This is a genomic window from Pseudomonas sp. 7P_10.2_Bac1, assembly GCF_025465935.1.
GTDB lineage: Bacteria > Pseudomonadota > Gammaproteobacteria > Pseudomonadales > Pseudomonadaceae > Aquipseudomonas.
The window spans coordinates 57,672-112,594 of the sequence record NZ_JANLNV010000085.1; the positions used below are offsets into that span (position 1 = coordinate 57,672).

The following is a 54,923-nucleotide window of genomic DNA, read 5'->3' on the forward strand; positions in this document are numbered from 1 at the left end:
GTCCTGGCTTTCGGCTAAATTGAATGACCAGCAAACCAGCGCCGCGGCCAATGCGATCGCCAGCGAGCGTAAATTGCTGGTGGGTTCGGGTGACCGTTCCGAGCGCATTCGCACGTACAACTACGCACAAGGCCGGGTGACAGACCATCGCGTCAACTTGACCTTGTATTCACTGGATGACGTATTGGCGGGCGGTGTTGATGCCGTCATCGAGCCTTTGTTAGCGGAATATCAGGCTGATCAACTGACAGCCCTGGGTGAGTAAATGACCATTATTGCCAGTTTGTTACGTGCAGCTGAATTGCCTGACTCACCAACGGCCCGCCTGGATGCGGAATTGTTGCTGGCCAGCGCCCTGGGCAAACCGCGCAGTTACCTGCATACGTGGCCTGAAAAGATTGTCAGCAGCGAGGCGGCCTCGACCTTTGCCGGGCTGCTGCAGCGTCGTCGTCTGGGCGAACCGGTCGCTTACATCCTGGGCCAGCAAGGCTTCTGGAAACTGGACCTGGAAGTCGCGCCGCACACACTGATCCCGCGTCCCGACACCGAGCTGCTGGTCGAAACAGCTTTGGCGTTGCTGCCTGACAGCCCGGCCAAGGTGCTTGACCTGGGTACCGGCAGCGGGGCGATTGCCCTGGCGTTGGCCAGTGAGCGTGCCGCCTGGCAGGTCACGGCGCTCGATCGTGTAGCCGAAGCGGTAGCACTGGCCGAGCGTAATCGTCAGCGTTTGCAGCTCGACAACGTCCAGGTTTTACAAAGCCACTGGTTCGGCGCCTTGGCCGACCAGCGCTTTGATCTGATCATCAGCAACCCGCCTTACATCGCCGCCGGTGATTCGCACCTGGCCGAAGGTGATGTGCGCTTTGAGCCTGAAAGTGCCTTGGTTGCTGGCGCAGACGGGTTGGATGACATTCGCCACATCATTGCGACAGCTGCGCAGCACTTGAATGCCGCAGGCTGGTTGATGCTGGAACATGGCTACGACCAGGCTGCTGCGGTTCGCGAACTGTTGCAAGGCGCGGGCTTTGAGCACGTCGAAAGCCGCCAGGACCTGGGCAGCCACGAGCGTATTTCCTTGGGCCGCCTGCCGTGCTGAGCGATGAGGAACTGTTGCGCTACAGCCGACAGATCCTGTTATCGCAGGTTGACATCGAGGGCCAGCTCAAGCTGAAAAACAGCCGTGCGCTGATTGTCGGCCTGGGCGGGTTGGGGTCGCCAGTGGCTCTCTACCTTGCGGCTGCGGGGGTGGGCGAACTGCACGTGGCCGACTTTGATAGCGTCGACGTGACCAACCTGCAACGCCAGATCATTCATGACACCGCCACGGTGGGCGAAAGCAAGGTTGACTCCGCCCTGCGTCGGCTTCGCCTGCTCAACCCCGAGATAAATGTTATCGCCCATCATTCGGCGCTGGACGCAGACTCGCTGGCCGAGGTCGTAGCGGCGGTGGATGTGGTGCTTGATTGCTGTGACAACTTCAGCACCCGCGAAGCTGTTAACCGCGCTTGTGTCAGCGCCCGCACGCCGTTGGTCAGCGGCGCTGCGATTCGCCTTGAAGGGCAATTGTCGGTGTTTGACCCGCGCCAGCCCGCCAGCCCGTGTTATCACTGTTTATACGGGCACGGTAGCGAGGACGAACTGACCTGCAGCGAAGCCGGGGTGATCGGGCCGTTGGTCGGTCTGGTGGGCAGTCTGCAAGCGCTTGAGGCGCTTAAACTGCTGGCTGGTTTTGGCGAGCCCTTGGTGGGCCGACTGTTATTGGTCGATGCACTCAGCACGCGTTTTCGCGAGTTGCGGGTCAAGCGCGATCCGGCTTGCAGCGTCTGTGGAGCGGGCCATGAGTGAAGCGCCGATCGGGGTGTTTGATTCCGGGGTTGGCGGTTTGTCGGTCTTGCGCGAGATCAACCACTTGTTGCCCAACGAATCGCTGCTCTATGTCGGCGATTGCGGGCATATCCCCTACGGCGAAAAAAGCCCCGAATTCATTCGTGAGCGCTGTGCGGTCATGGCCGAGTTTTTTCGGCGCCAAGGGGCCAAGGCTCTGGTGTTGGCCTGCAATACGGCAACCGTCGCGGCTGTTGCCGACTTGCGCCAGCGTTATCCCGACTGGCCACTGGTGGGTATGGAACCCGCGGTCAAACCGGCAGCGGCGGCGACCCGCAGTGGTGTGGTCGGCGTGCTCGCCACCACTGGGACCTTGCAGAGTGCCAAGTTCACCGCCTTGCTCGACCGTTTTGCCAGCTCGATAAAGGTCATCACCCAGCCGTGTCCAGGCCTGGTTGAGCTGATTGAAACCGGCGACCTGCACAGCGAGGCTTTGCGCACGTTGTTGCGCGGTTACCTCGAGCCGCTGCTGGCAGCCGGGTGCGACACCATCATTCTGGGCTGCACGCATTACCCTTTTCTCAAGCCTTTGCTCAGTCAAATGCTCCCGCCTTCGATCATTCTGATCGACACCGGTGCCGCTGTGGCACGCCAAGTCCAACGTTTAATGGATGAACGTGGGCTGTTGGCCAACGGGCCTGCGCGTGAAACGCAGCTATGGACCAGCGCCTCTCCCGACGCCCTAAGAAATATCCTTCATGTGCTGTGGAATAAATCTGGTCTTGTGCAAAGCTTCGATTTGTAAGAAAACATGAAGGGCATTTGGGCTGTTGAACTTTCTCAGAGGCTGGGGATTCATACTCATCAGTTTGATGAGGCACATAAAAATTAAGATCCGCATACGAAAATAGGATTTTCATATGAAACGTTTGATTGGCTTGGTGGCGCTGGCAACGGCTGCTCTGGGGTATAGCTATACGGCACAAGCGGCCGGGATCGAATTTGGTGTGGGGCACACCAGCGAGTCGACGATGACCTATCGTCTGGGCTTGAATTCCAACTGGGATAAAAGCTGGCTGCAAAGTGATGTTGGTCGCTTGACCGGTTACTGGAGCGGCGCTTACACCTACTGGGAAGGCGACAAATCGTCTGCCAACAACAGCCTGTCGTTCTCGCCTGTCTTTGTGTACGAGTTTTCCGGAGAGACCGTGAAACCTTACGTGGAAGCCGGGATCGGGGTGGCTGTGTTTGGCCATACGGAAGTTGAGCGCAATAAACTGGGTACCGCCTTCCAGTTCGAAGACCGCCTGGGCTTCGGCCTGCGCTTTGCGGGCGGGCATGAAATCGGCATCCGCGCGACTCACTATTCCAATGCCGGGCTGTCCAGCACCAACGATGGCGTAGAGAGCTACTCACTGCACTACACCTTGCCGTTGTAATCAACCGTGCAGGAGCGAGCTCGCTTCGAGATCTTTTGATCTTTTAAAGATGCTCGCTCCTAGCGGTACGCCGTGGAAATCCCCTGACGCTCATTCAGGCATTCAACGTCGCCCATCTCGAACTCTCGACAAATCAGCGGGCGCTGTTCATAGATCGTGCACATCATGGTGTTGCGATCCAACGCCGCACACCAGCCGTCATCCAGCCTGAGCATCACCTCGCCACCCCAGTCATCGTTGTCGATAAACCGTTGGGGAACGCCGGTGTCGGTGATCAGCATCACCTCCAGTTGGCAGCAGCAGGCCGCGCATGTCGAGCAGGTAACGGCAGGTTCGGTAATGTCGGTCACGAGGATGTTGGTCATAGGCGGGCAGTGTAAGGCAGAGCCGCAACCAGGTGTACACCTGCTGACCAATCACCCCTCTGTTCACTGACCGCTGGCGGTTCTCATAGCGACGTCTCACCCTGAGTGCCGGTCAAGCGCTTGGCAAGCGCAAGGTGCAAGCGCTTGGGCAGGGTGGTCAAGAAATTGAGCAGTTTCAGGAAGCGGGTCGGGAACACAATTTCCCGCGGGCGCTTCAGCAATTGCTGGCAAATGTACGAGGCGGCTTTTGAGGCAGGCCAATGCCTGTGCACCGCGTGCGCGTTGTTTTGCGCCTGCGAGGTATCGACGAAACCGGGGCTGACCAGAGTGACATCAATGCCTTCGTCGGCCAGGTCGACTCGCAAGGATTCGAGCAAGTAGCGCAGCCCGGACTTGGACGCGCCAAAGGCTTGTGCCCGGCGCTGTGGTGAGGTGGTGACCGCGCTGACCACGCCCACCAGGTGCGGCGTGCGCCCGGCGCGCAGCAAAGGCAGGGCGCTTTCGATGCAATAACTGCTGGCCAGCAGGTTGGTACAGACGGAACGTTCGATCACCCGGGCGTCGAATTGGCTGACGTCGACATATTCACAGGTCCCGGCACTGAGGATGACCGTGTCCAGCGCGCCCCAGCTTTGTGCGATGGTCATGCCTATTTCACGTACTTGCAGATGGTCGGTCAGGTCTCCGGGCACCAGCAGGACCTGGCCGGGGAAGCGTTCCGACAGTTCCACCAATGGCCCAAGTGAGCGGGCAGTCAAGGCAAGATGGGCGCCGCGCTGCAGCAGCTCTTTTGCCATGTGCGCGCCAATACCGCTACTGGCGCCGGTTAACCAGATACGACGGCCTTCAATCATGTACCACCTCGAGAATGTGTCGTGAGGGCAGGCTTTTGAAGGCACTGAGCGCGCGTTCTCGGCTTTTCTTCAAGTCGACAATGGGGGCGGGGTAGTCGGCTACTCCAAACAAGCCGCCCGCGGACGCAGGGTTATGGACTTCTTTTTTGTTGAGCGCGGCCAACTCGGGTAGCCACTGCTTGATGAAATACCCATCGGGATCGAAGCGCTCGGATTGGCTTATGGGGTTGAAAATTCTGAAGTACGGAACGGAATCCGTACCGGTCGAGGCGCTCCACTGCCACCCGCCGTTGTTGGCAGCGAGGTCGCCATCTATCAGATGGCGCATGAAAAAACGTTCGCCTTCGCGCCAGTCGATCAGCAGGTTCTTGGTGAGGAACATGGCAACCACCATTCGCAGGCGGTTATGCATCCAGCCAGTGGCCAGCAGTTGGCGAATGGCTGCGTCGATGATCGGCACGCCGGTCCGGCCCTCTTGCCAGGCCGCCAGCTCGGAAGGGGCGTTACGCCAAGGCAGGAATTCGGTTTCCGGTTTGAAGGCGCGGTGCCGCGACACCCGCGGGAAGCCCACGAGAATATGTTTATAGAACTCGCGCCAGATCAGTTCGTTGATCCACGTGAATACGCCGGGGCTGCCACTCTCGAATTCGCCATTGTTGCTACCCAGCGCCGCATGCAAGCACTGGCGGGGCGAGATGACGCCTGCAGCCAGGTAGGTTGACAGCTGGCTGGTACCGGGTTTGGCGGGAAGGTCGCGTTCGTCCTGGTAATAGTGGATTTGCTCGCTGGCAAAGCGTGCCAAGCGCTCGCGAGCCTCCTCTTCACCGGCCGGCCATAGATCTCGCAGTGCCTGGGAAGGCGTGTCGAAACCGGGGATGGCATCCGGCAGCTGGTCACGGGTAATCGCCAGTTCAGCCTGGGCGTTGGGCGCGGTGACCATGTTGGGCAAGGCCATGTGCAGGCGGTTGTAGCAGAGCCGACGAAACTGGGTGAACACCTTAAAGTACGATCCGGATTGCGTCAGGATGCTGCCAGGCGCGAACAGTAACTGGTCCAGATAGCTGTGAAACCCGATGCCTTTGGTCTTCAGGGCGTCGGCAACCGCGTGATCGCGGCGGGTTTCGTGGATGCCGTATTCCTCGTTGACGTGAACGTCTTCAATCCCCAGTTGCTGACACAGCTCCAGCAAGACGGCGGGTGCATCATCCCAGGTGGGGGCGGTGCGGATAAGCAGCGGGATGTTCAACTGCATCAGGCTGTCGCTCAAGATGCGCAGGTTGCGCAGCCAGAAGTCGACTTTGCAGGGGGCATCGTCGTGCGCCAGCCACTGTTCGGGGCTGATCAGGTACACGGCCACCGTTGGGCCGCGTTCTGCCGCCGCGCTCAGGGCGGTGTTGTCGTGTTGGCGCAGATCGCTGCGTAACCACAAGAGTTGCATGTCAGTTCCTTGAAAGCGCTAGAAGAGGTGAAGTTGGCCAAGGCGTTGATGGGCTTCAATGGGGTTTTCGGCTAAAGACAAGCCCGCGATTTCAGCGCTGGATACGGCTAACTCATCGCTGTGGATACACACGGTGGGACCGGCAATCAGCACCGGACAGGTCATCGCGCTTAACAGTTTTGGCAGTTGTTGCAGGTTCAGCGGTTTGCTGGAATACAGGACGACTGCGCGGGCCTCGAGGCGCTCGACAGCGACCGCCAGTTCACTGCTGGGAATCTGGGCGTCAAACACCTCGACCGGGCAATGACTGCTGCTGACCATCAGGGCCGTGAGCCACAGGTGCGGCTCAAAGGGCCGGTCGGACTGGTTGATCAGCAGCACAGGCGAGCCGCTGAGTGAGCGATTGTTGTGGTAAATCCGCGCGCCCAATTTGCTGCGCAGCCAGGATTCGAAAAACACCTGTTCAAGTTGAGCGCCGAATTGGCCGTGCCAGCGCTGTTCCAGCTCGCTGAGCAGCGGCATCAACAGGTGTTCGCACAGCGGCTGGGCCGGGTACAGCGACATGACCTGGTTAAAGTTGTCATCGAGCCGACGCTCAGACAGCTCACTGATGGCCTGGGTCATGGCCTGGCGCCAGGTTTGCCAGTCATTGTCGGGCGAGTCGAGGCTGGCGGGCGGGGAATCCAGCAACGGTTTGATCTGGCTGACCGACACCCCGCGATTGAGCCACGTCAGAATGCGGTGGATACGCTCCACATGATCGGTGGAAAACAGGCGATGGCCCTTGGCTGTGCGAAACGGCACGATCAGCCCATAACGACGTTCCCAGGCGCGCAGGGTGACCGCATTGACGCCCGTCATGCGCGCGACTTCGCGAATCGGTATCCAGCCTTCGGCCAAGGCTTTGCTGTAGTCCACATCGGGTGTGTTGGACATGATCAAGTCATCATTCATTGTCAGATAGCATTTCGCAGGCTCAGGTTTTCTGGATGTGGCTGTAGATAAACCTGGCGCGAGATGTAAGGGTCCGGGTGCAGGCGGAAGTGATGTTTGAGCAAGGTGAGGGGCACGACCAGAGGCACGATGCCTTTGAGGTACTGGCCAATCAGTCGCTGCACTTCCTGCTTGTCTTCGGGGCTAATGGAGCGCTTGAGGTAGCCGCACAGGTGTTGCAGCACGTTGGTGTGAGTGCGGCGTGTAGCGCATTTTTTCAGCGCCTTCATCAGTTCGCTGAAGTAATACGGGGCGATTTCGCGCGGGTCTTGCTTGCCCAGGTTACCCAGCAGACTGCCCAGCGCCTTGTATTGCACCGGGTTATGGGCCATGAGTTGGTATTTGTAGCGGGCATGGTACTCAGTGAGCGCACGTCGGGTGATGCCTTGCTTGAGCAGCGCCTGCCAGGCGCTGTAGGCGTAAACCCGGGTCAGAAAGTTTTCACGCAGCACCGGGTCATTCAAGCGGCCGTCTTCTTCCACGGGCAAGTCGGGGTGGGCGGCGCAAAACGCCTGGGCATAAATGCCACGGCCACTCAATTCGGCAGGGCGACCGCCGTCCTGGTACACCTTGACCCGCTCAAGCCCGCACGATGGCGACTTTTGCATAAAGATGTAGCCACAAATGTCGGTATGGGTGGCGGCCATTTCTGTGCCGTAATCGTGCAGCGGGCGGGTGACGTTCAGTTCACTGTCGACACTGCCTACGGCCTGCGGCTGAGCGGGATCACCCACAAGGCGAATGGCCTGGCGTGGGATACCCATGCCGATGGCAACCTCGGGGCATAGCGGTACAAATTCAAAATGCTCGCTCAGGGTCTGGCTGCACAGCCGCGATTCTTTATGCCCACCGTTAAAACGTACTTCAGCGCCCAGCAAGCAGGCGCTGATGGCGATTTTGGGTTTGTGGTGGCCAGAAACGTTGCTGTCCATAAGACGAACCTCCAGAAATACTTGTACATCTATCGATTGATGTACAACTTGGGTTCATCATAATCCTGAGCTTGTACAAGTCAAATATCTTGTACAAGTATTTTGTGACGGAGCGCAGATCGTGAGAGCAGGCTTGCTCGCGATTGCCTCACTGCGGTGATTCAGGGGGCGCGAGGTGATTGCATCGCGAGCAAGCCCGCTTTCACAGGTTGAGTTGGTTATTGCAAGCGTTACAACCAGCCCATTTTCCATTCCTCTGCGTCTTGCAGGTGCTGCCATGCCAAGCGCTGGTTGCGTTGGGTCAGCACGGCCTGCAGCTCGATCTCCAGCACGGTGCCTTCTTCATCCCGGAACAATTGGGTAACCAGAAAGTGTTTTTCCCGCTGTTTGGGCTGTGCTGCCGTCCATTTCGACAGCAGCAGCTTGCGCGGATTAATGCGGTTCAAGACGCATGCTCAATCAATCGGCGGGCGGCTTCCTGGCCACTGAGCCAGGCGCCTTCGACGCGCCCTGACAGGCACCAGTCGCCGCAGGCATACAGCCCCAGGTCGGCATCGGCCAGCGCGCCCCATTCATGCGCGCCAGACGGGCGAGCGTAGAGCCAGCGATGGGCCAGGGTGAAGACCGGTGCAGGCATGGTGCAGTGAATCAGTTCGGCGAAAGCGCCGTGCAGGTGTTCGATCACGGCCTCTTTGGGCAGGTCCAGGTGCTGGCGGCTCCAGGCACTGGTGGCATGCAGGACCCAGGTATCGAGGGCTTCGTCACGGCCGGGTTTGCTACGGTTGCGGGCCAGCCAATCCAGCGGGCTGTCCTGGACAAAGCAACCTTGCATCGGTGTGTCGAGCGGTGTCTCGAACGCCAGGGCAACGGCCCACGTGGGGTCCATTTTGACTCCCGCCACGGTGCTGGCCAGTTTCGGTGCGCTGGCCAGGAGAGCAATTGCCTGCGGGGCTGGCGTGGCAACGATGACGTGACTGAACGGGCCGTGGGTGCATTCGTCCGAATCGAGCAGGTGCCAGTGTTTTTCCCCGTGGATCAAATCAGTAATCCGGCACGAGAAATTCACCGTCAGGCGGCCCAGCAACCCGCGGGTAATTGCGCTCATGCGCGGCGTGCCGACCCAGCGGATTTGCTCGTCCGGCGAGGGCGTCAGCTGGCCGTTCTTGTGGTTGTACAGATGGGGGGACCATTCTTCGGCCCAGCCGTTGGCTTGCCATTGCTGGACTTCATCGACAAATCGGCGGTCGCGGGTGGTGAAGTACTGTGCTCCCAGATCAAGGGCACCGGCATCGCTGCGCTTGCTCGACATACGCCCGCCGCTGCCTCGGCTTTTATCGAAAAGGTGAACCGCGTAGCCAGCCTTTTGCAGTGCGTTGGCGGCTGAAAGTCCGGCAATGCCGGCTCCGATGATCGCAATGGGTACAGTCATATTGGTCTCGTTCCCCTGTTTGCACAGACTTCGTTTTCTATAATACCTGTACAAATTTATTTTTTGGTATAGGTTTTAGTGCGCCTGCCGAGTCAGACTGACCTATTCTTTATAAGGCCAATGGCCCATTAATGGGGCGTCTTTTAAAAATAGACCAGTGCTCTGCATAAAACTCCTCGGGAGGTTCAACCCATGCACATATTGCTGACCGGCGGTACAGGCTTGATAGGCCGCCAACTGTGTCGTCACTGGCTGGCGCAAGGTCATCGCGTGAGTGTGTGGAGCCGTCACCCTGAGCGCGTGCAAAAACTGTGCGGTGCTCAAGCCAGAGGCATTGCGCACCTGGTTGAGTTGAGCCATGAGCCGGTAGACGTTGTGGTCAACCTGGCCGGTGCGCCGATTGCCAGCGGCCGCTGGACGCGTAAGCGCAAGGCCGTGCTGTGGAGCAGCCGCATTACGCTGACGGAAACGCTTTTGGTCTGGCTGGAAAGCCTCGAACACAAGCCCTCGGTGCTGGTCTCGGGCTCGGCAGTGGGGTGGTATGGCGACGGCGGTGAGCGTGAGTTGACCGAAGACTCGCCTCCGGTTAACGAAGATTTCGCCTCGCATTTGTGCATTGCTTGGGAAGAAACCGCTCAGCGTGCGCACGCCTTGGGCATTCGTGTGGTGCTGGTGCGTACAGGGCTGGTGCTGTCGCGCGAAGGCGGCTTTTTGTCGCGCCTGTTACCGCCTTTCAAACTGGGCCTGGGTGGCCCTGTGGGCAATGGTCGGCAATGGATGCCGTGGATTCATATCAAGGACCAAATTGCCCTGATTGATTTTCTTGTGCATGAGAATGCCGCCTCGGGTCCTTATAATGCCTGCGCCCCGCACCCGGTACGCAACGCCGAGTTCGCCAAGGCCCTGGGCCGTGTGTTGCACCGCCCGGCGTTTATACCAGCCCCGGCATTTGTCTTGCGCCTGGGGTTGGGTGAGATGGCAGGGTTATTGTTGGGTGGCCAGCGGGCAGTGCCTGCCCGATTGCTGGCAGCCGGTTTTACTTTTCAGTTCACCGATTTACGTGCGGCGTTAGATGATCTTTTGCGCCCGCCCCTCAAATAGGAAGTTGCATGACCGACCATGCGTTGTTGCTGGTTAACCTGGGTTCGCCAGCGTCTACTTCGGTAGCGGATGTGCGTAGCTACCTGAACCAGTTTTTGATGGACCCTTACGTCATCGACCTGCCGTGGCCGGTGCGTCGCTTGTTGGTGTCATTGATTTTGGTCAAGCGCCCCGCGCAATCAGCCCATGCCTATGCCTCGATCTGGTGGGACGAGGGCTCGCCACTGGTGGTGCTGAGCCGCCGCTTGCAGCAGGCCATGACTCGCGAATGGACCCAGGGCCCGGTGGAGCTGGCCATGCGCTATGGCGAGCCGTCCATTGAAACTGTGTTGACGCGCCTGGCTGCCCAGGGCATCAAGCAGGTGACGCTGGCGCCGCTTTATCCACAGTTCGCTGATAGCACCGTGACCACGGTGATCGAAGAAGCCAAGCGGGTGGTAAAGGCCAAGAAACTGTCGGTGCAGTTCTCGATTGTGCAGCCGTTTTACGATGAGCCTGAATACCTTGAGGCTCTGGTGGCGAGTGCCCGCCCGCATCTGGAACAAGACTACGATCACTTGTTGCTGAGTTTCCATGGCTTGCCTGAGCGGCATCTGCACAAGCTGGACCCAACGGGCAGTCACTGCTTCAAGAATGCCGACTGCTGTCAGAATGCATCGCCGCAGGTCTTGGCGACCTGCTACCGAGCGCAATGTTTGCGCACGGCCCAAGCCTTTGCCGAGCGCATGGGTTTGCCTGAGGGCAAGTGGTCCGTGGCGTTTCAGTCGCGGCTGGGGCGAGCCAAATGGATCGAGCCTTACACAGAAGCGCGTCTGGACGCGTTGGCCAAAGACGGGGTGAAGAAGATTCTGGTGATGTGCCCGGCGTTTGTCGCTGATTGCATTGAGACGCTGGAGGAAATTGGTGATCGCGGACGCGAGCAGTTTATTGAGGCGGGGGGCGAGGAGTTGGTGCTGGTGCCGTGTCTCAATGACAACCCAGAATGGGCAGCAGCATTGAACACGATCTGCGAAAGAGCGCCGCTGGCGCTGTAAAAGCTGTAGGGGCGAGCGTGTCTCGCGATCTTTTAAACGATCAAAAGATCGCGAGGCTAGCTCGCTCCTACACAGATCAGGCCGATTTAAATAATCGGCTCATCACCTTTCTTCTTTTTCCAGGTGTCATTGCCCGGCAGGATCAGGTTCAGCGCTATCGCGACGATGGCGCACAACGCGATGCCTTTAAGGCCGAAGTCTTCCGGGCCCATCCCTGTGCCGATCAGCACGCCGCCAATCCCGAAGACCAGCGTGACCGAGACAATCACCAGGTTGCGCGCTTCGCTCAGGTCGACCTGATGGCGGATCAGGGTGTTCATCCCCACTGCCGCAATCGAACCGAACAGCAGGCACAAGATCCCACCCATCACGGGTACCGGGATGCTTTGCAGCAATGCGCCGAACTTGCCGATAAACGCCAGACTGATGGCAAAAATTGCCGCCCAGGTCATGATTTTCGGGTTGTAGCTCTTGGTCAGCATCACCGCGCCCGTCACTTCGGCGTAGGTGGTATTCGGTGGGCCACCCAACATCCCGGCAGCGGTAGTCGCCAGGCCGTCACCGAACAGTGTGCGGTGCAGCCCCGGGTTTTTCAGGTAGTCGCGTCCGGTCACGCTGCCAACCGCAATCACGCCGCCAATGTGTTCAATGGCCGGGGCCAAAGCCACGGGGACGATAAACAGAATCGCCTGCCAGTTGAACTCGGGCGCGGTGAAGTGCGGCAGGGCCAGCCATGGGGCTGCGGCGATTTTAGCGGTGTCGACGACACCGAAGTAAAACGACATCGCAAAACCAACCAGCACACCGGCAATGATCGGCACCAACCGGAAGAGGCCTTTGCCAAATACGGCCACGATCAAGGTGGTCAGCAGCGCTGGCATCGAGATCATCATGGCAGTCTGGTAATGCAGCAGTTCGGTGCCATCTTCAGCGCGGCCCATGGCCATGTGCGCAGCAATCGGCGCCATTGCCAGGCCGATGGAGATAATCACCGGGCCAATCACCACAGGGGGTAACAAACGATCAATAAAACCGGTGCCTTTAAGCTTTACCGCGAAACCGAGAAAGGTGTACACGAAACCGGCTGCCATCACGCCGCCCATGGTCGCGGCCAGGCCGAACTGGCCCTTGGCGAGAATGATCGGGGTAATGAAAGCGAAACTCGAAGCCAGAAAGACCGGCACCTGGCGGCGCGTCACCATCTGGAACAGCAGAGTTCCGAGACCCGCCGTGAACAGCGCAACGTTAGGGTCCAGGCCAGTAATCAAAGGCATCAGTACCAACGCGCCGAAAGCCACGAACAGCATCTGTGCGCCAGAGAGGATCTGGCGCCAGAGCGGGTCGTTGAACTCGTCCTGCATGTTATTAATCCTTTTGCTTGGTGCCGAAGATCTTGTCGCCAGCATCGCCCAAGCCCGGAATGATGTAGCCGTGTTCGTCCAGACGGTGATCGATGGACGCGGTGTAGATGGTAACGTCCGGGTGAGCCGCTTCAACTGCTGCAATCCCTTCTGGGGCCGCAACCAGCACCATGGCGCGGATTTCCTTGCAGCCGGCTTTTTTCAGCAGGTCGATGGTTGCAACCATGGACGAGCCGGTGGCCAGCATCGGGTCGATGATCATCGCCAGACGCTCGTCGATCTCCGGTACCAGTTTTTCCAGGTAGGTATGGGCCTGCAGGGTTTCTTCGTTACGGGCAACGCCGACGGCGCTGACTTTCGCGCCCGGGATCAGGCTCAGCACGCCTTCCAGCATGCCGATACCGGCGCGCAGGATCGGTACGACGGTAATTTTCTTACCGGCAATTTTTTCAACTTGGACGGGGCCGCTCCAGCCTGCAATCTCGTAGGTTTCGAGGGTCAGATCGCTGGTGGCTTCATAAGTCAGCAACGCGCCAACTTCCTGGGCGAGCTCCCGGAAGTTCTTCGTGCTAATGTCTGCGCGGCGCATCAGGCCGAGCTTGTGACGGATCAGCGGATGGCGGATCTCACGGATGGGCATAAGTAAAGGCTCCGGTTGGGCAGGCAAAAAAAGCGGCCTAGATTAATCTAATCCGGGGTGATGTCCTACAAACATTAATCCACGTTAGTCCATAAATGCTTGATCTGAGCCATGCGGGTGCGTACCTTTGCCCGCTTTTCTGGCACACCACCCCCCTGGAGAACGTCATGTCTGCTGATCTCGAGCATATCCGTCAAGTCATGCGAGAGGCTGACTGCCTGTACACCGAAGCTGAAGTCGAGGCAGCCATTGCCCGCATCGGCGCGCAGATCACAGCCGATATGGCCGAGACCAATCCAGTGGTTTTCTGTGTGATGAACGGCGGCCTGATTTTCGCCGGCAAACTGCTCACTCACCTCAGATTTCCGCTTGAGTCGTCCTACCTGCACGCGACCCGCTACCGCAACCAGACCAGTGGCGGTGATCTGTTCTGGAAGGCCAAGCCGGAAGTCTCCTTCATGGACCGTCACGTGCTGATCATCGATGACATCCTGGATGAAGGCCACACCCTGAGCGCGATCGTCGATTTCTGCAAACACGCAGGCGCCCGTCAGGTTCACACGGCGGTGTTGATCGACAAGGATCACGACCGCAAGGCCAGCCCGGACTTGAAGGCCGACTACGCCGGTCTGCCGTGCATTGACCGTTACATTTTCGGTTATGGCATGGATTACAAAGGCTACTGGCGCAACGCTGCCGGGATTTACGCCGTTAAAGGTCTGTAAACGCAGGCATGAAGCTTCCTTGCCGGGAAGCTTCAGCCAGCTTCTGGCACATGGATTAGCTACTTAACGACCTCACACGAGCGTGTTTTCATGCTGGCTATCTTTTTTCTGACACTTTCGATCACCGCTCCGGTATTTGCCATGCTCTTTATGGGCATCGTGTTGAAACGCGTGGGCTGGATCAACGACAACTTTATCCACACTGCGTCGGCACTGGTGTTCAACGTCACCATGCCGGCGTTGTTGTTTCTGGGGATTGTCCACGCGGACCTGCGCACCGCCATGCAACCCAAGGTACTGGGCTATTTCACCCTGGCGACACTGGTGTGCTTTGCGCTGGCGTGGGGCTGGGCGATCTGGCGTTGCCCGCGCGAAGACCGCGGGATCTATACCCAAGGCGCCTTTCGCGGCAACAACGCGGTGGTTGGCCTGGCGTTGGCCGCCAGCATGTATGGCGACTACGGGATTTCGCTGGGCGCGGTGCTCGCCGGTCTGGTGATCCTGTTGTACAACACCCTGTCGACCATTGTGCTGGCGGTGTACAGCCCGGTGATCAAGTCTGATCCATGGAGTGTCTGCAAAAGTGTGGTGAAAAACCCGCTGATCATCAGCGTGTTGGTGGCGATCCCGTTTGCGGTGTTCAAGATCAAGCTACCGGACTGGTTGCAGGCCTCGGGAGACTACCTGGCGTCCATGACTTTGCCGCTGGCGCTGATCTGCATCGGCGGCACTCTGTCACTGACCTCCCTGCGCCAGAGCGGCAACCTGGCGTTGAGCGCAAGCCTGGTCAAGATGATCAGCCTGCCCTTCGTTGCCACGCTGGGGGCCTGGCTGCTGGGTTTTCGCGGGCCTGAACTGGGGACGTTGTTCCTGTACTTCGCCAGCCCGACAGCGGCGGCCAGCTATGTCATGGCGCGCGCGGCCAACGGCAATCACCAACTGGCCGCCTCGATTATCGTGATTACCACCTTGATGGCGGCAATCACGACCAATATCGGGATCTTTGTGTTGCAGTGGGGCGGCTGGATTTAGCCTCAGGCCGGATCCTGCAGGTTCTTACAGGCAGGCTCGATCTGCTCCGGCATCCAGTCGGGGTAGGTATCGGGCACGACCTGCACCGGTGTGCTGATCACCATCCCATCGGCCATCGTGGCTTCCAGGTAAGTGGCTCGCCAGCCTTGTTCAGGGACCGGCAGGTGGAGCTTCACATGCCGAGGATCGCCCGTTATCAGGAGCGCGGGTTCATAGCGAATGCCGCACGGCTGCCTGAAGTCCCGATCCCTTGGGTTGTGAGCGCTCCACTGTACCCATTTAACCGGCGTTTCGGATGTGCTTATCACGAGTGCCGTGCCGCCCTGCTCGGTCAGGGTTTGAGTGGTCAGTGACGGTAAAGGGGTTTTGCTTTGCAGTCGGTTGGTGAACGCAACCAGTGACTGTTCAACAAACGCCTTGATCCCGTAATGACTAGCGTTAGGAGCGACGCGAAGCATTTTTTCGCCCGGTAACGCGTCGAAGAAGAAACGCGCATTGTCGGGCAGGAAAAAGTCGTCGCTGCTGGCGTTAACGATGTATTTGGGGATGCTCAAGCGCTGCGCGTCAGCGGTGTTGGCGTAGAGCAGCGGGTCTTCTATCTGCATCAGCTTTGCGAAGTTTTCGGTGTCTATTTGCTGGGTGATGCCTTCGTGGTGGTAGGCATTGAATGCCAGTGGCCAGCCTTTGCCATAAGCGTTGTAGGTGTGTTTGAGCACACTTTGGGTATTGAGAATGTCGATAACGAACGGCGCAATGGCACTGACACGGTCGTCTGTCAGGGCCGCCATCCACACCGCCCAACCTCGTTTGGAGGCGCCAGCGGCAATAAACCTGTCGATTTGCCAAGGCTTGAGCTCGTGTTGAGCCAGGTCCATCGCTTTAACCAGCGATTGCATCATGGGTACATGCAGCGAGAGAAACGGCCGGGTCTCGGGATATTGCAGAAAAAGTGCCCAGCTATGGGCCACGCTGTCGTCTTCGCGGCGCGGTACGCCATCATCGCTGTAGGTCAGGTACTGGTTAGGGACATTGCTGACTGAAATAACGATGGTTTTGGTTTGTGCGGCCACTGCCAACGCCATGTCTTCAGTGAAGTCGGTAGGTGCGGATATGGGTTTTTCAGCGGTAGGGACATTGGTGCCGTTGTTGGCGAACAGTATCGCCTGGCTTTTAAGGGCTGCTTCTGGGATGTAAATGTCGACCGAGTGGACCCAGTCGGCAGGGCTTGCGTAGCCGTGCCCGGTCCACGCTTGTGATTTCAATTGAAAACTGCGTTTCTCAACGCCAGGAAACGCCTGCGACCCTGTGGGTATGTAGTCCAGAGGCTGATCCGCTTCGGCCTGTTTGTAGCAGCTTAGGACTTTGCTGAAGTCCTTCCCGCTGTTTTCAAAACAGGCCATTGCGCTGACGGAGGGGGAGGCGTGCGTGCAACCGCTGAGCAGTAAAGCTGGCAGCAGCAGTACGGCGAGGTTCCTGAATGACGTCATCGTTATCTCGTTAGAAGGTTCGAGCGCTGATACCGCGCAGAGCGAGCCTTTTTACGTGATTAAACTAATGCGCTCTGTCAGATGTGTCTGAACTCTTTGTAAGTATCAGGACGGAGAGGGAATATGGGTTTCGATCACTTCCTGTGCCGCCCGAAACGCATCAATCGCCGCCGGTACGCCGGCATACACCGCGCAATGCAGCAGCGCTTCGCGAATTTCATCGACTGTGCAGCCGTTGTTCAGCGCACCGCGCACATGGCCTTTGAGCTCTTGCGGGCACTTGAGCGCGGTGAGGGTGGCGAGCGTGATCAGGCTGCGAGTTTTCAGCGGCAGGCCTTCACGGTTCCACACGCCGCCCCAGGCATGTTCGTTGACGAAGTCTTGCAGCGGCTGGGTGAACTCAGTGGCATTGCCGAGTGCGCGGTCGACAAATTCGTCACCCATGACTTGGCGGCGCATTTCGATTCCGGTCTTTTTAGTGTCCATCGCAAAACTCCTCAGTGTTGTCGTCGCCAGGCACGCAGGGTACTGAACAGCAGAAACACCAGCAGCGCCGGCAAGATGTAAAACAGCATCAGGTGTTCGAGCCTGCTCGCCAATGGCATGCCGGTGGTAAACGACACCACGTGGAGCGCATACGCCAGGTACAGCCCCAGGAACAGCAAGCCTTCGGCACGCGTGACGCGGTAGCCGGTGTAGAACACCGGCAGGCATAACACGGCGACCCCGAGCATGACCGGCAGGTCGAAGTCCAGGGCGTTGGGCGAGACTGACAGCGGCTCGGGCGCTATCAGGGCGGTCACGCCGAGGACCCCGAGCAGGTTGAGGACGTTACTGCCAATCACGTTGCCGACGGCGATTTCGCGCTGCCCGCGAAAGGCCGCGATCAGAGAGGTGGCCAGTTCGGGCAGCGAGGTGCTGACCGCGATGATGGTCAGGCCGATGATGCGTTCGGACAGCCCCAGCTCGGTCGCCACGCCGACCGCAGCGCCCAGCAATAGATGCCCGGCAACTCCCAGCAATACCAAGGCGACAAGCATCAGCAGAAGGTTGATTGGCCATGAGGTCGGCGGCTGCTCGTGGCTGACGTGATGGTGCCCGCTGTGGCGGGACTGACGTAGCAGCAAGCCCAGGTACACCACCAGGCCGGCTAACAGAATGGCGCCATCGAGGCGATCAAGTTGCGTGTTACGGGCCAGGGCGAACACCAGCGCGCTGGCGATGATCATCAAGGGAATGTCGAGCCGCACCAATTGGCGCGAGACGCGCAAGGGGATAATCAGCGCCGAGAGGCCCAGGGTCACCAGCACATTGAATATGTTGCTGCCAATGACGCTGCCGACGGCGATGTCCGGTGTGTCATTGAAGGCGGCTTGCAGGCTGACGGTCATCTGCGGGGCGCTGCTGCCGAAGGCAACTACAGTCAGGCCGATCAGGAGTGGGCGCACCTTGAGGTTGGCGGCCATGCGCACCGCGCAGTGCACCAGCAATTCGGCGCCTGCAATCAGCATGGCGAGACCGCAGAGCAATTGCAGAAGGTTCCACGGTGATAACGCGCTTAAACCCAAGATGGTGATTCACTCCGTTGATTAGTCGCTCAGGCCTTGAACCCGGACCTTGGTTGTGCCGTCGTTGAGCATACCCAACTGTTGGGCTGCCTGGCGCGAAAGATCGATCAGGCGCCCGCGGGTGTGCGGGCCGCGATCATTGATACGGACCACCACCGATCGGTTGTTGCTGAGATTGGTGACCATTACCCGGGAGCCGAACGCCAGGCTGCGATGGGCGGCAGTGAGGGCATTCTGGTCGAAGGGTTCGCCGCTGGCCGTACGCTTGCCATGGTGGCGAGCGCCGTAATAAGAGGCGACGCCGGTTTCGTCATAGCCGCGTGGGTCTATGTCATGGCTGGCGCAGCCAGTGAGCAAGCTGAGCAGGGCGCACGCGCCGAGTAGCCGCTTCATGGGGGGAATCCTTTGTGTGCCACTCATACCTGTAGGAGTGAGCTTGTTTCGCGATCTTTTGATCGTTAAAAGATCGCGAGCCAAGCTCGCTCCTACAGCGAGTGTGCGATTTAGCCTTCGAGCTTGCTCTTGAGCAGTTCGTTGACCTGTTGCGGGTTGGCTTTGCCTTTGGACGCTTTCATCGCCTGACCCACGAAGAAGCCAAACATTTTGCCGCGTTTGGCTTCGTCAGCCGCGCGGTACTGTTCAACTTGCTCGGCGTTGGCCGCCAGCACTTCATCCAGCACCTTTTCAATGGCGCCGCTGTCGGTCACTTGCTTGAGGCCTTGCTGGTCGATGACTTCATCGGCAGTACCTTCGCCTTTGGCCATTGCTTCAAACACCACTTTGGCGATTTTGCCGGAGATGGTGTTGTCCTTGATACGCAGCAACATGCCGCCCAGCAACTCGGCGCTGACTGGCGATTGGTCGATGTCCAGGCCCTGCTTGTTGAGCAGGCTGCCCAGTTCAACCATGACCCAGTTGGCCGCCAGCTTGGCGTCGCCGCTGATGCTCACGACTTGCTCAAAGTAGTCCGCCTGTTCGCGGCTCGATGCCAGCACGCTGGCGTCGTAGGCCGACAGGCCGAACTGCGACTGGAAGCGCTCGCGTTTTTGTGGCGGCAACTCCGGCAGGGTGGCACGTACGTCCGAGATGAACGAATCTTCGATTACCACAGGCAGCAGGTCAGGATCGGGGAAGTAACGGTAGTCGTTGGCTTCCTCTTTGCTGCGCATGGCGCGGGTTTCGTCTTTGTTCGGATCGTACAGGCGCGTTTGCTGAACGACTTTGCCGCCGTCTTCGATCAGTTCGATCTGGCGCTGGACTTCGCTGTTGATCGCTTTCTCGATGAAGCGGAACGAGTTGACGTTCTTGATCTCGCAGCGGGTGCCGAACTCGGCCTGGCCGACCGGACGTACCGACACGTTGCAGTCGCAACGCAGCGAGCCTTCAGCCATGTTGCCATCGCAGATGCCCAGGTAGCGCACCAGCGCATGGATGGCCTTGACGTAGGCCACGGCTTCTTTGGCGCTGCGCATGTCGGGTTCGGAAACGATTTCCAGCAGCGGCGTGCCGGCACGGTTCAGGTCGATGCCGGTGGAGCCGCTGAAGTCTTCGTGCAGGCTTTTGCCGGCATCTTCTTCCAGGTGCGCACGGGTAATGCCTACACGTTTGACGGTGCCGTCTTCCAGGGTGATGTCCAAATGGCCTTTGCCGACAATCGGCAGTTCCATCTGGCTGATCTGATAGCCCTTGGGCAGGTCCGGGTAGAAGTAGTTTTTGCGCGCGAAGACGTTGTGCTGACCGATTTCAGCATCTACGGCGATGCCGAACATCACGGCCATGCGCACGGCTTCTTGGTTGAGTACCGGCAAGACACCCGGCATGCCCAGGTCCACCAGGCTGGCCTGGGTATTGGGCTCGGCGCCGAACGTGGTGGAGCTGCCGGAGAAAATCTTCGATTGGGTGGCGAGCTGGGAGTGAATTTCCAGCCCGATCACAACTTCCCATTGCATATGTTTATCCTCAGAAGCCGGCAGGTGAGCGCGTGTGCCAGTCAGTATTCAACTGATACTGGTGAGCGACATTGAGCAAGCGGCCTTCCTGGAAGTACGGCGCAAGCAATTGCACGCCGACTGGCAAGCCATCGACAAAACCGGCTGGCATCGACAGGCCTGGCAGGCCCGCGAGGTTGGCGGTAATGGTGTACACGTCTTCCAGGTAGGCAGAAACCGGGTCGCTGTTTTTAGCGCCGATTTTCCAGGCCGGGTTAGGCGTGGTTGGGCCGAGGATGATGTCGACTTCGTTGAATGCCGCGACGAAGTCGTTTTTGATCAGGCGACGGATTTTTTGCGCTTGCAGGTAGTACGCATCGTAGTAACCCGCAGACAGGGCATAGGCACCGACCAGAATCCGGCGCTGTACTTCCGGGCCGAAGCCTTCGGCGCGCGAGCGCTTGTACAGGTCGGTCAGGTCTTTCGGGTCTTCGCAGCGATGACCGAAGCGCACGCCGTCAAAGCGCGACAGGTTGGAAGACGCTTCGGCGGGTGCGATCACGTAGTACGCAGGAATCGCGTGCTGCATGTTGGGCAGGCTGATGGTCTTGATCACCGCGCCGAGCTTTTCGAGCTCTTTGATGCTGTTGTGCACCAGCTCAGCAATGCGTGGGTCGAGGCCTTCGCTGAAGAACTCGGCAGGCACGCCAATGCGCAAGCCTTTAAGCGAAGCATTGAGGTCGGCGCTGAAGTCTGGCACCGGTTCATCAATGCTGGTGGAGTCTTTAGGATCGAAGCCAGCCATGCCTTGTAACAAAATTGCGCAGTCTTCAGCAGTGCGTGCCAGCGGGCCGCCCTGATCAAGGCTGGAGGCGTAGGCGATCATGCCCCAGCGCGAAACGCGACCGTAGGTCGGCTTCAGGCCGGTAAGGTTGGTCAGTGCCGCTGGCTGGCGGATCGAGCCGCCGGTGTCAGTGCCGGTGGCGGCCGGGAGCAGGCGAGCGGCAACGGCTGCTGCCGAACCACCCGACGAGCCGCCAGGTACGTGCTCGAGGTTCCACGGGTTTTTTACGGCGCCGTAGTAGCTCGACTCGTTGGCCGAACCCATTGCGAACTCGTCCAGGTTGGTCTTGCCCAGGCTGACAGCGCCCGCTTCGGCGAGTTTGGACACCACGGTGGCGTCATACGGGGCCTTGAAGTTGTCGAGCATCTTCGAGGCGCAGCTGGTGCGTACGCCCAGGGTGCAGAACAGGTCTTTGTGCGCGATCGGGGCGCCCAGCAGGGCACCGCTTTCACCGTTGGCGCGACGTGCGTCTGCGGCCTTGGCCTGCTCGATGGCGAGGTCTTCGGTGAGGGTGATGAAGCTGTTGATCTGCGGATCAAGCTGGGCGATACGCGCCAGCAAGGTCTTGGTCAGTTCTTCAGAAGAAAACTTTTTTTCGGCGAGTCCGCGGGCGATCTCGGCCAGAGTCAATTGATGCATGCAGGCTCTTTCCCTTTACTCGATGACTTTCGGAACCAGATAGAGGCCGTTTTCGACCGCTGGTGCGATGGACTGGTAAGCCTCGCGATGATTGCTTTCAGTCACGATGTCGGCCCGCAGGCGCTGGCTGGCTTCCAGTGGGTGGGCCAGCGGCTCGATACCGGTGGTGTCGACAGCCTGCATCTGATCAATCAGCCCCAGAATGCTATTAAGGGCTTCGGTGGTGCGTGGGAGATCGGCATCATTGAGACCCAGACGGGCCAAATGTGCGATTTTTTCCACGTCGGAGCGTTCAAGCGCCATGGGATTCTCCAGTGGAAAACAGGACGGATGCTGTCCGTGTGTTAGATTGTCGGAACACTACCGCATTTCTACGGTCATATGGCCGCGATTGTGGGGGTTGGTGCACGGAAAAGCGGTCAATTTAACATATTGGCGCCTTGCCCAAAATCCCTGTCGTTGTTAGAGTTTGCCGCACTTTTTTACCCACGCGTTGCCTAGGGTCCCTTTCCCATGTTCAAGAAACTGCGTGGCATGTTTTCCAGCGATCTTTCCATCGACCTGGGCACTGCCAACACCCTTATTTACGTGCGTGAGCGCGGTATCGTCCTGAATGAGCCATCAGTTGTGGCTATTCGGACACACGGTAACCAGAAAAGTGTCGTTGCCGTCGGCACCGAGGCCAAGCGTATGCTGGGCCGTACACCGGGCAACATTGCTGCCATTCGTCCGATGAAGGATGGCGTGATTGCCGACTTCAGCGTCTGCGAGAAGATGCTGCAGTACTTCATCAACAAAGTGCATGAAAACAGCTTTTTGCAGCCAAGCCCTCGGGTTTTGATTTGCGTACCGTGCAAATCGACTCAGGTAGAGCGTCGCGCCATTCGTGAATCGGCACTCGGTGCCGGTGCCCGTGAAGTGTTCCTGATCGAAGAACCCATGGCTGCGGCCATCGGTGCTGGCCTGCCAGTTGAGGAAGCACGCGGTTCGATGGTTGTCGATATCGGTGGTGGTACCACTGAAATCGCGCTGATCTCCCTGAACGGTGTGGTTTACGCTGAATCCGTACGGGTTGGCGGCGACCGTTTCGACGAAGCAATCATCACCTATGTACGTCGTAACTACGGCAGCCTGATCGGTGAGTCGACGGCTGAGCGCATCAAGCAGGAGATCGGCACGGCCTACCCGGGTGGCGAAGTCCGTGAAGTCGATGTACGCGGCCGTAACCTGGCAGAAGGTGTTCCACGTGCTTTCACCCTGAACTCCAACGAAGTGCTGGAAGCTCTGCAAGAGTCGCTGGCCACTATCGTTCAGGCCGTGAAAAGTGCACTGGAGCAGTCGCCACCGGAACTGGCTTCGGACATCGCCGAGCGCGGTCTGGTGCTGACCGGTGGTGGCGCCTTGCTGCGTGACCTCGACAAGCTGCTGGCGCAGGAAACCGGTCTGCCGGTCATCGTCGCCGAAGACCCGCTGACGTGCGTTGCTCGTGGTGGTGGCCGTGCGCTGGAAATGATGGATAAACACACGATGGACCTGCTCTCCAGCGAATAAGATCGCCGGTGCAGGCCAATGGTTATCACCAGAAGGTAGCACTTTGCAGTGCTGCCTTTTGGCGTTTATCTTCTGCCAATCTTCATCCAGGCCGCTTTAACGCCGTATGAATACATTGAACACTTGCCCGGGAGGGGCGGCTTATTAAACCGCTCTTTTCTAAAGGCCCCTCATTGGGCGTGCGCTTATTGGTGCTGGTCGTGCTATCGGTCGCGCTGATGGTGGTCGATGCCCGCTTCACGTTGCTCAAACCGGTGCGCAGCCAGATGTCACTGGTGCTGATGCAAACCTATTGGGTGACCGATTTGCCGCAACGCCTGGTCCAGGGAGTTGCCAGCCAATTTGGCAGTCGCACCGAACTGGTGGCTGAAAACGAGAAGCTCAAAACCGAAAACCTTCTGCTTCAAGGCCGCATGCAAAAGCTGGCAGCCTTGACCGAGCAGAACGTTCGCCTGCGTGAGTTGTTGAACTCCTCGGCGCTGGTGAATGAGAAGGTTGAAGTGGCCGAACTGATCGGCATGGACCCGAATCCATTTACCCATCGCATCATCATCAACAAGGGGGAGCGCGACGGTGTCGTGCTCGGCCAGCCGGTGCTCGATGCCCGCGGATTGATGGGCCAGGTGGTCGAGCTGATGCCCAACACGTCGCGCGTCCTGTTGCTCACCGACACCACCCACAGCATTCCGATACAAGTGAACCGCAACGGGCTGCGTGCCATTGCCAGCGGTACGGGCAACCCTGAGCGGCTGGAACTGCGCCATGTGCCCGACACTGCGGATATCAAAGTGGGCGACCTGCTGGTCAGTTCAGGCCTGGGCCAGCGGTTTCCGGCCGGCTACCCGGTGGCGACGGTGAATGAAGTCATTCACGACTCGGGCCAGCCATTTGCCATTGTGCGGGCCGTGCCGACCGCCGCCCTAAATCGCAGTCGCTATTTGCTACTGGTGTTCAGTGACAGCCGAACCCCTGAAGAGCGCGCCAATGACGCGGCTCAGGCCCAAGAGGCCGAGCAGAAGGGGGAGGCGGGGCCGATTGTGCCCGCGACCGTTCCTAAGCCCGCGCCGACCATACCTGCTGCGACCGCAGCGCCTGCACCGGCTGTACCGGATCCCAAGACCGTGAAAAAACCTGCACCCGCCGCAGCCAAGCCGCCAGCCGCTGCGCCGGCCACTACTCGGGAGAGGGAATAATGGCGGGCACTCATTCGCGAAATGGCTGGATTGTCTGGCTGACGTTTGCCATTGGCCTGTTGCTCAGCGTTTCGCCCTTGCCGCAGTTCATGGAAATCCTGCGGCCGTTGTGGCTGGCCTTGTTGCTGGCGTTCTGGGCTCTGGCCCTGCCGCACAAGGTGGGTATGGTCACTGCCTGGTGCCTGGGGCTCATGGAGGACGTGTTATACGGTACCTTGCTGGGCCAGAATGCACTGATCCTGACCCTCATTACCTTTTTGGTACTGTCGCTGGCGCAACGGCTGCGTACGTTCCCGATGTGGCAGCAGAGCCTGGTGATCCTGGTCATTTTTGGCCTGGCGCAACTGGCTCAGCTATGGCTCAGTGCCTTGACCGGCAATCGTCAGCCGACCTTGGCACTGGTGTTGCCGGCACTGGTCAGTGCGCTGCTGTGGCCTTGGGTCAGCTACGGGCTTCGAGGCTTGCGCCGACGTTTCAAAATCAATTAATTGGATCGCGAGCCATTTCCTGGTTTGTGCACTTCGACAGGGAGATGTCTTGATGACTCCGCTTTTTCTGGCCTCTGGTTCACCGCGCCGACGCGAGTTGCTGACTCAAATCGGCGTGCCGTTCCGTGTGGTCAGCGCCTCCATTGACGAAACCCCTCACCCTGACGAACTGCCTGCGGCCTATGTCGAGCGCCTGGCGCGAGAGAAAGCCCGCGCTGGTCGAGAGCAACTGCTCGCCTCGTCACCCGATGCTGCATTCTGCGTGCTGGGAGCCGACACTGCTGTTGTGCTGGATGATCGGATTCTTGGCAAGCCGGTCGACGAGGCCGATGCCTTGTCTATGCTCATGGCGTTGTCTGGCCGAGAGCATGAAGTGTTGACGGCCATTGCCCTTATTGAAGCCGGCCGTTGCGAAACCCGTGTGGTGCGCAGCCGGGTCAGTTTCAGAACGATCAGCCAACAAGAAGCCGCCCGGTATTGGGCCAGTGGGGAGCCTCAGGACAAGGCCGGGGGTTACGCCATTCAAGGGCTGGCCGCTATCTTTGTGGTGGGGCTCAATGGCAGTTATTCCGGCGTGGTGGGGTTGCCTGTGTGCGAAACCGCAGAACTGCTGGGACAATTCGGCATACCCTGTTGGCAAACTTTATCGAGCGCTGAATAACGCGCCTTACATGACTTGGCACTAATGTTATGACGCCTGAACGAGACCCAGCCATGAGTGAAGAGATCCTGATCAACATCACGCCGATGGAATCGCGCGTGGCAGTGGTAGAGAACGGTGTTCTGCAAGAGGTGCATGTCGAGCGTACCCAGCGCCGTGGCATTGTTGGCAACATTTATAAAGGCAAGGTGGTCCGGGTGTTGCCCGGCATGCAGGCGGCCTTTGTCGACATCGGACTGGACCGAGCAGCGTTTATTCACGCGTCAGAGATTTCTCTGCGTGAAGGCCAGGCCGTTGAAAGCATCAGTTCGCTGGTGCACGAAGGGCAAAGCCTGGTGGTGCAGGTCACCAAAGACCCGATTGGCTCCAAGGGCGCTCGCCTGACGACGCAACTGTCGATTCCGTCGCGCTATCTGGTGTACATGCCGCGCACCGCACATGTCGGCATTTCGCTGAAAATTGAAGACGAAGCTGAACGTGATCGCCTCAAACAGGTGGTCAGTGATTGCGTGGCGCAAGAAGGTATCAAGGAAGCCGGTGGCTTTATTCTGCGCACGGCTGCCGAAGGCGCCGGGGCGGATGAGATCCTGATGGACATTCGCTACCTACGTCGGCTGTGGGACCAGATTGGCTTACAGATCAAGACTGCCGGTGCGCCGAGCGTCATTTATGAAGACTTGGGCCTGGCGCTGCGCACATTGCGTGACCTGGTGAGCCCGAAGATCGAAAAAATCCGCATCGACTCGCGGGAAACCTTCCAGAAGACCACTCAGTTTGTGGCAGAACTGATGCCCGAAATCGCCGACCGGCTGGAGCATTACCCCGGCGAGCGGCCGATTTTTGACCTGTACGGTGTAGAAGACGAAATCCAGAAAGCGCTGGACCGCAAAGTGCCGCTCAAATCCGGTGGCTATCTGGTGGTCGACCCGGCCGAAGCCATGACCACCATTGATGTGAACACCGGTGCGTTCGTTGGCCATCGCAACCTCGAAGAGACCATCTTCAAGACCAACCTCGAAGCGGCCACCGCGATTGCCCGGCAACTGCGCCTGCGTAATCTGGGCGGGATCATCATCATCGACTTCATCGACATGGAAGATGAAGAGCACCAGCGCCAGGTGCTGCGCACTCTCGAAAAACAACTGGAGCGCGATCACGCCAAGACCAACATTATCGGCATCACCGAGTTGGGCCTGGTGCAAATGACCCGTAAACGCACCCGCGAAAGCCTTGAACAAGTGCTATGCGAACCCTGCGTGTGCTGCCAGGGGCGTGCCAAGCTGAAAACGCCTGAAACCATTTGCTACGAAATCTTCCGCGAAATTCTCCGTGAGGCCCGCGCCTATCAGGCAGTTGGCTATCGTGTATTAGCAAACCAGCGCGTTGTGGATCGGTTGCTGGATGAAGAATCGGGCAACGTTGCGGAGCTGGAAGGCTTTATCGGGCGTACCATCCGTTTTCAAGTAGAAACTCAGTACTCCCAGGAACAATACGACGTGGTACTGCTCTGAAGTATCTGAAATCGTATACGCATGACAGGGGGCTGGGCGCAGTTCCCTCGACCATCACTGAAGGGGCCACCTGACATGGAGCGTCTGACACGCTTTTTTGCCGCGCTGACCCGCTGGGGATTAGGTCTATGTGCATTGGTTCTGGTACTCACGGCGTTGTACGTCAGCCTGGGCCGTGAACTGACGCCGCTGATCGCCGAATACCGCGCAGAAGTCCAGGCTAAGGCTCGTGAAGCCTTGGGCATGCCGTTGACCATTGGCAGCCTCGAAGGCAGTTGGCGAGGCATGGCGCCGGTGCTGTTGGCGCACGATGTGATGATCGGCGAGGGCAACAATGCCTTGCATCTGGATAACGTGCAGGTGGTACCTGATGTCTGGGCCAGCCTGCTAAACCGTGATGTGCGGCTTGCACAGGTGCAATTGGACGGCCTGCAAGTGAGCTTGCGTCAGGATCAAGACGGCCACTGGGCGCTCGAAGGGCTGCCAGCGCAAGACGATCAGCCGCTGGACCCGGAGCAACTGCTCAATCAACTGCAACGCGTGGCTCGGGTGTCGGTGCTAGACAGCCAGGTGACCCTGGAACCCTTCAAGCAAGCCCCCATGACCTTGATCTATGTCGGGCTGACGCTGGATGTGGGTGCGTCTGACCAACGTCTTGATGCGCGTTTGACCCTGCCCGACGGCCAGCCCGTGGCGCTTAGCCTCAAGACTCAGATCCAGGCCAGTCGCTGGCGTGACGGTGCCGCCCAGGCTTACCTGAGCCTGCCGCAGAGTGACTGGGCAAAGTGGTTGCCTGCCAGTCTGATACATCCATGGAAAGCCTCGGAATTAAAGGCCGGTGGCGAGTTTTGGTTCAACTGGGGCAATGGCACCGTGCAAAGCGCGGTAGCGCGTTTGAATGCGCCCAAACTGAGCGGCGCCTATGCTGACCGCAAGCCCGAAACGCTCGAAAACCTGGCGCTGCATGCGTGGGTAGCCCGTGGCAAACAGGGCTTTAATGTTGTCCTTGATTCATTGGCGATGAATATCGGCGAGAAGCGCTGGGAAACCCGCCTGCAACTGCAACAGTTCGCTGCCACTAACGGCGAGCAGGAGCGCTGGCACCTGCAGGCCGATCATTTGGATCTGACACCCATCACGCCGCTGATGGATTCACTGGCTCCCGTGCCAGACGCCGTGGCCCAAGTCATTGATCAACTGAGCGTCACCGGTACGCTGCGTAACGTGCTGGCCGACTACCGGCCAAACGCAACGGACGATCAAAAGATCAGTTTTGCCGCGAACTTGCAGCAAGTGGGCTTCAACGCCACCCATGGAGCCCCGGCTGCGCGTAACGTCAGCGGCTTGATCAGTGGTGACCTAGGCAAGGGAGAGTTGCGCCTCGACAGCAAAGACTTTGTGCTGCACCTGGACCCTATTTTCGACAAGCCGTGGCAATACCTGCAGGCCAATGCTTTGCTCAAATGGACGCTGGATAAAAACAGCTTCACCCTGATTGCTCCCTACATCAAGGTGCTGGGCGAAGAGGGCAAGATTGCGGCGGACTTCCTGATTCGTATCCATATGGATCACTCCGAAGAAGACTATATGGACCTGCGAGTGGGGCTGACCGATGGCGATGGTCGATTCACCCCCAAGTACTTGCCTGAAGTCTTGAGCCCGGAACTGGCCGAATGGTTGAGCACGGCGATTTTGAAAGGCTCGGTTGAAGAGGGCTTTTTCCAGTATCAGGGCTCACTCAACCACGATGCTGTAGCGGCAGCGCGCAATATCAGTCTGTTCTTCAAGGTTCATGGCGCGGAGCTGGCGTTCCAGCCAGGCTGGCCGCATGTGCGCGACGTGTCCGGTGACGTGTTTATCGAAGACAGCGGCGTTCGGATCATGGCCAGCAAAGGCCAGTTGCTCGATACCCAGGTGCGAAATGTCTCGGTCAATATTCCGCACGTGCCCACCGGCAAGGTCACCCATCTATTGTTGGAAGGTGATTTCGACGGCGGCTTGGGCGATGGCCTGAAAATCCTGCAAGAGGCGCCGATTGGCACCGAATCAACCTTTGCCGGCTGGCAGGGCGAGGGCCCGCTTAAGGGCCGGGTTGATCTCGATATACCGCTGGAACATGGCAAAGAGCCGAAAGTCGTGGTGGATTTCAACACCGACAAGGCCCGCCTGAAAATCAGTGATCCCGAGCTTGAGCTGAATCAACTCAAAGGCGACTTCCGTTTCGACAGTGCCAAGGGCTTGAGTGGCAAGGGCATCAGCGCTCGGGCCTTCGACCAGCCGATCAAGGCGCAGATATTTGCCGAAGGCCGCGGTGGCAAATTGACAACCCGGGTTGTGGCCAGCGGTCAGGTTGGGGTTAAAAAGCTCACCGACTGGCTCAAGTTCAATCAGCCGATTCCCGTGTCGGGGATGCTCCCCTATCAACTGCAACTTACCCTGGATGATGCCGATAGCCAGTTGCGGGTCAGCTCGAGTCTCAAAGGGGCGACGATCGACCTGCCCGCACCGTTTGGCCTGACCTCCAGTGAAACTCGCAACACGGTGTTCCGCATGACCTTGCAAGGGGCTGAGCGGCGTTACTGGTTTGACTACGGTGACTTGGCGAACCTGACGTTTGCGGCGCCCAACGGCAAATTTGAAGACGGGCGGGGCGAGTTGTTCCTGGGCTATGGCGACCCGGTGTTGCCGGTGACCAAAGGCTTGCGTATTCGTGGCGTGCTGTCTGAGCTGGACGTCGCACCGTGGCAGGCGCTGGTTGATCGCTATGGGGGCAAGGATTCGGGCGGCAATGCCACGCAACTGCTCAGCAGTGCCGACTTCAGGGTCAACAAGTTGATCGCCTTCGGTACCCAGCTGGATCAGGTGCAGCTGCAGATGAAACGTATCGGCGCGGCCTGGGACCTGCAGATCAACAGCAAGCAGGCGACGGGCGCTGTCACGCTGCCGGACGCGAAGAACGTGCCGATCAAAGTGACGATGCAGACCATCCGCCTTCCGGCTCCAGACCCCAAGGCGGTAACGGACGTTAATGCGCCAGACCCACTGGCTTCAGTCGATCCGCGCAAGATTCCGGCACTGGACATCATTATTCGTCAGCTCTACCAGGGCGCGGATTTGCTCGGAGCCTGGTCGCTCAATATTCGGCCGACCCCCCGAGGGATTAACCTCAACAACTTGAGCCTGGGGCTCAAGGGCTTGTTGCTCGAAGGCTCGGGCGGATGGGAAGGCGTTGCCGGGGCCAGCAACAGTTGGTATCGCGGGCGGATTGGCGGCGGCAACCTGGCCAACGTACTGCAGGGCTGGGGCTTTGCACCGAGCGTGACCAGCGAGGACTTCAAAGTCGATATCGATGGCCGATGGCCGGGCTCGCCTGCCTGGATCGGCTTGAACCGATTCTCGGGAACGATTGACGCAACGTTGAATAAAGGGCGTTTTGTTGAGGTCGATGGCAGCACCCAGGTCGTACGTATTTTTGGCTTGCTGAATTTCAACGCCATTGGCCGCCGCTTGCGCCTGGATTTCTCGGACCTGTTCAGCAAAGGCTTGAGCTACGACCGGGTCAAGGGCTTCCTGACGGCCAGCAATGGGGTGTACCGCACCACATCGCCGATTCTCATGACCGGCCCCTCAACTAACCTTGAACTCAGTGGCACGTTGAATATGGTGTCTGAGCAAGTGAACGCCAAAATGTTGGTGACCCTGCCTGTGACCAACAACTTGCCGCTGGCCGCGTTGCTGGTGGGCGGGCCTGCGGCGGGCGGTGCGATGTTTCTGCTCAACAAGCTGATCGGTGATCAGGTCTCGCGTTTCGCCAGTGTGCAGTACAGCATTCAGGGCCCGTGGAACGACCCTAAAATCACCTTCGACAAGCCATTTGAGAAAAACTAGGAGTAGCATGGCATGGGCGCTCTCACAGGGGCTCCGGTTTACCAGTCCAAGAGAGAGGGCGACATGTCGTTTGCAGTGATTCAAATGGTCAGCCAGAGCGATGTGCTGGCGAACTTGGCACAGGCCCGGCGCCTGCTCGAAGAGGCAGCCATGCGCGGCGCACAGCTCGCAGTATTGCCGGAGAACTTCGCCGCCATGGGCCGGCGCGATATCGCGGCAGTAGGGCGGGCCGAGGCCCTGGGCGAAGGTCCGATCCTGCCGTGGTTGAAACAGACCGCTCGCGACCTCAAGTTATGGATAGTGGCAGGAACATTGCCGCTGCCCCCTGTGGGCCAGCCTGACGCCAAGGTCAATGCCTGTTCATTATTGATCAACGCTGACGGTGAGCAGGCGGCGCGCTACGACAAGTTGCATTTGTTTGATGTGGATGTGTCTGACAGTCGTGGGCGTTATCGCGAGTCGGATGATTATGCACCAGGGGAGCGGGTGGTGGTGGCTGATACGCCGGTCGGCAAACTGGGCCTCACCGTGTGTTACGACCTGCGCTTCCCGGAGCTGTACAGCGAATTGCGGGCTGCCGGGGCTGAGTTGATCACCGCGCCCTCGGCCTTTACCGCTGTGACTGGAGCGGCGCACTGGGACATCCTGATCCGCGCGCGGGCCATCGAAACCCAGTGTTACGTGTTGGCTGCGGCGCAAGGGGGTGTTCACCCAGGCCCCCGTGAAACCTACGGGCACGCGGCGATCATCGACCCTTGGGGCCGGGTACTGGCAGAACAGGCACAAGGGGAGGGCGTATTGCTGGCAAGGCGCGACGCTAACGAACAAGCCGATATCCGGGCGCGTATGCCCGTGGTGAATCATCGGCGCTTTTTTTCGCAGGGCGCACAGCGACCTGCAACGCAGGACTAATTTTCAGGCCCTTGGGTTCAGCTCTTACAGAGGCTGAAGCAGGGGCCAAGACGGAGTGAATATGAGCGAGTTGTTGACCTCAGTCAGCGAACACCTGTTGGCACCGGGCGGTGTCACCCTCGACAGCCTGCAAGGCGTATTGGGTGACTTGGCCGGGCCGGGCATCGATGCGGCAGATTTGTATTTTCAGGGGCAGATTTCCGAATCCTGGTCGCTGGAAGACGGCATCGTCAAAGAAGGCAGTTTCAACCTCGATCAAGGCGTCGGTGTGCGTGCCCAGTCAGGTGAGAAAACCGGTTTTGCCTACAGCAACGCTATCACCCTGGAAGCCTTGGGGCTGGCAGCCCGCGCGGCCCGCTCCATCTCCCGTGCTGGGCAAAACGGCACCGTGCAAGCGTTTACCGCCCAAGACGTGGCTCAATTGTATGCCCCGTATAACCCGCTGGAAGTCATCACCCGCGCCGAGAAAGTCGAGCTGCTTAAGCGGGTCGATGCTGCTACCCGTGCGTTGGATCCGCGTATTCAGCAAGTCAACGTGAGCATGGCCGGGGTTTGGGAGCGCATTCTGGTGGCTTCTACCGACGGCGGGCTGGCGGCTGATGTGCGCCCTTTGGTGCGGTTCAACGTCAGTGTGATCGTTGAGCAAAATGGCCGTCGCGAGCGCGGCGGGCACGGCGGCGGTGGCCGTACCGATTACCGTTATTTCCTGACAGACGACCGCGCCATGGGCTATGCCCGCGAGGCGTTGCGTCAGGCGCTGGTCAATCTGGAAGCCGTGCCAGCACCCGCGGGCACCATGCCGGTGGTCCTGGGCTCTGGTTGGTCCGGCGTATTGCTGCACGAAGCGGTAGGGCATGGCCTGGAAGGCGACTTCAACCGCAAAGGCAGCTCGGCCTACAGCGGCCGCATGGGCGAAATGGTTGCTTCCAAGCTGTGCACCATCGTGGATGATGGCACCCTGGCCGGTCTTCGTGGTTCGCTGAGCGTGGATGACGAAGGCACCCCGACTGAGTGCACCACACTGATCGAAAACGGCGTACTCAAGGGCTACATGCAGGACAAGCTCAATGCACGCCTTATGGGTGTCGCGCGCACCGGCAACGGCCGCCGCGAATCCTACGCGCACTTGCCTATGCCACGCATGACCAACACGTACATGCTGGGCGGCCAGAGTGATCCGGCGGAAATCATCGCCTCAGTGAAAAAGGGTATTTACTGCGCCAACCTGGGCGGTGGTCAGGTCGACATCACCAGCGGCAAATTTGTGTTTTCCACCAGCGAGGCTTACCTGATCGAAGACGGCAAGATCACTCGCCCGGTCAAAGGCGCTACCCTGATTGGCAACGGGCCGGAAGCGATGAGCAAGGTGTCGATGGTCGGTAACGATCTGTCACTGGACAGCGGTGTGGGAACGTGCGGCAAGGATGGGCAGTCGGTGCCGGTCGGCGTCGGGCAGCCAACCTTGAAGATTGATGCGATTACGGTCGGTGGTACGGGCGCGTAATGAGGGCCGGGCGAGTTGCACTGCAACCCGCCCCTGTACGAGATTTAACGCAAGCCGCGTTGAGTCTCGTCCAGTCCTCGGATGTACTTGAACAGTTTGCGGCTTGAGGCCGGTACTTTGTTGTGAGCCAGTTCGTGTTTGGCCTGACGTACGATCGAACGTAGTTGCTGACGATCGGCTTCAGGAAACTCGGTGACAAACTTTTCCAGCACATCGTCGTCGCCTTCGAGCAGGCGATCACGCCAGCGCTCGAGGTTGTGGAAACGCTCGTTGTATTGGCGAGAAGAGGCATCGACTTGATCGATCAAGGCAAGAATTTCGTCAAGCGGTTGATCGCGCATCAGTTTGCCGATGAACATCATATGGCGCTTGCGCGCAATATGAACCGTGTGTTTTGGAGCATCTGCCAAAGCCTTACGCAATGCGTCAGTCAAAGGCATTTTGTTCAGCAAGTCAGGCTTGAGCGTCGTGAGACGTTCGCCCAGATCAACCAGAGCATGCAGCTCGCGTTTGACCTGCGATTTGCTTTTTTCGCCGTCGAAGGCGTCGTCGTAAGAATCAACCATGGTGGCAGTCCGCAAAGAAACGCCGCCATGATAACCAGTCGGGGGCCGCTTGTCCGGCCTGGTCGCTCGGCGGCCCTACCGAAACCAGAATTTGAGTGGAGAAAACCATGAGTGCAGTACAAAGCGTCGGCCCGCAGGCCCTGCCGGCACTGCAAGAGCAGGTCGAGCAAATCATCGCCGAAGCCAAGCGCCAGGGTGCCAGTGCCTGTGAAGTCGCGGTGTCGCTGGAGCAGGGCCTGTCGACCTCTGTACGCCAGCGTGAAGTCGAGACTGTTGAGTTCAATCGCGATCAGGGTTTTGGTATCACGTTGTATGTGGGCCAGCGAAAAGGTTCAGCCAGCACCTCGGCCAGCGGCCCGGATGCTATCCGTGAAACCGTCGCGGCCGCCTTGGCGATCGCCAAGCACACCTCCGAAGACGAAAGCTCCGGCCTGGCCGATGCCAGCCTGATGGCCCGCGACCTGAAAGATTTCGATGTGTTCCACACTTGGGACATCACCCCGGAACAGGCCATCGAAAGGGCGTTGGCCTGCGAAGCTGCGGCTTTTGACGCTGACAGCCGCATCAAAAACGCCGACGGCACCACCCTCAGCACCCACCAGGGCTGTCGCGTGTACGGCAACAGCAATGGCTTTATCGGCGGTTCGGCGTCTACACGTCACAGCCTGAGCTGCGTGATGATCGCTGAAGGCGATGGCCAGATGCAGCGCGATTACTGGTATGACGTGAACTGCCAGGGCGAGTTGCTGATGGACGCTGTCAGCATCGGCCAGCGTGCCGCTGAGCGCGCCGCTCGCCGCCTGGGTTCACGCCCGGTGCCAACCTGTGAAGTTCCGGTCTTGTTCTCCGCTGAATTGGCCGGTGGCTTGTTCGGCAGCTTTATGGGCGCGATTTCGGGCGGCAACCTGTACCGCAAATCGTCGTTCTTGCTGGATGCGTTAGGGCAGCAGATTTTCCCTGAATGGCTGACCCTGGACGAGCGCCCGCATTTGGTACGAGCCATGGGCAGCTCTTCATTCGATAACGATGGCCTGGCGACTTACGCCAAACCGTTTATCAAGGATGGCGAGTTGGTCTCCTACATCCTCAGCACCTATTCCGGGCGCAAACTGGGCCTGCCAAGTACTGCGAACGCAGGCGGCGTGCACAACCTGTTCGTGACCCATGGCGATGAAGATCAAGCCGCCTTGATCCGCCGCATGGGCCGGGGCTTGCTGGTCACTGAGCTGATGGGCAGCGGCCTGAACATGGTGACCGGCGACTATTCCCGTGGCGCGGCGGGTTTCTGGGTTGAAAACGGCGAAATCCAGTTCCCGGTTCAAGAAGTGACCATTGCCGGCAACATGCGTGACATGTTTAAACAGATTGTTGCCGTGGGCAACGACCTGGAACTGCGCAGCAACATCCGCACCGGTTCTGTGCTCATCGAGCGAATGACCGTCGCGGGCAGCTAAACCTTCGCGGTTGCAATCAAGGCGTATCACCTTCACGGGTGATACGCTTTTTTTTCACCCCAACCTTTGTGGACGCGTGTATCTAAGGCAGGCTTGTTTTGATAATCAATATCGCTTAATAATGAATCTCATTATCGAGCGAGCCTAGGTCATGAGTTCTGCCTTGCATGAAGGTCCGTATCTGGAAAGCTGGCGCTGGATGAGCCGTCAGATCCGGTGCGGGTTGGCGCCAGACGAGCCGCGTCTGATCAAGCACTATCTGGCCGAAGGCCGTTACCTGGCCGGTTGTACGGCTACTTCCCCGTGGATGATTGCCGCCACTTCGTTCCGCCTGTTGCTGGACACCGCCGCCGATACGGCCTTGCCTTGGCACTGGCGCACTCTGTGTCTGGACAACGCGTGGCGCCCGCTGCGCGATATGGAAACTCAAGCCATGTGCCAATGCCGCCTCAAGCGCTGGCAAAGCTATGCCTGGCAATTGGCGACCTGCGAACTCGAACCATCAATTTCTTTAACAGAACTGCTGCAAGGATTTCCTGATGAGTAATACGCGTATCGAACGGGACAGCATGGGTGAACTGCATGTGCCTGAGGCCGCGCTGTATGGCGCACAAACCCAGCGTGCGGTGGATAACTTCCCGATCAGCCATCAACGCATGCCCGCACAATTCATTCGCGCACTGATCCTGGCCAAGGCCGCGGCGGCCAAGGCCAACGTTGAGCTCAAGCAAATCAGCGAGGCGCAGGGCAACGCCATTGTCGAAGCCACGCAGATCCTGCTGGCTGGCGACTTTATGGAGCACTTCCCGGTGGATATTTTTCAGACCGGCTCGGGCACCAGCTCCAACATGAACGCCAACGAAGTGATCGCGACACTGGCTACCCGCGTGCTGGGTGAGCCGGTTAACCCTAACGATCACGTCAACTGCGGGCAAAGCAGCAACGACATCATTCCTACCACTATTCATGTCAGCGCCGCCCTGGGTTTGCATGAAGAGCTGCTGCCGGCGCTCAAGCATCTGGTACAGGTGATTGAGCACAAGGCCGAGCAGGTTCACGTTTATGTGAAAACCGGTCGCACGCACCTGATGGACGCCATGCCGGTGCGCATGAGCCAGGTATTGAATGGGTGGGCTCAGCAACTCAAAGCCAATATCGAGCATCTGCACAACCTGCAACCGGCCTTGCAGTCGCTGGCCCAGGGCGGCACGGCAGTGGGGACGGGAATCAACGCGCACCCGCAGTTTGCCGGGTTGTTCAACCAGCAACTCAGCGCACTGACCCATGTGCAATTCACGCCGGGCAAAGACCTGTTTGCCTTGATCGGCTCGCAGGACACCGCGGTATCGGTGTCGGGCCAGCTCAAGGCCACCGCCGTATCGCTGATGAAAATCGCCAACGACCTGCGCTGGATGAACTCCGGTCCGCTGGCAGGCCTGGGTGAGATTGAGCTGCAAGGCTTGCAGCCAGGCTCTTCGATCATGCCCGGCAAGGTCAATCCGGTGATCCCTGAAGCCACCGCCATGGTCGCCGCTCAGGTAATCGGCAATGACACAGTGATCACCATCGCCGGGCAGTCCGGCAACTTTGAACTGAACGTCATGCTGCCAGTGATTGCGCAAAACCTGTTGAGCAGCATCGAGTTGCTGGCCAACTCCAGCCGCCTGCTGGCTGACAAGGCGATTGCCAGCTTCAAGGTCAATGAGGCCAAGCTCAAGGAAGCGCTGTCGCGTAACCCGATTCTGGTGACAGCCCTGAACCCCATCATTGGTTACCAAAAAGCCGCCGAAATTGCCAAGACTGCCTACCAGCAAGGTCGCCCGGTGATTGACGTGGCTCTTGAGTACACCGATCTACCCCGCAGCCAGCTCGAAGTGTTGCTCGATCCCGAGAAACTGACCGCAGGCGGCGTTTAATCCGCGCCCCGACACTGCTTTGGAGGTTCACATGGAGCACTGGAAACGCACGATCGAGAGAGCCAATCGCTATTTCGCTGAGGGCGAACTGGTCGATGCCCGAGAGCATTACTTGCAGGCGCTGGCGCTGGCGCAGGTCTTGTTTGAACGCTGGAGTGATGCCGACGAAGCAGTGGCGGCGTGTGTCATTTCCCACCACAACCTGGCGGATCTGCACTTGCGCCTTAATCAGCCGGAGGAGAGCGTGGAGTACCTCTGCGCGATTCACCAGCGGTTACTGCAAACCATGCAGAACGCCCGTCTGGCGCCTGCGCTGCGTGAAGCAGCGCTGCGTCAGAGCAGCAAAACCTACGTTGAGCTTTTGAACTTTATCAGCGAGTACGGCGAATACCCGCGCTCCGACCTGTTGCTCAAAAGCACGGTGGCTCAGTCAAGCCACGAGTTCTCAGCTGTCAGCGGCCATCATTCAGGAGCCCATTGATATGACTTACACCTTGCCTGCTTTGCCCTATGCCTACGACGCGCTTGAGCCGCATATTGACGCGCAAACCATGGAGATCCACTACACCAAGCACCACCAGACCTATATCAACAACTTGAACGCCGCCGTCGATGGTACGGAGTGGGCCAAATGGCCAGTTGAAAAACTGGTCGCCAGTGTTCAGTTGTTGCCAGAAAAGCTTCAGGCAGCGGTCATCAATCAGGGCGGCGGGCATGCCAACCATTCGCTGTTCTGGGAGGTCATGAGCCCATCAGGCGGGGGGAAACCAAGTGGCGCATTGGCTAAAGCCATTGATGAGCAATTGGGCGGCCTGGAGACCTTCAAGGAAAACTTCACCAAAGCAGCCCTGACCCGTTTTGGCAGTGGCTGGGCCTGGCTCAGTGTGACCCCGGATAAAAAACTGGTGGTCGAAAGCAGTGGCAACCAGGACAGCCCGTTGATGAACGGCAACACCCCGGTCCTCGGTCTTGATGTGTGGGAACACGCTTATTACTTGCGTTATCAGAACCGTCGCCCGGAGTACATCAATGCGTTTTACAACGTGATCAATTGGCCAGAAGTCGAACGGCGCTATCAAGCAGCGATTGCCTAAGCCGAACAGGAAGGATCCAGGCAGATTATGGGCACGCAAATTTTAGCGGTGAGTGGCGTGCGGATGTTCCGCTATGCACTGGGCACGCTCTTGCTGTTGGCGGGTACGGCCCTGTTGGTGGCCAAGGGGCTGGTCTGGCTAGACCTTGAGCCAAGGTTGTTGCGGGCTTTGCAGGGCGGTGCGCTGTGTGCGCTGGGCACCGCCTTAGGGGCCGTGCCGGTATTGGTTATTCGCAAAATGCCAATCGCGGTCAGCGATACCTTGCTGGGCTTTGGTGCCGGCGTCATGTTGGCAGCGACGGCATTTTCGTTGATTGTGCCAGGCATTGCGGCGGCTCAAGACCTTGGGCTTTCGCAGTGGGGGGCCAGCGGCGTGGTCTGTGCGGGAATCTTGCTCGGCGCTTTTTTTCTATTTCTGGTCGACCTCAAGGTATCCGGGGCTGCCCCTGAAATGATCATCAGCAAGCCCGGCGAGCCCGTGATTGCGCCGCGCATCTGGCTGTTCGTGATTGCCATCATTGCGCACAATATTCCGGAAGGGATGGCGGTCGGGGTGTCAGCGGGCGGCGGCATGCCAGACGCTGACAGCTTGGCGATGGGCATTGCTTTGCAGGATGTGCCGGAGGGTCTGGTGATTGCGCTGGTGCTGGCGGGCGCAGGTATGTCACGGGTCAAGGCGTTCTTGATTGGTGCGGCCTCCGGGCTGGTTGAGCCCGTGTTTGCGTTGCTCTGTGCCTGGCTGGTTAATTTGGCGGAGGTGCTACTGCCATTTGGGCTGGCGTTGGCGGCGGGTGCGATGTTGTTGGTGGTCACTCAAGAAGTGATTCCAGAATCGCGGCGCAACGGTCACGAAAAGCTGGCAAGCCTGGGTTTGTGCATCGGCTTTTGCCTGATGATGGTGATGGACACCGCACTGGGCTAACGCCCGCATTGATACCCATAAAAACCTGTCGGAGCGAGCTTGCCAAGCGATCTTTTGATCTTGAAAGATCGCGAGGCAAGCTCGCTCCTGCAGTTACGCGGGGCTGCTTTTCACTCACCCTCATCGAAGTAGTTGTTGATGAGCTTGACCAGTGCGTCCATCGCTTCCTGTTCCTGCTCACCTTCGGTCTTTAAATGAATCTTTGTACCTTTACCGGCTGCGAGCATCATCATTGCCATGATGCTCTTGCCGTCGACCATGGATTGCGGTGTGCGGCCCGCTCTTATCTGGCAAGGGAATTGCCCGGCAACACCGACGAATTTTGCTGATGCCCGAGCGTGCAAGCCCAGTTTGTTGATGATTTCGATTTCCAGAGCAGGCATCGCAGGGGTGGTCCTTTCAAGTCAGGTCGCGGTGGCGAACCTGGACGTTTTTAAGAGTTTCTTGCAGGCATTTGCCAAGGCGCTCGGTCAGGTACACCGAGCGGTGATGGCCGCCTGTGCAGCCAATAGCGATGGTGACATAGGCACGATTACTGGCGGCGAAGCGGGGTAGCCACTTAAGCAGGTAGCTGGAGATATCCTGGAACATCTCTTCAACATCCGGCTGTGAGGCGAGGTAATCAGCTACGGGTTGGTCAAGACCCGATTGCTCGCGCAGTTCGGGTTTCCAATACGGGTTGGGCAGGCAGCGCACGTCAAACACCAGATCGGCATCTACCGGCATTCCGCGCTTGAAGCCAAACGACTCAATCAAAAACGCAGTACCGGGCTCTGGCTTGTTCAGCAGGCGCAACTTGATCGTGTCGCGAAGCTGATACAGGTTCAGATTGGTGGTGTTAATCGTCAGGTCGGCGAGATCGGCAATCGGGCCGAGCAGGTGCGTTTCATCACGAATGGCTTCTGCCAGCGAACGACTTTCACTGCTCAGAGGGTGGCGACGACGGGTTTCCGAGAAGCGCTTGAGTAGGGTTTCTTCGTCGGCATCCAGATACAGAACATCGCACTGGATGTGGCGGCTGCGCACTTCTTCTAGCAACTGCGGAAAGCGTGACAAGTGGCTCGGCAGGTTTCGCGCATCAATGGATACGGCGACCAGCGGTTGCGGTAATTCCGTGTGGATCAATGCACGTTCGGCCAGCTCAGGCAGCAGGCCGGCCGGCAGGTTGTCGATGCAATAAAAGCCGTTGTCTTCGAGTACCGCAAGGGCTGTGCTTTTTCCGGAGCCGGAGCGTCCGCTGACAATAACTAAGCGCATGATTAGTGACCGTTCTGTACGTCCAGAACAACCTGATACAACGCTTCGTTGCTGGTTGCGTTGCGCAATTTCTCACGCACGTCTTTGCGATCGAGCATGCTGGCGATCTGCCGGAGCAGCTCCAGGTGCGCATCAGTAGCCTCTTGAGGCACCAGCAAAACGAACAAAAGGTCGACGGGTGCGCCATCGATGGCGTCGAAATCTATGGGAGCGTCCAAGTGCAGCAAGGCGCTGATGGGCGACTCGCAGCCAGCCAGACGGCAATGAGGTATGGCGATACCGTTACCAAAACCGGTGGAGCCCAGTTTTTCGCGGGCGATCAACGCTTCAAACACTTTCTGCCCATCCAGCTCAGGCACTTCGCGGCTGATCAGGTTGGCAATCTGTTCGAGTGCACGCTTCTTACTGCCACCCGGCGCGTTCACCAGGGAACGGCCGGGGGTCAGGATATTTTCAAGTCGAATCATGGTGATGGAGTATTAACGACCCGTTGCGCCCTGGAGCAGGCTTTGAGTCTTTTCCTTATGCTTTTTCAGTTGGCGATCAAGCTTCTCGTAGAGGCTGTCGATAGCGGCGTACATGTCTTCATTGACCGCATTGCCGACAACTTCTCCGCCGGGAATATTGAGGGTGGCTTCGATTTTCTGCTGATGCTTTTCAACAGAGAGGATCACCTGCACGTTGGTGATTTTGTCGTAGTGACGTTCCAGACGTGCGAGTTTGTCATTGATCGATTCACGCAGCGGTTGGGTGACTTCCAGATGTTGTCCACTGATGTTGACTTGCATACAGTTTCTCCTTCTGTTGCCATTGCATAAGGTGACAGGCCGAAGCGCCTGCCACTGAAACGCCGTGACCCGTTCTTACATCAACCGCTTACGTTCGCTCGAAGGCGCAATCCCAAGGGATTCGCGGTACTTGGCGACAGTGCGACGGGCCACCTGAATGCCTTGTGCCTCCAGTAAACCAGCGATCTTGCTGTCACTCAACGGCTTTTTCTGATTTTCAGCTGCGACCAGTTTTTTGATGATCGCGCGGATCGCGGTGGACGAGCATTCACCGCCTTCCGAGGTGCTGACGTGGCTGGAGAAAAAGTACTTCAATTCATAAATACCGCGCGGGGTATGCATGAATTTTTGCGTGGTGACGCGTGAAATGGTTGATTCGTGCATGCCGACCGCTTCTGCAATGTCGTGCAGAACCAGCGGTTTCATCGCCTCGTCGCCATACTCCAGGAAACCACGTTGGTGCTCGACGATTTGCGTCGCCACTTTCATCAGTGTTTCATTGCGGCTCTGCAGGCTTTTGATGAACCAGCGGGCTTCCTGCAACTGGTTGCGCATGAAGGTGTTGTCGGCACTGGTGTCGGCACGGCGCACGAACCCGGCATATTGCGGGTTGACGCGCAGGCGCGGGACTGACTCCTGGTTGAGCTCGACCAGCCAGCGGTCGTTATCCTTGCGCACGATAACGTCAGGCACGACGTACTCGGCTTCGCTGGACTCGATCTGCGAGCCCGGGCGCGGGTTCAGGCTTTGGACCAGCTCGATGACCTGGCGCAGCTCGTCTTCCTTGAGCTTCATGCGGCGCATCAGCTGGCTATAGTCGCGTGCACCGAGCAGGTCGATGTAATCGGTGACCAGACGTTTGGCTTCGTTTATCCACGGCGTCTTGGCGGGCAGTTGACGCAGTTGCAACAGCAAGCACTCGCCCAGGTTGCGCGCGCCAATACCGGCTGGCTCGAATTGCTGGATGCGGTGCAGGACGGCTTCAATCTCGTCGAGCTCGATGTCCAGTTCTGGATCGAATGCTTCCAGGATCTCCTCGAGTGTTTCGTCGAGATAGCCCTGATTGTTGATGCAGTCGATGAGTGTTACGGCGATCAGGCGATCCGTGTCAGACATTGGTGCCAGGTTCAATTGCCACAACAGGTGGCTTTGCAGGCTCTCGCCAGCAGAGGTGCGGGTGGTGAAGTCCCACTCGTCATCATCGCTGCTGGGCAGGCTGCTGGCGCTGGTCTGGTAGATGTCTTCCCAGGCGGTGTCGACAGGCAGCTCGTTAGGAATGCGTTCGTTCCACTCGCCCTCATCCAGATTGTCCACGGTGGGCGCGGACTCCTGTTGAAAGGACGGCTCCTGAAGATCGCTGTTGGTTTTTTGCTCGATGTTATCGGCCAAGGGGTCCGAGTTGTCGAAGTCATCGCCATCTTCCTGGCGTTCGAGCATCGGGTTGGACTCCAGGGCCTCCTGGATTTCCTGCTGGAGGTCCAGGGTCGACAGTTGGAGCAGACGGATGGCTTGTTGCAGCTGAGGCGTCATCGTCAGCTGCTGGCCCATTCTCAAGACTAGCGATGGTTTCATGGCAGGGGCTTAACACCTTATTCGCCGGCGCGCATGGCGCCATCCACTACAGGGCGCGTGAGCGCCAAACATAAGCAAATTATATGCCTGAAAGCGGTGCGTTTGCCTAGAGCGCAATGGTAATAAAAACGTAGTTGTCTGGAACTGGACTTGTAACAGAGAGGGAAGATTTGCCCTGCGATCTTTTTTAGCGAACAAAAGATCGCAAGGCAAGCCTGCTTTGGTCGGACGCGCTGCAACGGGCGTTACAGGCGGAACTCGTGACCCAGGTACACTTCGCGTACCAGTTCATTGGCAAGAATCGTTTCAGCATCACCTTCAGCGATCAGTTGCCCGTCGTTAACGATGTAGGCTGTTTCGCAAATGTCGAGCGTTTCACGGACGTTGTGGTCGGTGATCAGCACGCCAATGCCCTTGGCCTTGAGGTGATGAATGATTTGCTTGATGTCGCCCACGGAGATGGGGTCGACGCCCGCAAAGGGTTCATCGAGCAGGATGAACTTCGGGTTGGTCGCCAGCGCCCGGGCAATTTCAACCCGGCGACGTTCACCGCCCGACAGGCTCATGCCGAGGCTGTCGCGGATATGGTTGATGTGGAATTCCTGCAGCAGGCCTTCCAGCTCCTTGCGGCGACCCGCCTTGTCGAGTTCCTTGCGCGTTTCAAGAATCGCCATGATGTTGTCGGCCACCGATAGCTTGCGGAAAATCGACGCTTCTTGTGGCAGGTAACCGATGCCCGCTCGCGCGCGGCCGTGCATAGGCTGGTGGCTGACGTCCAGGTCGTCGATCAGCACACGGCCCTGATCGGCTTGGACCAGACCAACGATCATATAGAAACAGGTGGTTTTGCCCGCGCCGTTGGGGCCGAGCAAGCCGACGATCTGCCCGCTGTCGATCGACAGGCTCACATCGCGTACCACTTGGCGACTCTTGTAGCTTTTAGCCAGATGCTGGGCTTTCAGGGTTGCCATTACTGGGCCTTCTGCTGGTCGGTTTTACTCTTTGGCTGGATCACCATGTCAATGCGTGGGCGAGGCGCAGTAACATTGGTGCCATTAGCCCGGCCAGCATTGGCGACCTGTTTCACGGTGTCGTAGACGATTTTCTCGCCTTCGGTCGTGTTGCCTTCATTGATGACTTTGGCCTTGTCGATCAGCACGATGCGGTTTTGCGGCGCATGGTATTGAATCGTTACGGCGTAGGCCTGGACCGGCTTGGGATCGCCCAGTTTTTGTAGCTGTTCAAAATAGGCCAGGTTGCCAACTGAGGTCACCACGTCAATATCGCCCGATGCAGTGCGGGTAAGGGTGACGGTGTTGCCAGTAATTTTCATGGACCCCTGGGTGATGATCACATCGCCCTTGTAAGTCGCAACGCCTTGTTTGTCATCCAATTGGGCTTCGTCTGCCTGGATGCGGATAGGCTGCTTGTTGTCATCCGGCAGAGCCCAGGCGCTCGCGCTTCCCAGTGCTGCGCCCAGGCTGAGCAATAAAGGGAGGGTTTTAACGAGACTCATACTGTCCTCTTACGTTGGACAGCAGGTCCATCCTGCCGTCTTTCAAATATGCTTTCATGCCCTTGCCAGTCGTCACACCACCGGCCCCGTCGATTCTAACGTCTCGGTCGGTCTGCGCATATTCCTTCTGCGGGAATACAGTCATACGAGTCGTAGTGATAATCGTAGTGCGGTTTTTGTCATCGGTACGCGCCACACGCACGGAGTCGATGAGTTCGACCTGCGTGCCGTCCGGGTTGACCTCACCGTGATCGCTCTGGACATGCCACGGGAAAGGCGTGCCGCGGAAAATCAGCATGTCGGGCTTGGTCAATAATGTGACTTCGGAAGCCTGCAAATGTTCGACCTTGTCTGATGTCAGCTCATATTGCAGTTTGCCGTCAGGCAGGAACTGCAAGCTGTGGGCATTGATTGCGTAATAGTCGATAGCGGTTTCGTCGACAGGCGCAGCGGGCGTGTCGAGAAAACGCTCTGGGCTGATATTCCAGTAGCCAACGGCCGCGAAAAGCGCGGCAATGACTGTGAATAACAGAATGTTGCGAATCTTTTTACTCAGCATAAAACGCTCTATAGATAGGCGGCGAGGGCGGCATCCAGGCGCCCTTGAGCGCGCAGGATGAGCTCACAAAACTCGCGGGCGGCCCCTTCACCACCGCGTGCCTGGGTGGTGCCGTGGGCGTGCTCGCGAACAAAGCCGGCAGCGTTTGCAACCGCCATACCCAGACCAACCCGGCGTATCACCGGCAGGTCTGGCAGGTCATCGCCTAAATAGGCGACCTGCTCATAGCTTAGGCCGAGTTGGCCGAGAAGCTCGTCCAATACTACCAATTTATCTTCGCGCCCCTGATAAAGGTGCGGGATGCCCAGGTTTTGTGCGCGGCGCTCGACCACAGGTGTCTTGCGACCACTGATAATGGCGGTTTGCACGCCGGCGGCCATGAGCATCTTGATGCCCTGGCCATCAAGGGTGTTGAAAGTCTTGAACTCACTGCCGTCTTCGAGGAAGTACAGACGACCGTCGGTCAAAACCCCGTCCACGTCAAAAACCGCGAGTTTGATGCCTTTGCCACGTTCAAGGAGATCGCTGGTCATTACATTACTCCTGCGCGCAGCAAGTCGTGCATGTTCAGGGCGCCCACCGGGTGGTCGTCCTGGTCGACCACCACCAGCGCGCCGATCTTGTGGTCTTCCATGATTTTCAGGGCTTCTGCCGCTAGCATGTCGGCCTTGGCAGTCTTGCCATGTGGTGTCATCACCGAGTCGATGGTGGCATTGCGGATGTCGATTTCGCGATCCAGCGTACGGCGCAAGTCACCGTCGGTGAAGATCCCGGCCAGGCGGCCGTCTTCTTCTACGATAACGGTCATGCCAAGCCCCTTGCGGGTCATTTCCATCAGGGCATCCTTGAGCAGGGTGCCACGCAGGACTTTGGGCAGTTCATCACCGGAGTGCATCACGTTGTCGATTTTCAGCAGCAGGCGACGACCCAGTGCGCCGCCTGGATGCGAAAACGCAAAATCTTCTGCAGTAAAGCCGCGCGCTTCCAGCAGTGCCACCGCCAGCGCATCACCCATGACCAGCGCGGCCGTGGTGGAGGAGGTGGGTGCCAGGTTCAGCGGGCAGGCTTCATGGGCGACGTGCACGTTGAGATTCACCTCAGCGGCCTTTGCCAGCGTCGAGTTGGGGTTGCCGGTCACGCTGATCAGCTTGATCCCCAAACGCTTGATCAACGGCAGCAGGGTAACGATTTCAGCCGTTGTGCCAGAGTTGGACAGGGCGAGAATGATGTCGTCGCTGGTAATCATCCCCATGTCGCCATGGCTGGCTTCGGCGGGATGAACAAAGAAGGCCGTGGTGCCGGTGCTGGCCAGGGTGGCGGCAATTTTATTGCCGACATGCCCGGATTTGCCCATGCCGACCACGACAACCCGGCCTTTACTAGCCAGAATCATCTCGCAAGCGCGTACGAAATCCGCGTCAATATGGGCCAGCAAGCCTTCAACGGCTTCCAGCTCAAGACGGATGGTACGGTGGGCAGATTGAATCAGGTCGCTGGATTGGCTCATGTTTGAAGTCGGGTAGCCTGAGAAAAGGCGACGATTATAGCGGTTATGCACAATTCCCTCACGCTTGATCGTGATGCTTTGTTGCACCAGGTTACAAGTGAGTGTCAGGACTGCGGTTAATTTGGCATTAATTAGCTGTCTAGAACCTGAGCGGGCACTCCTTCGGTCTTGGGCGGTCTGTATTAGCAGTGCTATAGTTCGCCGCCAGTTCGGCCCGCTCAGGGAGCGCGAGCTTCCTAATCAGAGGCTTGGTGTCCGGGTGAGAGGCAGAAGCTGCATCGCAAGGAGTTTAGATGAGCGCCGATAACGCCTACGCGGTCGAGCTGAAGGGCCTTTCCTTCAAGCGCGGATCGCGCAGCATCTTCAATAATGTCGATATTCGAATTCCGCGTGGCAAGGTCACGGGAATCATGGGCCCGTCCGGCTGCGGCAAGACTACCCTTTTACGATTGATGGGCATGCAACTGCGTCCCAGCAGTGGTGAAGTGTGGGTCAATGGCCAGAATCTTCCGTCCCTGTCGCGCAGCGATCTGTTCGATGCGCGCAAGCAGATGGGCGTGCTGTTCCAGAGCGGTGCTTTGTTCACCGATCTGGATGTGTTCGAAAACGTAGCGTTTCCGCTGCGGGTTCACACCCAGTTGCCTGAGGACATGATCCGCGACATCGTGCTGCTCAAGTTGCAGGCGGTGGGGCTGCGTGGGGCAATCAACCTGATGCCCGATGAACTGTCGGGCGGCATGAAGCGCCGTGTGGCCTTGGCCCGCGCGATTGCCATGGACCCGCAGATCCTGATGTATGACGAGCCTTTTGTGGGCCAGGACCCTATTGCAATGGGGGTTCTGGTGCGCCTGATCCGTCTGTTGAACGACGCGTTGGGCATCACCAGTATCGTGGTGTCCCACGACCTGGCTGAAACGGCGAGCATTTCCGACTATCTATACGTCGTCGGTGATGGCCAGGTGCTGGGGCAGGGCACGCCTGAAGAACTGATGAATGCGGATAACCCGCGTATTCGTCAGTTCATGAACGGCGATCCGGATGGCCCGGTTCCGTTCCATTTTCCGGCGTCGGACTACCGAACCGATCTTCTGGGGAAGCGTTGATGCCCAAAAAATCAATTATTGATCGAATCGGGTTGTTCGGTCGGGCAGGGATCGACATGGTCTCGGTCCTGGGGCGTTCGACCCTGTTCCTGTTTCATGCATTGCTGGGGCGTGGCGGCATTGGCGGCGGGTTTGGGCTGCTAGTCAAACAGTTGCACTCTGTCGGCGTCATGTCGCTGGTCATCATTGTGGTGTCCGGCATTTTCATCGGCATGGTGCTAGCCCTGCAGGGCTTCAGTATCTTGTCCAGCTATGGTTCCGAGCAGGCCGTCGGGCAAATGGTTGCCTTGACCCTGCTGCGTGAGTTGGGGCCTGTGGTGACCGCCTTGCTGTTCGCCGGGCGCGCCGGGTCTGCCCTGACCGCTGAAATCGGCAACATGAAATCGACCGAGCAACTCTCCAGTCTGGAAATGATTGGCGTTGACCCGCTCAAATACATCATTGCGCCACGTCTGTGGGCCGGGTTCATTTCCCTGCCGGTGTTGGCGATGATCTTCAGTGTGGTCGGGATCTGGGGCGGTTCGTGGGTGGCAGTCGACTGGCTGGGCGTCTACGACGGTTCTTACTGGGCCAACATGCAGAACAGTGTGACCTTCAGTGGTGACGTGATTAACGGGATCATCAAAAGCATCGTATTTGCCTTTGTAGTGACCTGGATTGCTGTGTTTCAAGGTTATGACTGTGAGCCCACATCAGAGGGGATCAGCCGTGCCACTACCAAGACCGTGGTGTATGCCTCACTGGCAGTCCTCGGGTTGGACTTTATTTTGACTGCCCTGATGTTTGGAGATTTCTGATGCAAAACCGCACCATGGAAATCGGTGTCGGCCTGTTCCTGCTGGCTGGCATCCTGGCTTTACTGTTACTTGCCCTGCGGGTCAGTGGACTGTCGCCGACTGCCAGCACGGACACCTACAAACTCTATGCCTACTTTGACAACATCGCCGGTCTGACGGTGCGTGCCAAAGTCACCATGGCTGGCGTAACCATCGGCAAGGTGACGGCGATTGACCTGGACCGTGACAACTTCACGGCCCGCGTCACCCTGCAAGTGGAAAAGGATGTGAATAACCTGCCGACCGACTCGACAGCGTCTATTCTCACCGCCGGGTTGCTGGGCGAGAAGTACATCGGTATTAGCGTGGGCGGGGATGATTCCGTGCTCAAGGATGGTGGCACCATTCACGACACTCAATCATCACTGGTCCTTGAAGACCTGATCGGGAAGTTCCTGATGAATACCGTTAGCAAAGAAGCCAAATAAGGAGCCTTAAGATGATTTCTCTCTTGCGCCGTGGCCTGCTGGTAATGTTGGCGGCTGCCTTGCCCTTGATGGCCAGCGCTGCCCCGGGGCAGTCGCCCCATGACATCGTGACCGATACGACAACCCGACTGTTGGCTGACTTGTCTGCCAATAAAGAAAAGTACAAGGCCAGCCCGACCGAGTTTTACGATGCGCTTAACAACATCGTCGGCCCGGTCGTGGACGTTGACGGTGTTTCCAGAAGCATCATGACCGTCAAGTATTCGCGCAATGCCACACCGGCGCAGATGCAGCGCTTCCAGGAAAACTTCAAGCGCAGCCTGATTCAGTTCTATGGCAATGCCTTGCTCGAGTTCAAGAACGAAGGCATCACGGTCGGTGACGCCAAGCAACAGTCGAACGGCGACAATGTGTCTGTACCAATGACTGTCAGAGGCGCTAATGGCGCGGTTTACCCGGTTTCCTACACCCTCACCAACGTGAATGGCGAGTGGAAGGTACGCAACGTGATCATCAACGGCATCAACATCGGCAAGTTGTTCCGTGATCAGTTCGCTGACGCCATGCAGCGCAACGGCAACAATCTGGACAAGACCATCGATGGCTGGGCGGGCGAAGTGGCCAAGGCCAAAGAAAAAACCGATGAGCAGTTGAACAAATGAGTAATGCCGCCATTACCCTGGCTGGCGAAAGTGAGCTGCGCCTGAGCGGTGTGCTCGATTATCAGACCGGCCCTCGCTTGCGCAAGGAAGGCCAGGCGCTGATAAAAAAGGCCTTGGCCAAAGCCCTTGTGGTGGATTGCTCGGCGGTCACGAAATCCAGCAGCGTCGGTTTGTCCCTGCTGCTGTGCTATATCCGTGACGCACAAGCCCTGAACAAGCCATTGAGCATCACCGGCCTGCCCGAAGACATGCGCGAAATCGCAAATGTTTCGGGCTTGACCGAGTTGCTGGCACATCATTAATAGCCACTTACCCAAAAGCCCCCCGTCAGAGTCCTGTTATATGGGGTTCGCAGGCGCGGGGCTTTTTTGTATGATGGCCGACCCGCGCGCGTTAGGCGCCGATTGAGGTTGAGCATGCAGGCCGTAGAAGTTAAGCGCTTTCTTGAAGAAAAGCTGCCAGAAACTCAGGTAGAAGTTGAGGGCGAAGGCTGCAACTTTCAGCTGAACGTGATTAGTGACGAGCTGTCGGCCTTGAGCCCGGTCAAGCGTCAACAAAGCATCTATGCCCATTTGAACCCTTGGATTGTTGATGGCAGCATCCATGCGGTGACTATGAAATTCTTCAGCCGCGCGGCCTGGGCCGAGCGCACCTGAGCCCCTTGGCGTCGAGATTGTTATGGATAAATTGATTATTACCGGCGGCGTTCGTCTTGATGGCGAGATCCGTATTTCCGGGGCGAAGAACTCCGCTCTGCCGATTCTGGCTGCGACCCTGCTGTGCGACGGCGCTGTTACGGTCGGCAACTTGCCGCACTTGCATGACATCACCACCATGATCGAGCTGTTCGGTCGCATGGGCATTGAACCGGTGATTGATGAAAAGCTGTCGGTCGAAATCGACCCACGCACCATCAAAACTCTGGTCGCTCCGTACGAATTGGTGAAAACCATGCGTGCTTCGATCCTAGTATTGGGCCCGATGGTTGCTCGTTTCGGTGAGGCCGAAGTTGCACTGCCAGGCGGTTGCGCTATCGGCTCGCGTCCTGTTGACCTGCACATTCGTGGCCTTGAAGCCATGGGCGCAGTGATTGACGTGGAAGGTGGCTACATCAAGGCCAAGGCGCCAGAAGGCGGCCTGCAGGGCGCCAACTTCTTCTTCGATACCGTCAGTGTGACCGGCACCGAAAACATCATGATGGCTGCGGCACTGGCCAAAGGCCGTAGCGTGCTGCAGAACGCCGCGCGTGAGCCTGAAGTCGTTGACCTGGCCAACTTCCTGAACGCCATGGGCGCCAAGGTCAGCGGCGCCGGCACTGACACCATCACCATTGATGGCGTAGAGCGTCTGCACCCGGCGACCTACCGTGTGATGCCGGACCGTATCGAAACCGGTACTTACCTGGTTGCAGCCGCTGTCACCGGCGGGCGTGTGAAGGTCAAGGACACCGATCCGACCATCCTTGAAGCGGTTCTTGAAAAGCTCAAGGAAGCGGGCGCCGAGATCACCACCGGCGAAGACTGGATCGAGCTGAACATGCACGGCAAGCGCCCGAAGGCGGTCAACGTGCGTACGGCTCCATACCCGGCGTTCCCCACTGACATGCAGGCGCAGTTCATCTCGCTCAACGCCATTGCCGAAGGCACCGGCGCAGTGATCGAGACGATCTTCGAAAACCGCTTCATGCACGTGTACGAATTGCACCGCATGGGTGCCAAGATCCAGGTTGAGGGCAACACCGCCATCGTGACCGGTACCGAAACATTGAAGGGCGCGCCAGTGATGGCCACCGACCTGCGTGCGTCGGCCAGCCTGGTGATTTCGGCTCTGGTTGCCGAAGGCGACACCCTGATCGACCGCATCTACCACATTGACCGTGGCTATGAGTGCATCGAAGAAAAACTGCAAATGCTGGGTGCCAAAATCCGCCGCGTTCCGGGCTAGTTTTTGGTGTTTGGCATCATGGGCACAGGGATCGTGTCCAGCCGCCAGGTGACGTAAGCGCTCGCAAGCGTTACCTTACCTGGCCTTGAATCGTTCAAGTCGAGCCTGATATCAGGCTCGATGCATGTCCGGCGCCGATTGCGTGCGGGCATAAGTACCCTGATAAGGACTTACGTTTCCCATGTTGACCATTGCACTGTCCAAGGGCCGTATCCTTGACGACACCCTGCCGCTTCTGGCCGAAGCTGGCATCGTGCCGACCGAGAATCCGGACAAAAGCCGCAAGCTGATCATTCCGACCACCCAGGCAGACGTCCGCCTGCTGATCGTTCGTGCCACCGATGTGCCGACCTATGTCGAGCATGGCGCTGCCGACCTCGGTGTCGCGGGTAAAGACGTGTTGATGGAATACGGCGGCCAGGGCCTTTACGAGCCACTGGATCTCCAGATTGCCCAGTGCAAGCTGATGACTGCCGGTGCTGTGGGTGCCGCAGAGCCCAAAGGTCGTCTGCGCGTGGCCACCAAGTTCGTCAATATCGCCAAGCGTTACTACGCCGAGCAGGGCCGTCAGGTGGATATCATCAAGCTCTATGGCTCGATGGAACTGGCGCCGCTGATCGGTCTGGCTGACAAGATCATCGACGTGGTCGACACCGGCAACACCCTTCGCGCCAACGGCCTTGAGCCTCAAGACTTCATCGCCGCCATCAGCTCCCGCCTGGTGGTCAACAAAGCGTCGATGAAAATGCAGCACGCCCGCATTCAAGCCCTGATCGACACCCTGCGCAAAGCAGTGGAGTCACGACACCGCGGCTGACTCACCTGCGCGACCCTGGACCCTGAGTCTTTAAGTCGCGCCCATCTATCCGTGTAATAGCCAGAAATCTCAGGTACCCGCGCGGATGGCTTGGTAGTCTTGCGGTGCCTGAGCTGTGCAACATCCTAAAATCTAAGCATTCGCCAATTACCGAGGCCCTCGCTATGACCGCTCCCACTGCAATTCGCCGACTCAACGCTGCTGATCCGGACTTCGCGCAGCATCTGGATCATCTGCTGAGCTGGGAAAGTGTGTCTGACGACTCGGTCAACCAGCGGGTACTCGACATCATCAAAGCCGTGCGTGAACGTGGCGATGCGGCACTGGTTGAGTTCACTCAGCGTTTTGATGGCCTCAACGTCAATGCAATGGCTGACCTGATTCTGCCGCGCGAGCGCCTGGAACTGGCCTTGACCCGTATCACCGCGCCTCAACGTGAAGCGCTGGAAAAAGCCGCCCAGCGCGTGCGCAGCTACCACGAGAAACAGAAACAGGACTCCTGGAGCTATACCGAAGCCGACGGCACCGTGCTGGGGCAAAAGGTCACACCACTGGATCGCGCCGGCTTGTACGTGCCGGGCGGCAAAGCGTCGTACCCATCTTCGGTATTGATGAACGCCATTCCCGCTAAAGTGGCAGGCGTCGGTGAGGTGGTGATGGTAGTGCCAACACCGCGCGGCGAAATCAATGAACTGGTATTGGCCGCGGCCTGCATCGCCGGAGTCGACCGAGTGTTCACCATCGGTGGGGCGCAAGCGGTCGCAGCGCTGGCCTACGGCACCGAAAGCGTGCCGCAAGTCGACAAAGTGGTTGGTCCGGGCAACATCTATGTGGCCACCGCCAAGCGTCATGTGTTTGGCCAAGTGGGCATCGACATGATCGCTGGGCCTTCGGAAATCCTCGTGGTCTGCGACGGTCAGACTGATCCGGACTGGATCGCCATGGACCTGTTCTCCCAGGCAGAGCACGACGAAGACGCGCAAGCGATTCTGGTCAGCCCGGATGCCGAGTTCCTCGACAAAGTCGCTGCCAGCATTGCCAAGCTGCTGCCGACCATGGAGCGTGCCGAGATCATCAACACCTCGATCAACGGTCGGGGGGCGCTGATTCTGGTGAATGACATGCAGCAAGCCATCGACGTCGCCAACCGTATCGCCCCAGAGCACCTGGAGTTGTCGGTCGCTGATCCGCAAGCCTGGTTGCCGCAGATCCGTCACGCTGGCGCAATTTTCATGGGCCGTCACACGTCCGAAGCCTTGGGCGATTACTGCGCAGGCCCCAACCACGTCTTGCCGACGTCGGGCACTGCGCGTTTCTCGTCGCCGTTGGGTGTGTACGATTTCCAGAAGCGCTCGTCGATCATCTTTTGTTCGGAGCAGGGCGCTTCCGATCTGGGTAAAACCGCTTCGATCCTGGCCCGTGGCGAGTCGTTGACCGGTCACGCCCGCAGTGCTGAATACCGGATCATCGCCGACACCGAACAGGGGCAATAAGCATGAGCAAATTCTGGAGTTCGTTCGTTAAAGAACTGGTGCCCTACGTGCCGGGCGAGCAACCAAAGCTGACCAAGCTGGTCAAGCTCAACACCAACGAAAACCCTTACGGGCCGTCGCCAAAAGCGCTGGCCGCGATGCAGGCCGAGGTTAACGACAACCTGCGTCTGTACCCGGACCCGAACAGTGATCTGCTCAAGCAGGCGGTGGCCGAGTATTACGGCGTACAGACCAATCAGGTGTTTCTCGGCAACGGTTCTGATGAAGTGCTGGCCCATGTCTTCAACGGCTTGTTGCAGCACGACAAACCGCTGCTGTTTCCGGACATCAGCTACAGCTTCTACCCGGTGTACTGCGGCTTGTATGGCATCGACTTCGAAGCGCTGCCACTGGATGAGCAGTTCCAGATCCAGCCTGCGGACTATGCGCGCCCTAATGGCGGCATTATTTTCCCCAACCCTAACGCGCCGACGGGTTGCTTGCTGGCGTTGGACGCGGTTGAGCAGATGCTCAAGGCCAGCCCGGATTCAGTGGTTGTGGTGGACGAAGCGTACATCGACTTTGGTGGCCAGACAGCCATCTCGCTGGTGGACCGTTACCCGAACCTGCTGGTGACCCAAACCCTGTCCAAATCGCGCTCGTTGGCCGGTTTGCGGGTGGGCCTGGCAGTGGGCCACCCGGATCTGATCGAAGCGCTGGAACGGATCAAAAACAGCTTCAACTCCTACCCACTCGACCGTATCGCCATCGCCGGCGCGGCCGCGGCGTTTGCCGATCGTGAGTACTTCGCACAGACCTGCCAAGCGGTCATCGACAGCCGCGAACAAGTGGTCAGTCAGTTGAAGGCATTGGGTTTTGAAGTGTTGCCGTCGGCGGCGAACTTTATCTTCGCTCGCCACCCTGAGCACGATGCGGCAGCACTGGCGGTCAAATTGCGTGAACAGGGCGTGATCGTGCGTCACTTCAAGCAACTGCGGATCGCCCAGTTCCTGCGCATCACCATCGGCACGCCCGAGCAGAACGCAGCGCTGATCGAAGGCTTGTCAGATATTTAAAGCTTCACGCAACCTGGTGTAGGAGCGAGCTTGTCTTGCGATCTTTTGATTTTTAAAAGATCGCGAAACAAGCTCGCTCCGTCAGGTTTGGTGT

At 58.4% G+C, this 54,923-nt stretch carries 60 protein-coding genes (1 of these 60 only partly in view); 33 read left to right on the top strand and 27 right to left on the bottom strand.

What is annotated here, in order from left to right; genetic code table 11:
* The 5 genes from prfA to NTD86_RS19680 form a co-directional block, all read left to right on the top strand.
* Window positions 1–265, top strand: the end of a protein-coding gene (prfA, locus tag NTD86_RS19660) for a peptide chain release factor 1 (protein WP_262204659.1). The gene continues 818 nt to the left of window position 1, outside the view; 265 of the gene's 1,083 nt are visible here — the last part of the coding sequence; the start codon falls outside the window, past its left edge; its stop codon occupies window positions 263–265.
* On the top strand, window positions 266–1,096 hold the full coding sequence (gene prmC, locus NTD86_RS19665; RefSeq protein WP_262204661.1) for a peptide chain release factor N(5)-glutamine methyltransferase: 831 nt from the start codon (window positions 266–268) through the stop codon (window positions 1,094–1,096). It abuts the gene before it with no gap.
* Complete coding sequence (locus NTD86_RS19670; protein WP_262204663.1) at window positions 1,090–1,845, top strand: molybdopterin-synthase adenylyltransferase MoeB; 756 nt, start codon at window positions 1,090–1,092, stop codon at window positions 1,843–1,845. The genes prmC and NTD86_RS19670 overlap by 7 nt, the downstream gene beginning before the upstream one ends.
* Window positions 1,838–2,629: a glutamate racemase gene (gene murI, locus NTD86_RS19675; RefSeq protein WP_262204665.1), complete on the top strand. Its 792-nt coding sequence runs from the start codon at window positions 1,838–1,840 to the stop codon at window positions 2,627–2,629. Before NTD86_RS19670 ends, murI begins: the two co-directional genes overlap by 8 nt.
* A gap of 115 nt (window positions 2,630–2,744) precedes the next feature.
* Complete coding sequence (locus NTD86_RS19680; RefSeq protein ID WP_262204667.1) at window positions 2,745–3,263, top strand: acyloxyacyl hydrolase; 519 nt, start codon at window positions 2,745–2,747, stop codon at window positions 3,261–3,263.
* A 59-nt stretch (window positions 3,264–3,322) separates the two neighbouring features.
* Here the strand turns inward: NTD86_RS19680 and NTD86_RS19685 are convergent, their stop codons facing one another.
* The 7 genes from NTD86_RS19685 to NTD86_RS19715 all read right to left on the bottom strand — a co-directional run bounded on the left by NTD86_RS19685 (window position 3,323) and on the right by NTD86_RS19715 (window position 9,274).
* Window positions 3,323–3,628 (bottom strand): YkgJ family cysteine cluster protein, encoded by a 306-nt coding sequence (locus NTD86_RS19685; RefSeq protein WP_262204668.1) that lies wholly within the window; start codon window positions 3,626–3,628, stop codon window positions 3,323–3,325.
* An 83-nt stretch (window positions 3,629–3,711) separates the two neighbouring features.
* The gene (locus tag NTD86_RS19690; protein ID WP_262204670.1) at window positions 3,712–4,482 is read right to left on the bottom strand and encodes an SDR family NAD(P)-dependent oxidoreductase; all 771 of its coding nucleotides are present in this window, start codon (window positions 4,480–4,482) and stop codon (window positions 3,712–3,714) included.
* Window positions 4,475–5,920 carry a deoxyribodipyrimidine photo-lyase gene (gene phrB / locus NTD86_RS19695; RefSeq protein WP_262204672.1) on the bottom strand — a complete coding sequence of 482 codons (1,446 nt, stop codon included), beginning with the start codon at window positions 5,918–5,920 and terminating at the stop codon, window positions 4,475–4,477. Before phrB ends, NTD86_RS19690 begins: the two co-directional genes overlap by 8 nt.
* An 18-nt stretch (window positions 5,921–5,938) precedes the next feature.
* Window positions 5,939–6,874, bottom strand: a complete 936-nt coding sequence (locus tag NTD86_RS19700) for a MerR family transcriptional regulator (RefSeq protein WP_262204674.1) — start codon at window positions 6,872–6,874, stop codon at window positions 5,939–5,941.
* 2 nt (window positions 6,875–6,876) lie between these two features.
* The gene (locus NTD86_RS19705) at window positions 6,877–7,845 is read right to left on the bottom strand and encodes a YbgA family protein (RefSeq protein ID WP_262204676.1); all 969 of its coding nucleotides are present in this window, start codon (window positions 7,843–7,845) and stop codon (window positions 6,877–6,879) included.
* Window positions 7,846–8,075: 230 nt separating this feature from the next.
* Entirely contained in the window at window positions 8,076–8,291 is a 216-nt protein-coding gene (locus NTD86_RS19710; RefSeq protein ID WP_262204678.1) for a TIGR02450 family Trp-rich protein, read from the bottom strand.
* Complete coding sequence (locus NTD86_RS19715; protein ID WP_262204680.1) at window positions 8,288–9,274, bottom strand: NAD(P)/FAD-dependent oxidoreductase; 987 nt, start codon at window positions 9,272–9,274, stop codon at window positions 8,288–8,290. Before NTD86_RS19715 ends, NTD86_RS19710 begins: the two co-directional genes overlap by 4 nt.
* 192 nt (window positions 9,275–9,466) lie before the next feature.
* Between NTD86_RS19715 and NTD86_RS19720 the strand changes: the two genes are divergently transcribed.
* Both NTD86_RS19720 and hemH read left to right on the top strand, forming a co-directional pair.
* Window positions 9,467–10,375: a TIGR01777 family oxidoreductase gene (locus tag NTD86_RS19720; protein WP_262204682.1), complete on the top strand. Its 909-nt coding sequence runs from the start codon at window positions 9,467–9,469 to the stop codon at window positions 10,373–10,375.
* A gap of 8 nt (window positions 10,376–10,383) precedes the next feature.
* Window positions 10,384–11,409 (top strand): ferrochelatase, encoded by a 1,026-nt coding sequence (gene hemH, locus NTD86_RS19725; protein WP_262204683.1) that lies wholly within the window; start codon window positions 10,384–10,386, stop codon window positions 11,407–11,409.
* Window positions 11,410–11,495: 86 nt separating this feature from the next.
* Here hemH and NTD86_RS19730 read toward each other — a convergent pair whose 3' ends face one another.
* Complete coding sequence (locus tag NTD86_RS19730; protein ID WP_262204685.1) at window positions 11,496–12,770, bottom strand: uracil-xanthine permease family protein; 1,275 nt, start codon at window positions 12,768–12,770, stop codon at window positions 11,496–11,498.
* Between the two features lie 4 nt (window positions 12,771–12,774).
* Window positions 12,775–13,410 (bottom strand): uracil phosphoribosyltransferase, encoded by a 636-nt coding sequence (gene upp / locus NTD86_RS19735; RefSeq protein WP_262204687.1) that lies wholly within the window; start codon window positions 13,408–13,410, stop codon window positions 12,775–12,777.
* Window positions 13,411–13,577: 167 nt separating this feature from the next.
* Here upp and NTD86_RS19740 point away from each other — a divergent pair, with 167 nt between their 5' ends.
* Together NTD86_RS19740 and NTD86_RS19745 are read left to right on the top strand one after the other, a co-directional pair.
* Window positions 13,578–14,135, top strand: coding sequence for a hypoxanthine-guanine phosphoribosyltransferase (locus NTD86_RS19740; protein WP_262204689.1), 558 nt, complete (start codon window positions 13,578–13,580; stop codon window positions 14,133–14,135).
* A gap of 90 nt (window positions 14,136–14,225) precedes the next feature.
* Complete coding sequence (locus NTD86_RS19745; RefSeq protein ID WP_262204691.1) at window positions 14,226–15,167, top strand: AEC family transporter; 942 nt, start codon at window positions 14,226–14,228, stop codon at window positions 15,165–15,167.
* Between the two features lie 2 nt (window positions 15,168–15,169).
* On the opposite strand, the gene NTD86_RS19750 is transcribed toward NTD86_RS19745, so the two are convergent.
* The 7 genes from NTD86_RS19750 to gatC form a co-directional block, all read right to left on the bottom strand.
* Entirely contained in the window at window positions 15,170–16,654 is a 1,485-nt protein-coding gene (locus tag NTD86_RS19750; RefSeq protein ID WP_262204693.1) for a PhoPQ-activated pathogenicity-related family protein, read from the bottom strand.
* Between the two features lie 105 nt (window positions 16,655–16,759).
* Window positions 16,760–17,140: a carboxymuconolactone decarboxylase family protein gene (locus tag NTD86_RS19755; protein WP_262204695.1), complete on the bottom strand. Its 381-nt coding sequence runs from the start codon at window positions 17,138–17,140 to the stop codon at window positions 16,760–16,762.
* 11 nt (window positions 17,141–17,151) lie between these two features.
* Entirely contained in the window at window positions 17,152–18,165 is a 1,014-nt protein-coding gene (locus tag NTD86_RS19760) for a calcium/sodium antiporter (RefSeq protein ID WP_410016999.1), read from the bottom strand.
* A gap of 78 nt (window positions 18,166–18,243) precedes the next feature.
* Window positions 18,244–18,615 (bottom strand): septal ring lytic transglycosylase RlpA family protein, encoded by a 372-nt coding sequence (locus tag NTD86_RS19765; RefSeq protein ID WP_262204699.1) that lies wholly within the window; start codon window positions 18,613–18,615, stop codon window positions 18,244–18,246.
* Between the two features lie 110 nt (window positions 18,616–18,725).
* Window positions 18,726–20,171 carry an Asp-tRNA(Asn)/Glu-tRNA(Gln) amidotransferase subunit GatB gene (gatB, locus tag NTD86_RS19770; protein ID WP_262204701.1) on the bottom strand — a complete coding sequence of 482 codons (1,446 nt, stop codon included), beginning with the start codon at window positions 20,169–20,171 and terminating at the stop codon, window positions 18,726–18,728.
* Window positions 20,172–20,181: 10 nt separating this feature from the next.
* On the bottom strand, window positions 20,182–21,633 hold the full coding sequence (gene gatA, locus NTD86_RS19775) for an Asp-tRNA(Asn)/Glu-tRNA(Gln) amidotransferase subunit GatA (protein WP_262204703.1): 1,452 nt from the start codon (window positions 21,631–21,633) through the stop codon (window positions 20,182–20,184).
* A gap of 15 nt (window positions 21,634–21,648) precedes the next feature.
* Window positions 21,649–21,936: an Asp-tRNA(Asn)/Glu-tRNA(Gln) amidotransferase subunit GatC gene (gene gatC / locus NTD86_RS19780; protein ID WP_055103368.1), complete on the bottom strand. Its 288-nt coding sequence runs from the start codon at window positions 21,934–21,936 to the stop codon at window positions 21,649–21,651.
* A gap of 210 nt (window positions 21,937–22,146) precedes the next feature.
* Between gatC and mreB the strand changes: the two genes are divergently transcribed.
* From mreB to tldD, 8 genes are all read left to right on the top strand, one after another.
* Window positions 22,147–23,184: a rod shape-determining protein MreB gene (gene mreB, locus NTD86_RS19785; protein ID WP_002555108.1), complete on the top strand. Its 1,038-nt coding sequence runs from the start codon at window positions 22,147–22,149 to the stop codon at window positions 23,182–23,184.
* 143 nt (window positions 23,185–23,327) lie between these two features.
* Window positions 23,328–24,377: a rod shape-determining protein MreC gene (gene mreC / locus NTD86_RS19790; RefSeq protein ID WP_262204914.1), complete on the top strand. Its 1,050-nt coding sequence runs from the start codon at window positions 23,328–23,330 to the stop codon at window positions 24,375–24,377.
* Entirely contained in the window at window positions 24,377–24,865 is a 489-nt protein-coding gene (gene mreD, locus NTD86_RS19795) for a rod shape-determining protein MreD (protein WP_048368384.1), read from the top strand. Before mreC ends, mreD begins: the two co-directional genes overlap by 1 nt.
* Before the next feature lie 52 nt (window positions 24,866–24,917).
* Window positions 24,918–25,526 carry a Maf family protein gene (locus NTD86_RS19800; RefSeq protein ID WP_262204707.1) on the top strand — a complete coding sequence of 203 codons (609 nt, stop codon included), beginning with the start codon at window positions 24,918–24,920 and terminating at the stop codon, window positions 25,524–25,526.
* A gap of 53 nt (window positions 25,527–25,579) precedes the next feature.
* Window positions 25,580–27,037 (top strand): ribonuclease G, encoded by a 1,458-nt coding sequence (gene rng, locus NTD86_RS19805; protein ID WP_262204708.1) that lies wholly within the window; start codon window positions 25,580–25,582, stop codon window positions 27,035–27,037.
* A 75-nt stretch (window positions 27,038–27,112) separates the two neighbouring features.
* The gene (locus NTD86_RS19810; RefSeq protein WP_262204710.1) at window positions 27,113–30,925 is read left to right on the top strand and encodes a YhdP family protein; all 3,813 of its coding nucleotides are present in this window, start codon (window positions 27,113–27,115) and stop codon (window positions 30,923–30,925) included.
* A 63-nt stretch (window positions 30,926–30,988) separates the two neighbouring features.
* Window positions 30,989–31,837 (top strand): carbon-nitrogen hydrolase family protein, encoded by an 849-nt coding sequence (locus NTD86_RS19815; RefSeq protein ID WP_262204916.1) that lies wholly within the window; start codon window positions 30,989–30,991, stop codon window positions 31,835–31,837.
* A 61-nt stretch (window positions 31,838–31,898) separates the two neighbouring features.
* A complete protein-coding gene (gene tldD / locus NTD86_RS19820) occupies window positions 31,899–33,341 on the top strand; it encodes a metalloprotease TldD (protein WP_262204711.1) in 1,443 nt (480 codons plus the stop codon).
* Between the two features lie 44 nt (window positions 33,342–33,385).
* Here the strand turns inward: tldD and yjgA are convergent, their stop codons facing one another.
* Complete coding sequence (yjgA, locus tag NTD86_RS19825) at window positions 33,386–33,907, bottom strand: ribosome biogenesis factor YjgA (protein ID WP_262204712.1); 522 nt, start codon at window positions 33,905–33,907, stop codon at window positions 33,386–33,388.
* 107 nt (window positions 33,908–34,014) lie between these two features.
* Between yjgA and pmbA the strand changes: the two genes are divergently transcribed.
* The 6 genes from pmbA to NTD86_RS19855 all read left to right on the top strand — a co-directional run bounded on the left by pmbA (window position 34,015) and on the right by NTD86_RS19855 (window position 39,292).
* Complete coding sequence (pmbA, locus tag NTD86_RS19830; protein WP_262204714.1) at window positions 34,015–35,361, top strand: metalloprotease PmbA; 1,347 nt, start codon at window positions 34,015–34,017, stop codon at window positions 35,359–35,361.
* 151 nt (window positions 35,362–35,512) lie between these two features.
* Window positions 35,513–35,908: a FagA protein gene (locus tag NTD86_RS19835; protein WP_262204715.1), complete on the top strand. Its 396-nt coding sequence runs from the start codon at window positions 35,513–35,515 to the stop codon at window positions 35,906–35,908.
* A complete protein-coding gene (locus NTD86_RS19840) occupies window positions 35,901–37,277 on the top strand; it encodes a class II fumarate hydratase (RefSeq protein WP_262204716.1) in 1,377 nt (458 codons plus the stop codon). The genes NTD86_RS19835 and NTD86_RS19840 overlap by 8 nt, the downstream gene beginning before the upstream one ends.
* A gap of 31 nt (window positions 37,278–37,308) precedes the next feature.
* Window positions 37,309–37,758, top strand: a complete 450-nt coding sequence (locus tag NTD86_RS19845; RefSeq protein WP_262204718.1) for a DUF2753 domain-containing protein — start codon at window positions 37,309–37,311, stop codon at window positions 37,756–37,758.
* A 1-nt stretch (window position 37,759) separates the two neighbouring features.
* Entirely contained in the window at window positions 37,760–38,371 is a 612-nt protein-coding gene (locus tag NTD86_RS19850) for a superoxide dismutase (protein ID WP_262204719.1), read from the top strand.
* 27 nt (window positions 38,372–38,398) lie between these two features.
* Entirely contained in the window at window positions 38,399–39,292 is an 894-nt protein-coding gene (locus NTD86_RS19855; protein WP_262204720.1) for a ZIP family metal transporter, read from the top strand.
* 110 nt (window positions 39,293–39,402) lie between these two features.
* On the opposite strand, the gene NTD86_RS19860 is transcribed toward NTD86_RS19855, so the two are convergent.
* The 10 genes from NTD86_RS19860 to NTD86_RS19905 all read right to left on the bottom strand — a co-directional run bounded on the left by NTD86_RS19860 (window position 39,403) and on the right by NTD86_RS19905 (window position 46,491).
* Window positions 39,403–39,675, bottom strand: coding sequence for an HPr family phosphocarrier protein (locus NTD86_RS19860; protein ID WP_262204721.1), 273 nt, complete (start codon window positions 39,673–39,675; stop codon window positions 39,403–39,405).
* Between the two features lie 16 nt (window positions 39,676–39,691).
* Window positions 39,692–40,549 carry an RNase adapter RapZ gene (gene rapZ / locus NTD86_RS19865; RefSeq protein ID WP_262204723.1) on the bottom strand — a complete coding sequence of 286 codons (858 nt, stop codon included), beginning with the start codon at window positions 40,547–40,549 and terminating at the stop codon, window positions 39,692–39,694.
* A gap of 2 nt (window positions 40,550–40,551) precedes the next feature.
* The gene (gene ptsN, locus NTD86_RS19870) at window positions 40,552–41,016 is read right to left on the bottom strand and encodes a PTS IIA-like nitrogen regulatory protein PtsN (RefSeq protein ID WP_262204724.1); all 465 of its coding nucleotides are present in this window, start codon (window positions 41,014–41,016) and stop codon (window positions 40,552–40,554) included.
* A gap of 12 nt (window positions 41,017–41,028) precedes the next feature.
* A complete protein-coding gene (gene hpf / locus NTD86_RS19875; RefSeq protein ID WP_262204725.1) occupies window positions 41,029–41,337 on the bottom strand; it encodes a ribosome hibernation-promoting factor, HPF/YfiA family in 309 nt (102 codons plus the stop codon).
* Window positions 41,338–41,412: 75 nt separating this feature from the next.
* Window positions 41,413–42,909 (bottom strand): RNA polymerase factor sigma-54, encoded by a 1,497-nt coding sequence (locus NTD86_RS19880; RefSeq protein ID WP_262204727.1) that lies wholly within the window; start codon window positions 42,907–42,909, stop codon window positions 41,413–41,415.
* A 245-nt stretch (window positions 42,910–43,154) separates the two neighbouring features.
* Entirely contained in the window at window positions 43,155–43,880 is a 726-nt protein-coding gene (gene lptB, locus NTD86_RS19885) for an LPS export ABC transporter ATP-binding protein (RefSeq protein WP_262204728.1), read from the bottom strand.
* Complete coding sequence (gene lptA, locus NTD86_RS19890; RefSeq protein ID WP_262204730.1) at window positions 43,880–44,425, bottom strand: lipopolysaccharide transport periplasmic protein LptA; 546 nt, start codon at window positions 44,423–44,425, stop codon at window positions 43,880–43,882. The genes lptB and lptA overlap by 1 nt, the downstream gene beginning before the upstream one ends.
* The gene (lptC, locus tag NTD86_RS19895; protein ID WP_262204732.1) at window positions 44,412–44,984 is read right to left on the bottom strand and encodes an LPS export ABC transporter periplasmic protein LptC; all 573 of its coding nucleotides are present in this window, start codon (window positions 44,982–44,984) and stop codon (window positions 44,412–44,414) included. The genes lptA and lptC overlap by 14 nt, the downstream gene beginning before the upstream one ends.
* Before the next feature lie 8 nt (window positions 44,985–44,992).
* Window positions 44,993–45,517 carry a KdsC family phosphatase gene (locus NTD86_RS19900; protein WP_262204734.1) on the bottom strand — a complete coding sequence of 175 codons (525 nt, stop codon included), beginning with the start codon at window positions 45,515–45,517 and terminating at the stop codon, window positions 44,993–44,995.
* Entirely contained in the window at window positions 45,517–46,491 is a 975-nt protein-coding gene (locus tag NTD86_RS19905; protein WP_262204735.1) for a KpsF/GutQ family sugar-phosphate isomerase, read from the bottom strand. Before NTD86_RS19905 ends, NTD86_RS19900 begins: the two co-directional genes overlap by 1 nt.
* Window positions 46,492–46,784: 293 nt before the next feature.
* Between NTD86_RS19905 and NTD86_RS19910 the strand changes: the two genes are divergently transcribed.
* The 10 genes from NTD86_RS19910 to hisC all read left to right on the top strand — a co-directional run bounded on the left by NTD86_RS19910 (window position 46,785) and on the right by hisC (window position 54,829).
* Entirely contained in the window at window positions 46,785–47,594 is an 810-nt protein-coding gene (locus NTD86_RS19910) for an ATP-binding cassette domain-containing protein (protein ID WP_262204736.1), read from the top strand.
* A complete protein-coding gene (gene mlaE, locus NTD86_RS19915; protein ID WP_262204738.1) occupies window positions 47,594–48,391 on the top strand; it encodes a lipid asymmetry maintenance ABC transporter permease subunit MlaE in 798 nt (265 codons plus the stop codon). The genes NTD86_RS19910 and mlaE overlap by 1 nt, the downstream gene beginning before the upstream one ends.
* A complete protein-coding gene (mlaD, locus tag NTD86_RS19920) occupies window positions 48,391–48,858 on the top strand; it encodes an outer membrane lipid asymmetry maintenance protein MlaD (RefSeq protein ID WP_262204739.1) in 468 nt (155 codons plus the stop codon). The genes mlaE and mlaD overlap by 1 nt, the downstream gene beginning before the upstream one ends.
* Window positions 48,859–48,869: 11 nt before the next feature.
* Window positions 48,870–49,520 (top strand): phospholipid-binding protein MlaC, encoded by a 651-nt coding sequence (locus NTD86_RS19925; protein WP_262204740.1) that lies wholly within the window; start codon window positions 48,870–48,872, stop codon window positions 49,518–49,520.
* Window positions 49,517–49,822 carry a lipid asymmetry maintenance protein MlaB gene (locus NTD86_RS19930; RefSeq protein ID WP_262204742.1) on the top strand — a complete coding sequence of 102 codons (306 nt, stop codon included), beginning with the start codon at window positions 49,517–49,519 and terminating at the stop codon, window positions 49,820–49,822. The genes NTD86_RS19925 and NTD86_RS19930 overlap by 4 nt, the downstream gene beginning before the upstream one ends.
* A 114-nt stretch (window positions 49,823–49,936) precedes the next feature.
* Complete coding sequence (locus tag NTD86_RS19935) at window positions 49,937–50,176, top strand: BolA family protein (protein ID WP_262204744.1); 240 nt, start codon at window positions 49,937–49,939, stop codon at window positions 50,174–50,176.
* Window positions 50,177–50,198: 22 nt separating this feature from the next.
* Window positions 50,199–51,464, top strand: coding sequence for a UDP-N-acetylglucosamine 1-carboxyvinyltransferase (gene murA, locus NTD86_RS19940; RefSeq protein WP_262204747.1), 1,266 nt, complete (start codon window positions 50,199–50,201; stop codon window positions 51,462–51,464).
* A 181-nt stretch (window positions 51,465–51,645) separates the two neighbouring features.
* Window positions 51,646–52,281: an ATP phosphoribosyltransferase gene (hisG, locus tag NTD86_RS19945; RefSeq protein WP_262204750.1), complete on the top strand. Its 636-nt coding sequence runs from the start codon at window positions 51,646–51,648 to the stop codon at window positions 52,279–52,281.
* A 164-nt stretch (window positions 52,282–52,445) separates the two neighbouring features.
* Window positions 52,446–53,774, top strand: a complete 1,329-nt coding sequence (hisD, locus tag NTD86_RS19950) for a histidinol dehydrogenase (protein WP_262204752.1) — start codon at window positions 52,446–52,448, stop codon at window positions 53,772–53,774.
* A gap of 2 nt (window positions 53,775–53,776) precedes the next feature.
* Entirely contained in the window at window positions 53,777–54,829 is a 1,053-nt protein-coding gene (gene hisC / locus NTD86_RS19955; protein WP_262204755.1) for a histidinol-phosphate transaminase, read from the top strand.
* Window positions 54,830–54,923: the final 94 nt, after the last annotated feature.

Bases quoted from the DNA above. Each gene is read 5' to 3' on its own strand.
- prmC (WP_262204661.1), top strand. From the start codon at position 266: ATGACCATTATTGCCAGTTTGTTACGTGCAGCTGAATTGCCTGACTCA.
- murI (WP_262204665.1), top strand. From the start codon at position 1,838: ATGAGTGAAGCGCCGATCGGGGTGTTTGATTCCGGGGTTGGCGGTTTG.
- NTD86_RS19680 (WP_262204667.1), top strand. From the start codon at position 2,745: ATGAAACGTTTGATTGGCTTGGTGGCGCTGGCAACGGCTGCTCTGGGG.
- NTD86_RS19685 (WP_262204668.1), bottom strand. From the start codon at position 3,628: ATGACCAACATCCTCGTGACCGACATTACCGAACCTGCCGTTACCTGC.
- NTD86_RS19690 (WP_262204670.1), bottom strand. From the start codon at position 4,482: ATGATTGAAGGCCGTCGTATCTGGTTAACCGGCGCCAGTAGCGGTATT.
- phrB (WP_262204672.1), bottom strand. From the start codon at position 5,920: ATGCAACTCTTGTGGTTACGCAGCGATCTGCGCCAACACGACAACACC.
- NTD86_RS19700 (WP_262204674.1), bottom strand. From the start codon at position 6,874: ATGAATGATGACTTGATCATGTCCAACACACCCGATGTGGACTACAGC.
- NTD86_RS19705 (WP_262204676.1), bottom strand. From the start codon at position 7,845: ATGGACAGCAACGTTTCTGGCCACCACAAACCCAAAATCGCCATCAGC.
- NTD86_RS19715 (WP_262204680.1), bottom strand. From the start codon at position 9,274: ATGACTGTACCCATTGCGATCATCGGAGCCGGCATTGCCGGACTTTCA.
- NTD86_RS19720 (WP_262204682.1), top strand. From the start codon at position 9,467: ATGCACATATTGCTGACCGGCGGTACAGGCTTGATAGGCCGCCAACTG.
- hemH (WP_262204683.1), top strand. From the start codon at position 10,384: ATGACCGACCATGCGTTGTTGCTGGTTAACCTGGGTTCGCCAGCGTCT.
- NTD86_RS19730 (WP_262204685.1), bottom strand. From the start codon at position 12,770: ATGCAGGACGAGTTCAACGACCCGCTCTGGCGCCAGATCCTCTCTGGC.
- upp (WP_262204687.1), bottom strand. From the start codon at position 13,410: ATGCCCATCCGTGAGATCCGCCATCCGCTGATCCGTCACAAGCTCGGC.
- NTD86_RS19740 (WP_262204689.1), top strand. From the start codon at position 13,578: ATGTCTGCTGATCTCGAGCATATCCGTCAAGTCATGCGAGAGGCTGAC.
- NTD86_RS19745 (WP_262204691.1), top strand. From the start codon at position 14,226: ATGCTGGCTATCTTTTTTCTGACACTTTCGATCACCGCTCCGGTATTT.
- NTD86_RS19750 (WP_262204693.1), bottom strand. From the start codon at position 16,654: ATGACGTCATTCAGGAACCTCGCCGTACTGCTGCTGCCAGCTTTACTG.
- NTD86_RS19755 (WP_262204695.1), bottom strand. From the start codon at position 17,140: ATGGACACTAAAAAGACCGGAATCGAAATGCGCCGCCAAGTCATGGGT.
- NTD86_RS19760 (WP_410016999.1), bottom strand. From the start codon at position 18,165: ATGCTGATTGCAGGCGCCGAATTGCTGGTGCACTGCGCGGTGCGCATG.
- NTD86_RS19765 (WP_262204699.1), bottom strand. From the start codon at position 18,615: ATGAAGCGGCTACTCGGCGCGTGCGCCCTGCTCAGCTTGCTCACTGGC.
- gatB (WP_262204701.1), bottom strand. From the start codon at position 20,171: ATGCAATGGGAAGTTGTGATCGGGCTGGAAATTCACTCCCAGCTCGCC.
- gatA (WP_262204703.1), bottom strand. From the start codon at position 21,633: ATGCATCAATTGACTCTGGCCGAGATCGCCCGCGGACTCGCCGAAAAA.
- gatC (WP_055103368.1), bottom strand. From the start codon at position 21,936: ATGGCGCTTGAACGCTCCGACGTGGAAAAAATCGCACATTTGGCCCGT.
- mreB (WP_002555108.1), top strand. From the start codon at position 22,147: ATGTTCAAGAAACTGCGTGGCATGTTTTCCAGCGATCTTTCCATCGAC.
- mreD (WP_048368384.1), top strand. From the start codon at position 24,377: ATGGCGGGCACTCATTCGCGAAATGGCTGGATTGTCTGGCTGACGTTT.
- NTD86_RS19800 (WP_262204707.1), top strand. From the start codon at position 24,918: ATGACTCCGCTTTTTCTGGCCTCTGGTTCACCGCGCCGACGCGAGTTG.
- rng (WP_262204708.1), top strand. From the start codon at position 25,580: ATGAGTGAAGAGATCCTGATCAACATCACGCCGATGGAATCGCGCGTG.
- NTD86_RS19810 (WP_262204710.1), top strand. From the start codon at position 27,113: ATGGAGCGTCTGACACGCTTTTTTGCCGCGCTGACCCGCTGGGGATTA.
- NTD86_RS19815 (WP_262204916.1), top strand. From the start codon at position 30,989: ATGTCGTTTGCAGTGATTCAAATGGTCAGCCAGAGCGATGTGCTGGCG.
- tldD (WP_262204711.1), top strand. From the start codon at position 31,899: ATGAGCGAGTTGTTGACCTCAGTCAGCGAACACCTGTTGGCACCGGGC.
- yjgA (WP_262204712.1), bottom strand. From the start codon at position 33,907: ATGGTTGATTCTTACGACGACGCCTTCGACGGCGAAAAAAGCAAATCG.
- pmbA (WP_262204714.1), top strand. From the start codon at position 34,015: ATGAGTGCAGTACAAAGCGTCGGCCCGCAGGCCCTGCCGGCACTGCAA.
- NTD86_RS19835 (WP_262204715.1), top strand. From the start codon at position 35,513: ATGAGTTCTGCCTTGCATGAAGGTCCGTATCTGGAAAGCTGGCGCTGG.
- NTD86_RS19840 (WP_262204716.1), top strand. From the start codon at position 35,901: ATGAGTAATACGCGTATCGAACGGGACAGCATGGGTGAACTGCATGTG.
- NTD86_RS19845 (WP_262204718.1), top strand. From the start codon at position 37,309: ATGGAGCACTGGAAACGCACGATCGAGAGAGCCAATCGCTATTTCGCT.
- NTD86_RS19850 (WP_262204719.1), top strand. From the start codon at position 37,760: ATGACTTACACCTTGCCTGCTTTGCCCTATGCCTACGACGCGCTTGAG.
- NTD86_RS19855 (WP_262204720.1), top strand. From the start codon at position 38,399: ATGGGCACGCAAATTTTAGCGGTGAGTGGCGTGCGGATGTTCCGCTAT.
- NTD86_RS19860 (WP_262204721.1), bottom strand. From the start codon at position 39,675: ATGCCTGCTCTGGAAATCGAAATCATCAACAAACTGGGCTTGCACGCT.
- rapZ (WP_262204723.1), bottom strand. From the start codon at position 40,549: ATGCGCTTAGTTATTGTCAGCGGACGCTCCGGCTCCGGAAAAAGCACA.
- ptsN (WP_262204724.1), bottom strand. From the start codon at position 41,016: ATGATTCGACTTGAAAATATCCTGACCCCCGGCCGTTCCCTGGTGAAC.
- hpf (WP_262204725.1), bottom strand. From the start codon at position 41,337: ATGCAAGTCAACATCAGTGGACAACATCTGGAAGTCACCCAACCGCTG.
- NTD86_RS19880 (WP_262204727.1), bottom strand. From the start codon at position 42,909: ATGAAACCATCGCTAGTCTTGAGAATGGGCCAGCAGCTGACGATGACG.
- lptB (WP_262204728.1), bottom strand. From the start codon at position 43,880: ATGGCAACCCTGAAAGCCCAGCATCTGGCTAAAAGCTACAAGAGTCGC.
- lptA (WP_262204730.1), bottom strand. From the start codon at position 44,425: ATGAGTCTCGTTAAAACCCTCCCTTTATTGCTCAGCCTGGGCGCAGCA.
- lptC (WP_262204732.1), bottom strand. From the start codon at position 44,984: ATGCTGAGTAAAAAGATTCGCAACATTCTGTTATTCACAGTCATTGCC.
- NTD86_RS19900 (WP_262204734.1), bottom strand. From the start codon at position 45,517: ATGACCAGCGATCTCCTTGAACGTGGCAAAGGCATCAAACTCGCGGTT.
- NTD86_RS19905 (WP_262204735.1), bottom strand. From the start codon at position 46,491: ATGAGCCAATCCAGCGACCTGATTCAATCTGCCCACCGTACCATCCGT.
- NTD86_RS19910 (WP_262204736.1), top strand. From the start codon at position 46,785: ATGAGCGCCGATAACGCCTACGCGGTCGAGCTGAAGGGCCTTTCCTTC.
- mlaE (WP_262204738.1), top strand. From the start codon at position 47,594: ATGCCCAAAAAATCAATTATTGATCGAATCGGGTTGTTCGGTCGGGCA.
- mlaD (WP_262204739.1), top strand. From the start codon at position 48,391: ATGCAAAACCGCACCATGGAAATCGGTGTCGGCCTGTTCCTGCTGGCT.
- NTD86_RS19925 (WP_262204740.1), top strand. From the start codon at position 48,870: ATGATTTCTCTCTTGCGCCGTGGCCTGCTGGTAATGTTGGCGGCTGCC.
- NTD86_RS19930 (WP_262204742.1), top strand. From the start codon at position 49,517: ATGAGTAATGCCGCCATTACCCTGGCTGGCGAAAGTGAGCTGCGCCTG.
- NTD86_RS19935 (WP_262204744.1), top strand. From the start codon at position 49,937: ATGCAGGCCGTAGAAGTTAAGCGCTTTCTTGAAGAAAAGCTGCCAGAA.
- murA (WP_262204747.1), top strand. From the start codon at position 50,199: ATGGATAAATTGATTATTACCGGCGGCGTTCGTCTTGATGGCGAGATC.
- hisG (WP_262204750.1), top strand. From the start codon at position 51,646: ATGTTGACCATTGCACTGTCCAAGGGCCGTATCCTTGACGACACCCTG.
- hisD (WP_262204752.1), top strand. From the start codon at position 52,446: ATGACCGCTCCCACTGCAATTCGCCGACTCAACGCTGCTGATCCGGAC.
- hisC (WP_262204755.1), top strand. From the start codon at position 53,777: ATGAGCAAATTCTGGAGTTCGTTCGTTAAAGAACTGGTGCCCTACGTG.